Origin of the sequence: Janthinobacterium violaceinigrum (assembly GCF_009208555.1) — a bacterium.
GTDB classification, from domain to species: Bacteria; Pseudomonadota; Gammaproteobacteria; order Burkholderiales; family Burkholderiaceae_D; genus Janthinobacterium; species Janthinobacterium violaceinigrum.
In genome coordinates this window covers 1-56242 of record NZ_WFLI01000027.1, presented here as the reverse complement: position 1 = coordinate 56242, position 56242 = coordinate 1, and the positions used below count along the sequence as shown (strand labels likewise).

Sequence of the window (56242 nt, the reverse complement as noted above, 5' to 3'; positions counted from 1 at the left end):
TCTGCGAAGGAAAAGACGGGAATGTACCAGAAGCCGCGCAGCGCAAAGACGGCGGCGATGGCCGTGGAAAACAGGCATAGCACGCCATACGCGCGCAGCAGCTGGCGCGCCGTCAAGGCACTGTGGCGCGTGAACCGCCATTGCGGCTGTTCGCGCGAACTATCGCGTGGCATGGCGCCTCCCGCAACATCGCATCGGCCCTCACGGGCACACCCCAAGGCCAACCCGTCCTGCCGTCCGGCGCGGCCAGCCATGCCGCCGCGCCCCGCGTACGGCCGTCATGGCCGCCCGAAGGCGCACGGCCCGCTGGCAGCCTCAGCTGCCCAGATGCACGAGCGCGTGACCCAGGTGCTGCCACCAGTGATCGCGCGACTTCACCTGTTTCAGGCACGACATGTCGATTTCCGTGGGAAACACGCGATCCTGGCACGCCTTCGTTTCCAGCGCATGACGCTGGTTTTCCGCGGCCGTCAGGGCCACGACCAGCCAGAACACCAGCGCCAGCAACACCACCAGCGCACTCCAGGCCAGGTGGTTGGTGTTACTTTTTTCGCCAAAAAACTCGCGCGGCCGCGTCTCGCGGTACATCGACATCAAGTCTTTTTCTTTCTCTTCCGACATCTGCATCTGCATCCTGTGACATCCTATCCTGAGCCGGCCGGCTGGCCATGGCGGCGCGCACGCCCCCTTGTCCGCATTTTACGCTGATGGCGCAGGAGAGGCAGCAATTCGTGGCCGGCAGCCGCGATCAGGGGCGCGCCGCCGGCGCCTGCGGCTTGCCATCTCCATCGTCAGCGGGCGATACGGGCGACAGGCGCTCCACATGATCGACATCGATATCGCCGCCATCGGGCGCCGTGTTGTGGGGCTCCACGCCGGCCCGGTCGCCCGTGCCCGCCGCATCGCTGTCGTTGTCGAGCTCTTCCGCATCCTGGCCCGGCACGCCCTGCATGTCGCTGCCGCTGTCGGAACTGTCGCTGGGACCGAGCGCCCCCTTGCCATGGCCGCTGCCGAGCACGCGGTCGGAGGTGACGGGCAAATTATCCGGATCGAGTGAACTGCTGCTCATGGTTGACTCCCGTTAATAAAAAAACCAGTTTACTCCCATGGCCTGGCCGGCGGCGCACGCCTGCGCGGTATTTTCCCCGGGGAAAATGCGGCATCGCACAAATATTTTCAAATATTACTTCACAAATGTAATATTCATTGCTATAGTTAATTCAAGTAAGCATCTTCTCATCCAGAAACTGCTTCATCGACGCCCTGGCGCCCACCAGCGCCAGGCCGTCGAACCGACCGGTACGTGGCGAGCCGGCCCATCCACCCAGCCATCATGCACATATTGGAGTCTTATCATGCAAGCCAAATCACTCATCGCAGCATTGTTTGCCATCACCACCGCCACGTCGGCTTTCGCCCAAAGCGCCGCGCCTGCCGCTGCCAGCCAGCAACTCACGCGCGAGCAAGTCACGGCCGAATACATCCGTGCCCGCAACGCCGGCGAAATCGCCACCAGCGAAGCCGATTACCCGAAAACGCCGGCCACCGCCGCCAGCAACGTGACGCGCGAACAAGTCATGGCCGAGTTCTACGCCGCCCGCAAGGCTGGCCAGATCCCGCAAACGGAAGCGGACTTTGATGTTGCGCAAACGACCAAGCATGTCGTGCAATAAGAAACCAGTCAGCCGGTTTCAGTAAGGCAGTAACACCTCAGTTGCGGCGCAGCACTCGGGCCACTCCCGAAGCTCACCGCGGCGAGCTGTGATGTTCCAGCAGCACCCCCAACACCTCTTTCCCCGGAGTCCCTGCATGTCCCTGCACCGCCGTTTGCTTGCTGCCAGCCTGATCCTTGCCTTGAGCGCTTGCGCCGACATGGGCCATATCGCGCCGCAATCGGCCATGCTCGACGCCAATGCGCTGCAAGCGAGCAAGGCCATGGATGCCGCCGCCAGCGCCGCCATCCAATGGCCGCGCACGCAATGGTGGCAAGACTTGCACGACCCCCAATTGAACCGCTTGATGGAGCAGGCGCTGGCCGACAGCCCCACCCTGCGCGGCGCCCAGGCGCGCGTGCGCCAGGCCGAAGCGCTGGCCGGCGCGGCCGAAGACAAGACCCGCCCGCAAGCCGACGCAGCCGTCTCCATCAACCGCGAACTGTATTCGCAGCACGGCAGCACGCCGGCGCCGCTGGCCGGCAATTACGCGTGGCGCAACCAGGCCACCGTCACGGCCTCGTACGACCTGGACCTGTGGGGCCGCAACCGCGCCGCCCTGTCCGCCGCCCTGGGCGACGTGCAGATGGCGTCGGCCGAATCGCAGATGGCCCGCCTGGCGCTGGAAACGGCGCTGGTGCGCACCTACATCCAGTTGTCGTATGAATTCCAGCTGCAGGACGTGATCGAGGGCAGCCTGGCGCAGCGCGCCCGCATCCTCGACATCACGCGCCAGCGCAAGGCGGCCGGCATCGGCACCGATATCGACGTGGCGCAGATCGAAACCACCCTGCCCGCGGGCCGGCGCCAGCTGGAACAGTCGGCCGAGTCGCTGGCCCTGCTGCGCAACCAGCTGGCGGCCCTGTCGGGCAAGGGTCCGGCAGCGGGCGCGGCGCTCACGCGCCCCGTGCTGCGCCTGGACCAGCCGCTGGCCATTCCCGCCGCCCTGCCGGCCGACCTGATCGGCCGCCGTCCCGACATCGCCGCCCAGCGCTGGCGAGTGGAAGCGGCGGCGCAGCGCATCGATGCGGCCAAGGCCGAGTTCTACCCGAACGTCAACCTGGTGGCCTTTGCGGGCTTCCAGGCCTTCGGCTTCAGCCATTTTCTGGATGCCAACTCGGAGATCCGCGGCGCCTCGCCCGCGCTGAGCCTGCCCATCTTTGCCGGCGCCCGCCTGCGCGCCCAGCTGGGCAGCCAGACGGCCCTCTACGACGGCGCCGTGGAGCAATACAACGCCACCGTCATCAACGCCATGTCCGAGGTGGCCAACGCCGTCACCAAGGCCCAGTCGCTGGAAAAGCAGCACCAGCTGACCGTGCAGGCGCTGGCCACGGCGCAACGCGCGCGCGACCTGGCGGAAAAAGCCTACAAGGCGGGCATGAGCGACGCCATCAACATGCTCAACACGCAAGTGGCGCTGCTGGCGGAACAGCAACAGCAGGCGCAGAATGGGGCACGCGAACTGGATCTGTACGTTTCCTTGATGAATGCATTGGGAGGCGGCATCTAGACTCGCGTTGCCTTAGCTCAACAAGATACAATCGGAACTTTATTGACACATGAAGGAATATGACATGACCGCTTTTGACGCCACCTCCAAGCGGCTGCAAAACATCCGCACGCGCATGCCAGGCTTCCCCATGGAACTGATGCGCCTGTTGCGCATGACGTACCACATTCAAAAAGGCATGAAGGACCTGACCAATGCCGCGCTGAAAAAGCACGACCTGGTCGATGCCAGCTACATGGTGCTGGCCGTGCTGTACGGCACGGACGACGAAACCTCGAACGCCTGCACCCTGGGCATGGCCTGCCACGAAAAGCCCGCCAACCTGACGCGCGTGTGCAACGACCTGGAAACGCGGGGCCTGATCCACCGCGGCACGCGCCCCGGCGACCGCCGCTCCGTGATGATTTCGCTGACCGACAAGGGCCGCGCGCTGATCGAAACGGCACTGCCCGACGTGTACCAGGAAACCTCGGCCCTGTACGAGGGCTTTACGGAAGAAGAGCTGCAAGTGCTGGACAAGCTGTACGTGCGCCAGCTGCGCAACTTGAACAATCTCAACAACCAGAACTGATAGCCTATCGATGACGCCAGCCACAGCACCAAAATCACTACACGGCCCCCTGACCCGGGCGGCCCGCTGGCTGGCGCTGGCGCTGCAGGACTGGCGCACGACGGAAGGCGAACGCTGGATCTACGTCGGCAGGACCCTCATCGCGTCGTTCTGCGCCCTGTGGCTGGCCTACCGCCTGGGACTCGATTCGCCCAGCACGGCGATGACCACCACCATCATCCTGGCCCTGCCCAGCAGCGGCATGGTGCTGGAAAAAAGCTTTTACCGCCTGTGCGGCACCCTGCTGGGATGCACGGCCGCGCTGACCCTGATCGGCCTGTTCCCGCAGCAGCCCGTGCTGCTGTTCGCCGGCCTGGCCCTGTGGGTGGGCCTGTGCACGAGCGGCTCGGCCCTGCACCGCAACGCCCAGTCCTATGTGTACGTGCTGGCCGGCTATACGGCCTGCATGATCGTGCTGCCCGCCATCGAGCAGCCGACGCAGGTGTTTTCGCTGGCCGTCACGCGCGTGGCCGAAGTGGGCCTGGGCATCATCTGCTCGGCCGCCGTCTCCAGCGTGCTGCTGCCGCGCCACCAGGGCACGCAGGTGATGCGCACGGTGCAGGCCCGCTACGGCAAGTTCCTCGCCTTCTGCCAGGACGTGCTGCAGCAAAAGCTCACGCCGGCGCAGGTGGAGCTGACGCATTTGCAGTTCGCCGCCGACGTGGCGGCGCTGGAGCTGGGCCGCTCGGCCGCCCTGTTTGAAGTGACCAGCAAGGTGGGCCACGTGCGCGCGCAGAACCGCAAGCTGCACGCCTTCAATGCCACCTTCATGACGGCGCTGACCACCTTCTATACCTTCCACCGCCTGTTCGACCGCCTCCAGCGCGATGGCGAGACGCAGGTCATGCAGGCGTGCGCGCCCCTGTACGCCATCGTTGCCGAAGCGCTGCAGACGACGCCGTCGCAAGACTCGCTCGACACCATGCAGCAGCATCTGCAAACGGCGCTGGCGCAGGCCCGCGCGGAGATCGACGGCGCCGCCATCGCGCATGCGCAGCGCATCGATTTCGATACCGTGTGCGAGCTGCTGGAACGCTTCGCGCGCGACATGAGCCGCTTTCACGAAGTGTATTTCAGCCTCGCCCACGACACCCCGCTGGACATCAGCACGCCGCAGGCCTACGCGCCGAAGACGCCGCCCGCGCTGGTGCTGGCCAGCGGCGCGCGCGCCGGCATCAGCCTGGCCCTGCTGGCCCTGGGCGCGTACTTCCTGGCCTGGCCCTACGCCGGCACGGCCATGCTGATGGCAGCCGTGTTCTGCGCGCTGGCCTCGTCCTCGCCCCGTCCCATCATGATGGTCCGCCAGGTGCTGACGGGCTTCCTCGTCGCCATGCCCCTGTCGCTCGTGTGCGTGTATTTCGTGCTGGTGCACGGCGACGGCTTTCCCATGCTGGTGCTCAGTTTTGCGCCCTTCCTGGCCGTGGGCCTGTACCTGATGACCAATCCCGCCAAGCTGGGCGTGGGCCTGGGCGTGTCGACCTTCATCACGCAGATGGCGCCAACCAACCTGATGCATGTCGATGGCGCGGCTTTTCTCAACACGGGCATGGCGCTGATCGTCGGCCTGATGCTGGCCGCCCTCGTGTTTGCCGTGCTGCTGCCCGAGCACACCATGGGCCACAGGGACCATGTGGGCCCGGCCCTGTGGCGCGAGGCGCTGCACGCGTGCACGGCGCCCGTGCGCAGGGTCAAGCACCGCTTCGACAACCGCGTGCGCGACCTGCTCAGCCAGCTCAACGCGGCGGCCGGACCGGCGCCGGGCGAAGCCACGCGCGCCGTCGTGCGCCAGGCCCTCACCCTGCTGGAAATCGGCCATTCCGTGATCGGGCTGCGCGAACTGATCGCCAGCGCCCGCCCCAGCGCTGCGCGCGACGCCCTGCGGCACTGCGTGGACGGCGTCGCCGCCTGGCTGCGCACGCGCGCCGACGCGCAGCTGCAGGCCGCCCTGGCCGCCACCCTGCAGGCGGGTGCCGTGGTGCGCGCGGCCCAAGCCGCCAGCGACACGCCGCCCGAGCGGGACGTGCGCCTGCAGACGGCGCTGGCCGACCTGCATTCGATCTACACCTCATTACTCGACCAAATGGCGCCCGGCGCCGGAGACCACCATGCCCCGTGAATTCGCCCTGTTCGGCATACTGATTCCCACCCTGCTGCCCCTGTTCATTCTCAGCATCGGCCTGCAGACCCTGCTCGACCGCGTGCTGGGCTGGCTGGGCGTGTACCGCATGGTGTGGCACCCGTCGCTGGCGCGGCTGTGCATCTTCATCGCCATCTTCGGCGCGCTGGCGCTCTCGCTGTACAAATAAAAAAACTGTTCAATCTGATCAAGGAAGGGCTGCCGACATGGTAACCAAACTGACCCGCTATGCCATCACCTTGCTGCTCCTGGCCGCAGCCCTCTGGATAGGCAAGACCGTCTGGGACCGCTACATGGAATCGCCATGGACGCGCGACGGCCGCATCAAGGCCGATATCGTCAACATCAGCGCCGACGTGGCCGGCACCGTCACGGACGTGCTGGTGCGCGACAACCAGGTGGTGCAGAAGGGCGACGTGCTGTTCGTCGTCGACCGGGAGCGCTATGCGAGCGCGCTGGCGCAGGCCGACGCCGTGCTGGCCACGCAAAGGACGGAGCAGGGACGCCGCGGCAAGGAAGCGCAGCGCCGCGCCAATCTCGACGCCAGCATCATCTCCACGGAAAGCCGCGAAAGCGCCGCGTTTGCCGCCAGCTCGGCCTCGTCGCAAGTGCAGGCGGCGCTGGCCGCCCGCGCGCTGGCGCAGTTAAACCTGGAACGCACCACCGTGCGCGCGCCCGTCAGCGGCTACGTGACGAACCTGAACGTGCACAAGGGCGATTTTGCCGCCGTCGGCGCGGCCAAGCTGGCCGTCATCGACAGCGCCTCGTACTACGTGGTCGGCTACTTCGAAGAGACCAAGCTGGGCATGCTGGCGCAGGACGACAAGGCGGAAATGAATTTGATGAGCGGCGGCACCCTGCACGGCCACATCGAAAGCATCGCGCGCGGCATCACCGACCGCGACGCCGCCACGGGCCGCGAACTGCTGGCCGACGTCAATCCCACCTTCAACTGGGTGCGCCTGGCGCAGCGCGTGCCCGTGCGCATCCACATCGACGAGCAGCCGAAGGGACAGCTGCTGGTGGCCGGCACCACATGCACCGTGGTGATCACGCCCCATTCCGCTGCCCCTGCATCGCCCGCGCCGGCAGCCAAGCCGGCCGCCGCGCATCCCGCATGAGCCGTAGCGGCGGCGCGGGACGCCTGGCGGAAATCTCCGTGTTCCTCGACGCCGCGGCGCTGGGCAGCTTTTCCGCCGCCGGCCGCAAGCACGGCCTGTCGCCGGCCGCCGCCAGCGCCGCCATCGCGCGCCTGGAAGCGTCGCTGGGCGCCACCCTGTTCGAACGCACGACGCGCCAGCTGCGCCTGACGGAAGAAGGCCAGCACTACCGCCATTACAGCGAGCAGGCGCTGGACTTGCTGGCGCAGGCGGAAGACGGCTTGCAGACGGGCGGCGACGCCGTGCGCGGCGTGGTGCGCATCTCGGCGCCGTCCGACATCGGCCGCCAGCTGCTGCTGCCCATGCTCGACCGCTTTGCCGCGCTGCACCCGCAGGTGCGCCATGCGCTGACCCTGAGCGACGCCACGGCCAACCTGGTGCAGGACGACATCGACCTGGCCATCCGCTACGGCGAGCTGCCCGACAGCGACATGGTGGCGCGCCTGCTGCATGCGGGCCGGCGCGTCGTGTGCGTATCTCCCGCGCTGGCCGCCAGGGTGGGATTGCCGGCCGCGCCGGGCGACCTGGCGCGGCTGCCCACCCTGGTGCTGACGGGGAACGACGGCGCGCCGCAGGAGTGGCGCTACCGCGAGGATGGCAAGCGCCGCAGCCTGCGCCTGCAGGGGGCCTGGCACAGCAACGATGGCGAAATCATCCGCCGCTGGGCCGTGGCCGGCCATGGCTATGCCTACAAATCCCTGCTCGACATCGGCGACGACCTGCGCGCGGGACGCCTGCACACGGTGCTCGACGAGTACTTCGGCGACAGCGTTCCCCTGAACCTGCTGTACCGGCGCAGCCGCTTCCAGCCGCCCCGCATCGCCCTGCTGGTCGACTTCCTGCTGCAGCAGTTCGCATCCCTGCCGGCGCAGCGCTAGCCGGCCGCCGTCAAGGCGCCAGCACGCCCAGCTGGCGCAGCAGGGTCAGATTGTCTTCCAGGTGCCAGTTGTCGCTGATGCGTCCCTGCGCATCGACCTGGTACAGGTCGAACGCATGGAAGTCGATGGCCTGTCCCTGGCCGCGCAACTCGCCCTGCGGCGTGGGGAAGACGCCCGTGAAGCGGCCCGTGAAATGCAGGCGCAGGCTGACCCGGTTTCCCGCCACCAGCATCTCCTCGATGGCCACCTGCAAGTCAGGCACGGCCGCGTGAAACACTTGCGACGCCTGCAGCGGGCCAGCCAGTCCCTGCGGACGGCCGGCGGGCAAGGTGCGGTCGATAAAATCATCGGCCAGCGCCAGCCGCGCCAGGGCGGGATCGCCGCTCTGCCAGAAGGCGGCATAGCGGCGCGCCGCCAGCGCCACCCTGTCCGTGGCGGCGGCGCCGGCCAGGTGGGCCGGCATTGGCAGGTGCGTGGCGGATTGGGCGGGCGCGGCGGCCAGCAGGGACAGGGCCAGGATGGCGGGAGCAAGAACAGGTGCGGGCATAATGAATCCAGGTGGGTTGATCGGCGTGCCTGCTGCATGGGGCACCCCGCCATTCTGGACGCGCTTGCCCTGCCTGATAATTGGCCCCGCGCTTGAATCAGCTGCTTGCAGCAGTTGAAAATGCGTTGAAAATGCGTTGAAAATCAGCGGCCGCCCGCCACGTCGAGGAGGCTGCCCGTCACATAGCTCGCCCCCGGCCCCAGCAGGTACAGGATGGCGTCGGCGATTTCCTCGGGCTGGCCGCCCCGCTGCATGGGCACGCCGGACGCCAGGCGCGCCACCCTGCCCGGCTCGCCGCCCGAAGCGTGGATGTCCGTGTAGATGATGCCGGGCCGCACGCCGTTGACGCGGATGCCTTCGGCCGCCACTTCCTTCGCCAGGCCCAGGGTCAAGGTATCGACGGCGCCCTTCGAGGCCGCGTAGTCGATGTATTCGCCCGGGGAGCCCAGGCGCGCGGCCGCCGACGAGACGTTCACGATGCGCCCGCCGTGCCCCCCATTTGCCGTCGACATGCGCCGCACGGCCTGCTGGCAGCACAGGAAATAGCTGATCACGTTGGTGCGCAGCACGCGCTCGAGGCGCTGCACGGAAATATCGGCGAGCCGGCATTTCTGCTCCAGCACGCCCACATTGTTGACCAGCGCCGTGAGCGTTCCCAGGCGCGCATCGACTTCGCCGAACAGGCGCTGCACGTCGGCTTCCACGCCCACGTCGGCCTGCACGGCGATCGCTTCGCCGCCCTCGGAGGCGATGCGCGCGCACAGCGCCTCCGCCGCCTGCACGTCGCGCACATAGTTGACGCAGACGGCATAGCCCTGGCGCGCCGCCAGCAGGGCCGTCGCCGCGCCGATGCCGCGGCTGCCGCCCGTAATCAAGATCACTTCCTTCATCGTCCCTCCTGGATGGTTGTGGCTTCATCATACGCGGACGAAAAAAAACCCGCGCGCGGCGGGTTTTTCCTGCAGGCGCATTCAGTTCCTGAAATGCGTCATGGCATACGTCAGGTGCTGCCACCAGTGTTCGCGCGACTGCACGGACGCCAGGCATTTCGCGTCGACCTCGTTCTTGAACGCGGGGTCCACGCAAGCCTTGCTGACCAGCGCATTGCGCTGGTTTTCCACGTTGACGACGGCAATCGCCAGCCAGGCCACGAGGGCCAGGGCCAGCGCGCACAAAGTCCAGGGCAGCTGTTTCATGGGGTTCTCCGCTTACTTCTTCGCTGGCGCAGGGGCGCGCTCTTTCAGGACGCGCGCCACCAGGTCATCCATCACGCGCAGGGTCGCTGCCTGGGTCTGCGGTTCGGACTGGCCCGGACGGGACAGCTGCGCCGGCGACGTCACGAAGCGGCCATCGATGACGATGGTCGGCGCGCTGTCGATCTTGCTGGCGGCGATCAGCTGCTCATTGCGTTTCAGCTTGGTCTGCACGCCGAACGAATTGAACATGTCCAGGTATTTCGCCTTGTCGATGCCGTTCTTCACGAGCAGGTCGAGGATGGCGTCATCGCGGTTCAGGCGGTTGCGCTCGACGTGGATGGCGCGGAAGATCTTGTCGTGGAACTGGTCCAGCTGGCCCATCGCCTCCAGCGTGGCGTAGGCATGCGCCTGCGGATCCTTCGGGCCGGAGAAGGCCAGGTGGATGCGGCGGAAGGCGATCTTGTCGCCCTGCTTCTTGACCCAGTCGTGCATCAGCGGATCGAGCGCATAGCAATGCGGGCAGGAATACATGAAGTACTCCACCACTTCCACCTTCTTGCCCGTGTCCGTGCGCACTGGCGAGGGAAGCGTGGTAAAGCCGGTATCGGCCGCCATGGCGCCGCCGGTGGCTGCTACCAGGGTGACGGCGGCGAGCAGGGGACGCAAGAAACGCAGAAAACGCATAATAATCCTTCATCATAAAGTGGTCGTGAACGGGGCGAGATTACCACTTTTTCGTGCGTTCCACCGGGTCGCAGGCAGAAAAAAGGCGCGTTTCCCGGCACGGTTTGCGCCCGATTAAGCCGCTCTTAAGCGCCGGCGCCGGCCCGCGCCATGCGCGCCTCAGAAATGGTAGCGCGCCGACACGCGCAGCTGGCGCGCATCCTTGAGGTAGATGCTGGAGCGGCAGCCCGGCGCGTCGCCGTAATGGCGGCGGTTGGCCAGGTTGCTGCCGGCCAGTTCCAGCTCCCAGGCGCCCAGCTTGCGCACGTAGCGCCCGTCCACGGTGGCGAACGCGGGCACTTGCGCCAGGCAGCTGTTGTCGAAATCCTGGCCATAGCGCAGGGCGCGCAGCCATTGCACGCCCACGTCGGCACTGGCGCCGGCCTGCCCCGTCCAGTACAGGCGCAGGCTGGCCAGGGTCTTGGGCACGAGGGCGATGTCCGGGCCGTCGTACGCGTAATCGTCGTAGCGCGCATGCACTTGCCTCAGCTGCCCGTCGAGGCGCCAGTCGCGCGCCAGCGCCATGCTCGCTTCGATGGCGATGCCGTCGCGGCGCGAAGGGTCGAGATTGCCCGCAAAACCCAGCTGGCCCAGGCTCTGATCGAAGACGATCTGGTTGCTCAGGCGCTCGCTGAAGATGCGCACGGAGGCGCTGCGCACCGCGTCGCCGAAGGTGGCGCCCACCTCCGTTTCGCGCCGCAGCTGCCCCGCCAGGGGACGGTAGCCGGCGCGGGTATAGCCGTCGTCGTCGATGCGGTAGCTGCGCCCCGTCTTGGCGTACACGCTCAGTTGGGGCCGCAGCTGCAAGCTGCCCTGCACGTCCCAGGCGTTCTGGTTTTCCCAGTCGCTGCCGCCGGCGGGCAGGTCGGCCGGATCGAGCTGGAACTGTTCATGCCGCAGGCCCAGCAGCAGGCGCGGCGCATACGCGCCGCTGAAGGCCAGCTCTTCGCGCAGCAGCAGCGCGCGCGAATACTGGCGACGCTGGCCATCGCCATCGCGGCCCGGCGCCGCGCGGCCCGAGCGCCGCTCCCACTGCATCAGGTCCAGGCCCACTTCCGTGTCCGTGCCCACGCTGCCCACCTTGCCGTAATGGCGCACGCGGGACGCCAGTTGCCGGCGGCGGCTGCTGTATGTCGATTCGCTGCTACCGTCCTCGCCCGCATAGCGGGCCGTGGCGTGCTTTTCCCGCTGCGACAGTTCCACGCCCAGCTCGAAATTGCCCACATAGCGCTGCACAAAGGCGCTGGCGCGCCGCACTTCGTAGCGGTACAGGTCTTCCGGGCGGGCCGCCAGCAGGGCCAGGAACGGCGCCTCGGGCGCCGGATAGCGGGTGTCCTGGTTCAGCTGGTCGGCACTGAAGCCGAAGCGCCCCTGCCGCCCCTTCCATTCCGCGCCGCCGCTGAAGCCGTGTTGGTGAAACACGCTGCCATCGCGGTAATTGCCGTTGCGCTGCCCGTCGATGGCCACGTCGAGCGACATGCCGCCCTGATCGTGCGTCAGGGCGCCGCGCACGCTGTGCTGGCCGCCCTGCCCCAGTTCCGTGGAAAAGTCGCCATGCGTGACGCCCGCCACGGGGCCGCCCTGCTGCGCCCCTGCCTGCACGGACGGCGGCACCGGCGGTGCGGCTTCCTGCGCGTGCGCCGGCATGGCCAGGGCGCACAGCAGCAAGGTGCGCGTGGCGATGGTCAGGACGGGAGAGGCAGGCATCATGGCGGAAAGCTGGCTGCGCCACCGCGGCGCGGACGCACGGTAGCGGGACGGAGGGATGGCAAAAGCGAATCATTATACGCACGGCGCGCGGCGCCGCAAGCAACAGCCCGATGGCACTTTCCTTATGCCAATTTTTTATTGGTGATTTGGCATTTTTGTAGGTATATTAAGATGCGCCCGGCGATCCCGGGCGCAGCCGACTGCATTTAAAAATCAACAATAAGAAGTCACTGTGGGAGTCACGCATGGAAAGTCGCAGCACAACGCGCCGGGGGCCGCCAAGTCCCCGCGGCACGCGCCGCAGCATTGGTTTTTTCCCCATCTCGGGCAAGCTCAAAGCCCTCTCCATCGCCGCCATGCTGCTGGCCGGACTGGCCCTGCAGGCGGACCTGTTCGCCCAGCCGGGCCAGGGCAGGCAGGCCAGCGCGGCCATCCCGCTGGCACCGGCCGCCGACAGCATCGCGCTGGCCTCGCCGCACGCGGCGGCTGTCAGCACGCCCAGCGCCAGCAATGCCTGGGGCGGTGCGCGCACGGGTGCGCAAGCGACCCTGTCGGACCGCGTGGTCGATTACCGGATCGAAGCGACGCTCGATCCCGTCAAGCACACGATCGACGGCCAGCAGAAACTGCGCTGGCGCAACCGCAGCGCGCAAGCCGTCAGCAGCGTGTACCTGCACCTGTACCTGAATGCGTTCGAAGGCGAGCATTCGACCTTCTTTACCGAGAAGCGCAAGCTCGATACGGGCTTCCGTTCGGGCGTCGCCACGCGCGACGGCGAGTGGGGCTACATCGAACTGCGCAGCATGACGCAGAACGGCGCCAAGGCGCCCTGGCATTTCGTCCAGCCGGACAACGGCCCGGCCACCGACCGCACGGTCGTGCGCGTCGACTTGCCGCAGGCCGTCGCGCCAGGTGCCGAGACGACGCTCGACATCCGCTTCTTCGACCAGCTGCCGCGCGTCATCGCGCGCACCGGCCATTTCGGCAGCTTCCACCTGGTGGGCCAGTGGTTCCCCAAGATCGCCGTGCTGGAACTGCCCGGCGAACGGGGCGCCACCGCGCCGCGCTGGAACGCGCATGAATTCCACCTGAACTCGGAGTTCTACGCCGATTTCGGCAACTACGACGTGAAGCTGACCGTGCCCAAGGAGTACACGGTGGGCGCCACGGGCGAGCTGCAGGGCGCGCCGCAGGAAAAGAACGGCATGCTCACGCATCACTATGTACAGGGCGACGTGCACGATTTCGCCTGGACGGCCGACAAGCGCAGCGCCCAGCCCCTGCTGGGCAGCTGGAACGGTCCTGGCAGCCCGCCCGTGGCCATCAAGGTGCTGTACCCGCCCGAGTACGCGTCCAACGCGGCGCCCGCGCTGCAGGCGGCCAAGGACTCGCTCACGTATTTCTCGCGCACCCTGGGCCCGTATCCGTACAAGACCCTGACGGTGGTGATTCCGCCGTTTAATGCGGCCGAAGCGGGCGGCATGGAATACCCGACCTTCATCACGGCCTCGAGCTACGCCAACCTGCAGCCGAAGACCATTCCCGAATTCGGCCTCGATTTCGTCACCATCCACGAATTCGGCCATGGCTATTTCTACGGCATCCTGGCCTCGAACGAGTTCGAGGAACCCCTCCTCGACGAAGGCTTGAACGAGTACTGGGACCAGCGCATGCTGCGCGCGCGCGGCCAGGATATCCACGCTACCACGCCCCTGCTCAAGCGCCTGGGCTTCGATCCCGCGTTCAAGGTCTTCGAATTCGAACGCCTGGCCGCACCGCGCCAGGATGCGGCCGACCCGCTGGGCCAGAATGCGTGGGACCGCCTGCAGGGCGTGGGTCCCGTCTACAGCCGCACGGCCGTCACCATGCGCGACCTGGAAGCGCGCATCGGCAGCGAAGCCATGGAACGGGGCTTCAAGGCGTATTACGAACAGTGGAAATTCCGCCACCCCAGCGTGGCCGACCTGCGCGAAGCGCTGGCCGAGGCGACGGGCCAGCGCCGCATCGTGGAACAGGTCTTCGCGCAGCAGGTCTATGCCAGCGCGAACATCGACGACCGCATCGGCACCTTCACCAGCGAAGAGCAGACGCCGCTGGCCGGCACGACGCTGGTCGACGGCAAGCGCGTGGAACGCACGGCCGATGCGCTGGAAAAAGAGGAGAAAAAAGTGCGCGAGGCATGGGACAAGGCGCACCCGGACGCCAAGCCCGGCATGGGCCCCTATCCCTACCTGACCAGCGTGGTCCTGCGCCGCCGCGGCGCGCCCGTGCCGCAGGTGCTGCTGGTGAAATTTGCCGACGGCAGTTCCGAACGCGTGGTGTGGGATAACGAGCAGCTGTGGCAGCGCTACATCTGGAGCAAGCCCGTGAAGGCCGTTTCGGCCGAACTCGATCCCGACCGCGTGCACTACCTCGACGTCAACAAGCTCGATGACAGCCGCACCCTGAAGGCCGATACCTCGGCCGCGCGGCGCTGGAGCCTCGACCTCGCCGCCGTCTTCCAATACCTCCTTTCCCTGATTGCCACCGTATGAGCGCCACTTCCACGACACGGGCCAGCGGCCTGACCCTGACCACGCGCGCCAGCCGCGCCGCCCTGCAATGGCGCTTGCTGCTGCTGTGGGCGGGCCTGCTGCTGATCCCCGCCATCGTTGCCGTCATTCCCCTCTGGCGCACCCTGAGCGCCAGCCTCGATAACGCCGTGCATGCGGCCGCCCTGGCGCACCGGCTCGACCTGATGACCCTGGCCGACCTGGTGGCCAACACGGGACGCAACGGCGCCGCCATCAGCCAGGCCGCCATCGCCGGCATCGTCCTCACCTTGCTGCTGTCGCCGCTGCTGAGCGGCCTGGTGGTCACGGCCGCGCGCGCGCCCGCGCCACCGGGTTTCGGTCCCCTGCTGACGGGCGCCTTCAGCGAATACGGCCGCATGCTGCGCATGCTGCTGTGGAGCATCGTACCGCTGGGCGTGGCGCTGGCGATCGGCGCCGGCGCGCTGAAACTGGCCGACAAGCACGCGGCAAAGGCCATCCTGGAAGCGGACGCCGACCTGGCCCGCCACCTGGCCTTGCTGCTCACGGGCCTGCTGTTCCTGCTGGCCTGCGCCACCCTCGACGCCGGCCGCGCGGCGCTGGCCGTCGACCGGCGCCGCACGTCGGCCGTCAAGGCCTGGTGGCGGGGACTGGGCATGCTGCGCCGGCGTCCGCTGGCCAGCCTGGCCATCTACCTCGTCATCACCTTGCTGGGACTGGCGCTGTACGCGCTGCTGGGCGTGGCGCGCCTGAATCTGGCCGCGCCCGGCCCGCTGGCCATCGTGGCCGGCCTGCTGGCGACGCAGCTGGCCGCGCTGGTGCTGGCGTGGATGCGCAGCGCGCGCCTGTTCGCGCTGATCGACGTCAGGCGCTCGCTAATCTAGTCAAGCCCCCAGGCGCCCTTCATCGGCGAGGAAGTCGATGAAGGTGCGCACTTTCGACGACAGGTAGCGGCGGCTCGTGTACACGGCGTACACCTTGCCGCCCGCCAGCCGGTAGCCGTCGAACAGGCGCACCAGCCGCCCCGCCGCCAGGTCCGCATCCGTCTGCCATGACGGCAGCAGCGCGATGCCCATGCCGTCGAGCGCGGCCGCGTGCAGCAGGCTTTCGTTATTGCATTGCAGGACGGGCGAGAACTTCACCGTCTCGCGTCCCTGCGGCCCGTCGAAGTCCAGCTCATTTCCATTCGACAGCAAGGAATAGCTGATCATGGCGTGCTGCGCCAGGTCTTGCGGCAGGTGCGGATGGCCCGCGCGCGCCAGGTAGGCGGGCGCGGCCACCAGGTGAAAGGCGATGCTGCCGACGGGCCGCGCGATCAGCGCCGGCGACGGCGACTGGCTCACGCGCAGGGCCAGGTCGAAGCCCTCTTCCACCAGATTGACCACCCTGCCGCTCAAGTCGATGTCGAACGTCACTTCCGGAAAGCGTTCGCGGTAGGCGGCCAGGGTGCGCGTGAAGATGGCGTTGGCGAACCAGACGGGTGCGCTCAGGCGCAGCATGCCGCGCGGCACCACCGTCGTGCGGCCCACGGTCGCTTCCACCTCGTCGAGATTGTCGAGCATGTCGCGGCACTGTTCAAAATACACCTTGCCGATTTCCGTCAGGCTCAGGTGGCGGCTGCTGCGGTTCAACAGGCGTGCGCCCAGATGGCGCTCCAGGTGCATCACATGCTTGCTGACCATGGCCGGCGACAGATCGAGGCGCTCGCTGGCGCGCACGAAACTGTCCAGCTCCACCACTGCGCGAAACACGCGCATGCTGCGCAAGGTATCCATGGACGCTCCGATCATCAACAAAATGGAAATGATATATCAATAATTGCGATCTTGATCAACTCACTGCACATGACTATCATGGTTCCATCGTTAGCCATTCCTCCAGGAGCCGCCATGCAAGAGCACACCTTCCCCACGTATTTCCTGTCGCACGGCGGCGGCCCGTGGCCGTTCATGAAAGACCAGTTCGGCGGCCGCTACGACGTGCTCGAAGCGTCGCTGCAGGATATTCCGCGCCAGATCGGTGCGCGCCCGAAAGCCGTGCTGGTCGTCACGGCGCACTGGGAAGGGCCGCAATTTCTCGTCTCGGCCAGCCCCCGGCCGGGCATGATCTACGATTATTCGGGCTTTCCGCCGCACACCTATCAAATCCAGTACCCGGCGCCGGGCGCGCCGGATCTGGCGGCGCAGGTCAAACAGTTGCTCGACGCGGCAGGCCATCCGGCCCGCCTCGACCACGAGCGGGGCTTCGACCACGGCACCTTCAGCGCCCTGTTCCCCATCTACCCGCAGGCGGACGTGCCGCTGGTGCAACTGTCGCTCAAGCACGGCTACGATCCGCTCACGCACGTCGAGGTGGGCCGCGCGCTGGCCGGCTTGCGCCGGCAGGGCGTGCTGATCGTCGGCAGCGGCCTGTCCTATCACAACCTGCGCCAGTTCGGCCAGGCGGGCGCCGTCGCCTCGCACCAGTTCGACGCCTGGCTGCGCCAGGCCATGGCTCTGCCGCCGCAGCAGCGGCTGGAACAGTTGCTGGCCTGGGACCGGGCACCGGGCGCGCGCCAGGCCCATCCGCAGGAAGACCACCTGCTGCCGCTGATGGTGGCGCTGGGCGCGGCGGAGCAGGAAGCGGCGCACGTGGTGTACCACGAGGAAGATTTCTTTGGTGCGCTGGCGGTGACCAGTTTCAGGTTTGGGGGTATGGGGTCAGACCCTCAACACCGCTAACGGCTGGCTCAGCGCCAACGCCATCGGGGGTCTGACCCCAGAATTAAAAAAAGCCGCTAACTAGCGGCTTTTTTTACTTACGTGCCGCGCTTGCCGCGCGCCGCATTCCTGGCCTTTTCAGCCGCGATCTCCGCTGCCTTGGCCGCCTTTTCCGCCATCTCGGCCGCGTGCTGGGCCAGCAGGGCCGCGCGCGTGTCCGGCGTTTCCAGCGAGATGCGTCCCAGGATGCCGCTGCGGTAGTCGAGCAGCAAGGTATGCGAGGCTTTCTCGAAATCGTAGTCGCCGCCCTTGATGCGGAAACCGCGCTTGGCGGCAATGCCTTCGACCACGCCGATGGCGTCGACTTCACCGACCTTGGTGCCGTAGCGGGCCGCCAGCAAGTCCGGGTAGCGCTTGAGCAATTCCTCGGCCAGGAACACGGCCACTTCTTCCTCGATCAGCGCGTTCGAACCGATGGCGTGGCTGGCTGCCAGCATCAGGCCGTCGCTGGGGATGGCGATCTTCGGCCACAGCATGCCGGGCGTGTCGACGAGGATGGTGTTCTTGTCCAGATACAGCTTTTGCTGCATCTTGGTGACGGCCGGCTCGTCGCCCACCTTGGCCACGCGCTTTTTCAGCAGCGCGTTCATCAGGGTCGACTTGCCCACGTTGGGAATGCCCATGATCATGATGCGCAGCGGCTTCGTCGGCACGCCGCGGTGCGGCGCCAGCGATTTCGCCAGTTCCGGGATGCGCGCCACGTCGCCCGGCTTCTTGGTCGTCATCGCATACGCGGTCACGCCTTCCTGGGCGTTGAAATAGGCGACCCAGGCGGCGGTGGCGGCAGGATCGGCCAGGTCGGTCTTGTTGAGGATCTTCAGGCAAGGGCGCTGGCGGAACAGGCGCAACTCGTCCACCATGGGATTGCAGCTGGCTGCCGGCAGGCGCGCGTCCACCACTTCAATCACCAGGTCGGTGTTTTCCATGGTCTCGGCCGCTTTCTTGCGGGCCGCGTTCATGTGTCCTGGGTACCATTGTATCGCCATGCTCTTGCTTTCAGTTCGTTCAGTCAATCCGCTATTTTACGTGGTTGCCGCCACGACGTCGCATTTTCCGCCGCCGGCGCCAGCCGTGCGACGCGGACGAGACAATTGGTGATAATTTAGCAGTTACATGAATGATAAGATCCGCAGTCCGTCCAGCCTGGCCGGTTCCCCCATTGCAAGCTTAACCTGGCACGCATTCCATGCATTTTCCCCGTCTTTCCCTTTTCGCCGCCCTTTGCACCTGCCTGCTGCCCGCCATGGCCCAGGAACAAGCGGCGGCACCAGGCGATCCGGCCAGCCAGGAAATGCAGCAAATCGTCGACGTGCAAAGCACGCGCGACCCCGACCTGCGCCCCTACCGCACCATGCTCAAGGGACTCGACGCGTATGCCGACCACCAGCGCCTGGCGCCGGGCGCGCCGCTGCGCTTCATGCTGATCCCCGCCACGCCCAAGGCCAGGCTCGATGGCGTGACCCTGCACCTGTCGGCCGACAATCTGTCCATCCCCGTGCCGCTGGCGGCCGATGGCGGCTTTACCTTGACGCGCGACAAGACCGCCTACGATGCAAATGCCGACCTGGTCAGCAACAAGAGGCGCGCCACCTTGCGCTGGCGCGCCGACATCCACACGCCGGGCCTGCCCCAGAACGTGCGCCGACTGGGCGACTTGCGCCTGGAATGCGAAATCCGCTGGGCCGTCGAGCAGGATGAGCTGTCCTTTGTCCGGCGCAACCTGTTCCGCCTGGCAGGCGGGCCATGCCACTCGTCGCTGATCCACGTGCCCTACCCCGTGTTCCGCAAGCTGCTGGCCGTGCAGGCGCGTTCGGGCGAGCGCACGATGGACATCCGCGTGACGGAAGACCGCCAGCGCTACGTGCCGCCCCTGCATGACGGGAACTGGGACGACAACACCCTGCTGACCCTCACTTACGCCGAGGATGGCAACATGGCCGGCGCGGCCCCCGCCGCTCCCATGAAGGGGGCGCTAGTGCAGTGATGCGGGCGGGGAAAGCAGGTCAAATATTTCCAAATGGATTCTTATATTTACTGCAAGCAACAAAAAAGTATGCTTTAATATCGCCTCTTAAATGAAAAGCAATTATTTTCCAGACTGGCCAGCGCCAGGTGCAGGGAAATACGCGATGGGGATTGGCCGATATGACGATGGAACACAGTGGCGCAACGCCGGCGCTGCACACGGAAACCGAGCGTGCCGGCTGGCGCCCGCGCCAGATCAAGGCGGCGCCCAAGCGCGCGCCGCGCCATGGCAGCGTGCCGCACCTGAAGAAGGAATGCCGGCAGCTGCAGCTGCAAGTGGCGCAACTGCAAGAGCGCCTGAAACGCCAGAGCGCCGACAGCTATGGCTTGCAAGTGCTGTATGACCAGCTGGTCAATGAAATCAAGCACCACCGCGACATGCTGCAACTCGACAGCTTCGATGCGGAGAAATCCTCGCTCGTCTACACGCAGGCATGGCGCCGCTTCATGGCCGGCGACGCGCTCGACTACCAGACCCACCGCCACACCAATTCCCGCAGCCGCCCCAGCTTGCTGTAATTACAGTTCCGCCAGCGCCTTGACGTGCGCCGCCACGCTGCGGCCCAGCGACGACAGGTTGTAGCCCCCTTCCAGGCAGCTGACGATGCGGCCCTTGCCGTACTGGCTGGCCACGGCCATCATCTGCTGCGTCATCCACGTGTAGTCGGCCTCCACCAGGCCCATGCCGCCCACGTCGTCTTCGCGGTGGGCATCGAAACCGGCCGAAATGAAAATCATCTGCGGCTGCTGCCGGTGCAGCGCGGGCAGCCAGTGGTCGAGCACCAGCTGGCGCACCACGTCGCCCTTCGAGCGGGCCGGCACGGGCACGTTCACGCGCGTATCCGTGTAGGACTCGACATCGCTGTACGGATAGAACGGGTGCTGGAAAAAGCTGACCATCAGGATGCGGGGATCGTGCGCCACGGATTCAGCCGTGCCATTGCCATGATGCACGTCGAAATCGACGATGGCGACGCGCTCGAGCCCCCGCACGTCGAGCGCATGCTTGGCGGCGATGGCCACGTTGTTGAACAGGCAGAAACCCATGGGCTCGCTGGGCCGCGCATGGTGGCCGGGCGGGCGGATCGAGCAGAAGGCGTTGCTGATCTCGCCATCGATGACGGCGTCCGTGGCGGCCACGGCCGAGCCGGCCGCGGCCAGCGCCGCATTGTAGCTGTGCGCATTGAGCAGGGTGTCGCCGTCGAGCGGGTAGTAGTCGCCGGCGGGCGGCACGTTGTCGCGCACGAGGCCGATGGCCGTGGCGCTGTGGTTGCGCTCGATATCGGACAATTGCGCGCGCACGCCGTCGCGGTGCTCGACCAGGTCGCTGATGTGCGCGAGGATCAGTTGATCATTGATGGCCTGCAAGCGGGCCGGCGATTCGGGATGCCAGTCGCCCATTTCGTGGCGCTGGCAATCGGGATGGGTATAAATGGCTGTGCTCATGCGCTGTACTGGTTACCTCTGTCTCTGTCCATTCTCTGTCCACACGGGAACACTCACGGGGAATACTGCACGGCATTCCTGCCTGCCCGGCGCGTTCTCGCATAAAATCATTGGCTGGTCTGTGCCGCCCTTGCCTCGGCACTAATCTACCACGTGCGCGGCGCAGGCGGGCGGCGTGGTTTGACCTGGCCAAAGCGATTGTAAATTAAATAATCCCGTGTACTGTGATAGAAATAGCATGTTTTCGAAAATACACCAGGCCGCACAGCAGATCGGCGAAGTTCTCGTCGGCAAACAGTTACAGATCCGCCAGACCCTTGCCTGCGTGCTGGCGGGCGGCCACCTGCTGATCGAAGACGTGCCCGGCGTGGGCAAGACCACCTTGGCCCATGCGCTGGCCGTCTCGCTGGGCCTGCAATGGAAGCGCCAGCAATTTACCAGCGACCTGCTGCCGGCCGACGTGGCCGGCATGAGCGTGTATGACCGGGGCAGCGCCAGTTTCCAGTTTCACCCCGGCCCCCTGTTTACCCAGGTGCTGCTGGCCGACGAAATCAACCGCGCCACGCCGAAGACGCAGTCGGGCTTGCTGGAAGCGATGGAGGAGCGGCAAGTGACGCTCGATGGCGTCACGCGGGCGCTGCCGCAGCCGTTCTTCGTCATCGCCACGCAAAACTGCGCGCACCAGCTGGGCACCTTCCCCCTGCCCGAATCGCAGCTCGACCGCTTTCTCATGTGCGTCACCCTGGGCTATCCCGATGCGGCCGCGGAACGGGCGCTGCTGCTGGGCGCCGACCGCCGCGCCATGCTGCAGACCCTGCCGGCCGTGATGAATGCAGAGGAATTGCTGCAGGCGCAAGCGGGCCTGCGCGCCATCCACGCCTCGCCCGCCGTCGTCGACTACGTGCTGGCCCTCGTGCACGCCACCCGCGTGCCCGGCGTGTTTGCCGACGGCCTCAGCCCGCGCGCCGCGCTGGCCCTGCTGCAGGCGGCGCGCGCCTGGGCCGCCCTGGCCGGACGCGACCACGTCACGCCCGACGATGTGCAAGCCGTGCTGCTGCCCGTCTGCGCCCACCGCCTGCATGCGGCGCAAGGCGCCACGGATAGCCGCACCTTGCTGCAGCAATTGCTGCTGGCTACCCCCGTCTGACAAGCGTGCGCTGGCGCGATCACCCGTGGCTGCCGGTGCGCCCCTGGCTGGGCGCGCAGCGCGTGCACATCCGTCCCTCGCGCGCGGGCCTGGCGTTTGCGGCCCTGCTGCTGGCGCTGTGGATCGCCGCCGTCAATTACCGCCTGGGCCTGGGCTATGCGCTCACGTATTTTGCCGCCGCCTGCGCCATCGCCGACATGCTGTTTGCCAGCCGCAACCTGGCGGGACTGGCGCTGGCCGCCACGTCGGGCCAGCCCGTGTTCGCGGGCAGCCACGCTTTTTTTACCTTGCGCCTGATCAACCGCAGCGCCCGCCCCCGCCATGCGATCCGCCTGGCCGCCCACGGTTCTGCTGCAGCGCCCAGCCTGGCCGACATCGCCGCCCACGGTGACACGGCCGTCAGCATCGGTGTCGCCGCACAGCAGCGGGGCTGGCGCGATGCGCCGGCCGTGCGCCTGTCCGGCAGTTTTCCGCTGGGCCTGTTTGTTGCCTGGTGCCATTGGCAACCCGAGGCGCGCGTGCTCGTGTATCCGCGTCCCGAGCCCAATGCGCCGCCGCTGCCCTTGCTGGCGGGCCCGGCGCGGCGGACAGCACCAGCGACGCACGCATCCGGCGGCGCCCTGGAACTGGCGGGCGTGCGCGCCTACCAGCCAGGCGACTCCTTGCGGCGCCTGGCCTGGCGCCAGATCGCCCGCCAGGATGGCGCGCATTTATTCAGCAAACAATTCCAGCCTGCCGCCGACGCACCGGCGGGCGCAGCCCGTGGCAGCATCGTGCTGGACGACGCCACGCTGCACGCGCTGGCGCCGGAAGCGCGCCTGTCGCGCCTGGCCGCCTGGGTGCTGCAGGCGGAACGGACGGGCCAGCCATACGGCTTGCGCCTGGGCGCGCTGACGCTGGCGCCGGCCCTGGGCGCCAGCCAGCGCGACGCCTGCCTGCGCGCGCTGGCCCTGCATGGTTTGCCACAGCATGAGGCCATGACATGAGGCTATGGATGACCAACTTGCCGCGCGACAAGGCCGACATCCTGCTGCTGTTGCTGGCCGCCGCCATGGTGCTGGCGCCGCACGCGCTGCACCTGCCGCCGTGGATGTCGGCCGCCGCCGGCGCGCTGCTGCTGTGGCGCGCCAGCATGACCGTGCGGGGCCGGCGCCAGCCGCAGCTGGCCGTGCTCGTGCCGCTGGCCCTGCTGGGCATCGCCGCTGTCTACGCCAGCTACGGCACGGTGCTGGGACGCGATCCCGGCGTCGCCCTGCTGGCCCTGCTGCTGGCCTTGAAATCGCTGGAAATGCATGGCCGGCGCGATGTCTTCGTCTTCGTCTTCCTCAGTTTCTTTTTGCTCTTGGCGAACTTTTTCCATACGCAAGGCATCCTCAGCGCCATCTGGATGCTGGCGACCGTCATCGTCCTGCTGGCCGGCCTGCTGTCGGCCCAGTACGGCACGCTGCAGCCCCGCCTGGCGCAACGCCTGGGTTTGCTGGCACGCATGCTGGCGCTGGCCATCCCCCTGTCGGCCGTGATGTTTCTGATCCTGCCCCGCCTCGACGGCCCCCTGTGGGGCGCACCGCACGAGGGCACGCAGGCGCGCACGGGCTTGTCCGACAGCATGCAGCCGGGTGCCATCGCCTCGTTGGCCCTGTCGGGCGAGCCCGTCTTGACGGCCCGCTTTTCCACGCCGATACCGCCGCAAGACCAGCTGTACTGGCGCGGCGTGGTGCTGGGCGACTACGACGGCGCCACCTGGACGCGCCGCGGTGCGGGCCAGCGCGCGCCAGCCGCCGACAGCCGCGTCGACATCGCGCTGGAAGGCTCGCCCAGCCAATACGAAGTGACCTTGCAGGCGAGCGGCCAGCGGCGCATCTTCGCGCTCGACCTGCCGCGCAGCATCGAACGCTTGCCCGGCAACCCGTATGTCGTGTCGTCCGCGCTGGAAGTGCTGACGGCGCAAGCCATTACTTCGACCGTGCGTTACCGCGCCAGTTCCCAGCCCGGCTATCGGCTGCAGGCAGGCCTGTCCGTGGCCCGGCAGCAGCCATGGCTGGCCTTGCCCGCTGGCAGCAATCCACGCAGCGTGGCCTGGGCCCGCGCACTGCGCGGCAACGGCGCGCACGCGCTGGCACCCGCCGACGCCATCGCCGCCGTGCTCGACCACTTCCACCGCGCACCCTTCCGCTACACGCTGCAGCCACCGCTGCTGGGCAAGCATGGCGTCGACGACTTCCTGTTCACCACGCAGGCGGGCTTTTGCGAGCATTACGCAGGCAGCTTCGTCGTGCTGATGCGCGCCATGGGCATCCCCGCGCGCGTCGTCACGGGCTACCAGGGCGGCGCACGCAGCAGTGACGGCGCCAGCCTGACGGTGCGCCAGTCCGATGCCCATGCCTGGAGCGAAGTATGGCTGGCAGGCCGGGGCTGGGTGCGCGTCGATCCCACCAGCGCCGTCGCGCCCCTGCGCACGGAGCGCAATCTCGACGCGGCCCTGCCGGCGGCCCCGTCGCCGCTGTCGGCCTGGCGCGCGCTGGCCGGTCTCGATGGGGGCGCCAGCGGGGCGATTGCCGCCTGGCGCCAGCAATGGCAGCAGGCCGAGCACGCCTGGAGCAACTGGGTGCTCGACACCACGCCGCAGCGCCAGCGCGCCATGCTCGACGGCTTGAAAAACCTGCCGGCAACGACCCTGGCACGCGCTTGCGCCGTGCTGGCCCTGCTGTCCGCCATGGCCGGCGTCCTCGTCTGGTGGCGGCAGGCGCGGCAAGACGATCCGCTCGACGTGCTGTACGCGCAGTTTTGCCGCCAGCAGGCGCTGCGCGGCTACAGCCGTGCGCCGCATGAAGGCCCGCACGGTTATGCTGCGCGCCTGGCTGCCGGCAAGGCCACACCCGAGGCGCACGCATCCATCGCACAGTTTCTGGCAATCTATGCCGCGATGAAGTATGGTAATGCCAACCCAGACGAACAACTCCGCGCGCGGCGCAGCTTGCGCCGCCTGTTAACCCAATGCCGATGAGACGCTCCTTGTTACCGATCAAATACCCCGCCCTGTCCCTGCTCCTCTCCCTTCCCCTGTGCCTGGCGACCGCGCATGCAGGCGAGAACAGCAATATTTCCGCCGCCGACCGCGCCCGTGCCGTGCGCGCGGCCAAGGCGCCGGCCGCCAAGGCCACCGTAAAGAAAGCACCGGCCAAGTTCGACTTCGAAGGCGAATTTGTCGACTATGCCAACTGGAAAGAAGTCCGCGCCTTCCTCGACGACATGTCGGCCAAGCATGGTTTTGACCGCGCCGCACTCGATACCCTGTTCGGCAAGGTGCGCTATGTCGAGTCGACCGTGCAGCTGATGAAGCCGGCGCCGCCGGGCAAGCCGAAGAACTGGCAAGCGTACAGCGCCCGCTTCATCGAGCCCGTGCGCATCAATGCGGGCGTGAAATTCTGGGAAGAGAATGCCGAGGCGCTGGCCCGTGCCGAACGCGAGTATGGCGTGCCGGCCGAAATCATCGTCGGCATCATCGGCGTGGAAACCGTGTACGGACGCAACACGGGCCGTTTCCGCGTGCTCGACGCGCTGACCACCCTGGCGTTTTCCTATCCGGAAAGCCCGACGCGGGCCGCGCGCATGGAATTTTTCAAGGGGGAACTGGAAAACGCGCTGCTGTTCGCGCGCAAGGATGGCATCGATCCGCTGACCCTGCTCGGCTCCTACGCGGGCGCCATCGGCCTGCCCCAGTTTATGCCTAGCAGCATCATGAAATATGCGGTGGACTTCGATGGCGATAGTCACATCGACCTGCGCAATTCCACGGCCGACGCCATCGGCAGCGTCGCGCATTTCCTCGTCGAGCACGGCTGGCGGCGCGACGACCCGGCCATCAGCACCTATCCCGTCAACGTCTCGGCCAGCCGCGCCTGGGAAAAATTCATCGGCCAGGGCTTGCAAGCGAAGTACCGGCTGGGGGAATTGCAGGAAGCCGGCGTCACTGCCGCCCCGAGCACGCCCCAGAACATGTTGTTCGGCTTGATCGATTTACAAAATGGTTCAGAAGCAACTGAGTATCACTTGGCAACCAATAACTTCTTTGCTATAACTCAGTACAACAGAAGTTATTTTTATGCCATGTCAGTGATCGACTTGGGCAAGGCCATCAGCCAAGTGCGCGCACGCTAACTGAAAGTCAGTGTAAAGTTATAATATTACTTGTAAGAAAGCGTAAGCGATGTTGAAGCGACCGGCAAACAGGTCTATGGTGGGGTCGATAACATGTGCCAGCCTTGCTCGCCAGCCTTTGTGCGGCACGGAATACGGAAATGGTTTTATACTTAACTTTTGTCAAAGTACAATTTTTGTTCTATCATAGAGCATAATAAAGAATAAATAGCTGTTGCAACAAGACAACACCTATTTTGTACAAAGCAAGATTACGAGGCTTTCCGGCCTGAAATTGAATCCTGTTGTACAATTGTGTATATATCATGAAAAACTGTATCCCGGATCGTACCGTGTGTGAATTCGTTCCTTTTAGTAAAGAATGAACATGAACGCAGCAAGAGCGAGCTCCGAGTGTTTTTTACTTTGCAGTGCAACTACAGAAGGAACAATAACATCATGACAAACCAAGTCGGCATTGATATGAACAGCGATTCGGACTCCGACGATCTGCTCCAGTACAACCCAAACAGATTGCTCGATACCCTGATCGAAAACCTGCGCCTGAAAAACGACGCAGCATTGTCCCGCGCGCTGGAAGTAGCGCCGCCAGTCATCAGCAAAATCCGTCACCACCGCCTGCCTGTCGGCGCATCGCTGCTGATCCGCATGCACGAAGTCAGCGACCTGAGCATCCGCGACCTGCGTTACCTGATGGGTGACCGCCGCAACAAATTCCGCATCAGCGACAAGCAATTCAAGCCAAAAGAAGGCGAAACGCCACAAGGCTGATCCTGCCAGTTGCGCAGGTTTTCCCTCCCCGCCATGGGGAGGGGGTATTTCCAGCAGTCCTCAGGCCGTCCTGGCCGATATTATTTTCCCGTATCAACTATCAAGCAGGAAAGACGCCGGTCGACAGATAGCGGTCGCCGCGGTCGCAGACGACAAACACGATGGTCGCATTTTCCACCGTCTGCGAAATGCGCAGCGCGATTTCGCAGGCACCGGCCGCCGAAATGCCGCAGAACAAGCCTTCTTCCGCCGCCAGGCTGCGCGCCATGCGCTCGGCCACGCCCTGGCTCACGTATTCCACCTGGTCCACGCGCGACTTGTCGTAGATTTTCGGCAAATACGCTTCCGGCCACTTGCGGATGCCGGGAATCTGCGACCCTTCCTCGGGCTGCGCGCCGATGATCTGGATGGCGGGATTCTGTTCCTTCAGATAGCGCGACACGCCCATGATGGTGCCCGTCGTGCCCATGGCGCTGACGAAGTGCGTCACGCGCCCTTCCGTATCGCGCCAGATTTCCGGTCCCGTGCTTTCATAGTGGGCGCGCGAATTGTCTTCGTTGGCAAACTGGTCGAGGATCACGCCGCGGCCATCCTTCTGCATCTGTTCGGCCAGGTCGCGCGCGTATTCCATGCCGCCCGTCTTCGGCGTCAACAGGATGTCGGCGCCGTAGGCAGCCATGCTCTGGCGGCGCTCCACGCTGAGATTGTCCGGCATCAGCAACAGCATCTTGTAGCCGCGCAAGGCAGCGGCCATGGCCAGCGCGATGCCCGTGTTGCCGCTGGTCGCCTCGATCAGGGTATCGCCTGGCTTGATGACGCCGCGCTCTTCAGCGCGCTTGAGCATGGACATGGCGGCGCGGTCCTTCACGGAGCCGGCCGGGTTGTTACCCTCCAGCTTGCCCAGGATGACGTTGTTGCGCGCAATCGCATCGGCACCCGGCAAACGCGTCAGTTGCACCAGCGGGGTATTGCCTATCGTATCTTCAAGTGTCTTGTAAGCCATCGTGTCTGTTTGAGTAATTTCAACAAAGACCCATTCTAATATGAGATGCTGGACGGCGTATGGCTAAAAACCGGCGTCCGCCAGGCAGGCCACGCTGCTGCGCCCCGCGCGCCAGGCCGCATGGCGCCTGGCTTTGCGCCATGCCAGGGCCGGCGCGCATGGTTTGCCAGCGGGCCGCGCGCGCATGCGCTAGACTCGTGACGGTTAGTTATTTTAGTAATTTGCTTATTCAATCCATGGATCAGTCATGAGCGGCACCACCCCCGAATTCATCCCCGAAACCACGCAGGACGATCCCGTCCAGGCCAGCAGCCTCGATATCCAGGGCCGCATGCACCAGATTTCCCCCGTCTTCACCGAAGCGGAGCTGCGCCGCCTGCAACGCTATGGCAAGGTCTGCCACTATGCGGGCGGCGCCACCCTGTTCGAGGCGGGCAGCAGCAGCTTCGGCATGCTGGTCATCCTGGCGGGCCACGTGGCCGTCACGCGCCATGAGGGGCTGGGCCGCACCTCGCTGATGCGCGAAATCGGCCCCGGCCACTTCATCGCCGAAGTGGCGCAGCTGTCGGGCCGCCCCGCCCTCGTCAACGGCCATGCCGTGGGCGACGTGGACGTGCTCGTGATCAGTTCGGAATCGCTGCGCGCGCTGATCGTGGCGGAAGCGGAAATGGGTGAGCGCATCGTGCGCGCCCTGATTTTGCGCCGCGTGGCCCTGATCGAAGTCAATTCGGGCGGGCCCGTGCTGGTGGGCCCGCGCGGCAATGGCAATCTGTTCCATCTGCAAAGTTTTCTGTCTAGCAATGGCCACCCGCACACGGTGCTGGACCCGGCCACGGATGCGGCCGCCGCCGCGCTGGCCGGGCGCTACCAGCCCACGCCGCAGGAGTGGCCGCTGGTGGTCTGTCCCGACGGCAAGGTCATGAAGAATCCCGGCAATGCGGAACTGGGGCGCTGCCTGGGCATGCTGCCCGATTTGTCCGGCGACAAGATCTTCGACGTGCTGGTGGTGGGCGCGGGCCCTGCCGGCCTGGCCACGGCCGTGTATGCGGCGTCCGAAGGCTTGACCGTGCTGGCGCTGGAACAGCGCGCGTACGGCGGCCAGGCGGGCGCCAGCGCGCGCATCGAAAATTACCTGGGCTTTCCAACCGGTATCTCCGGCCGCGCGCTGGCGGGGCGCGCCTATGTGCAGGCGCAAAAATTCGGCGTCGAGATCGCCACCCCGGCCAGCGCCGCCAACCTGCTGTGCGACAGCTGGCCCCTGCGCGTCAATCTGTGCGACGGCACGCAGGTGCGCGCCCGCACGGTGGTGCTGTCCTGCGGCGCGCGCTACCGCCGCCCCTCGCTGGCCAACCTGAAGACGTATGAAGGACGGGGCGTGTACTACTGGGCCTCGCCCATCGAGGCCAAGCTGTGCAGGCAGGAAGAGATCATCCTCGTGGGCGGCGGCAACTCGGCCGGCCAGGCGGCAGTGTTTCTCTCCGGCCACGCGGCCAAGGTCCACATGGTGATCCGCGGCGAAGGCCTGGCGGCCAGCATGTCGAGCTACCTGATCGAGCGCATCGCCGCCACGCCCAACATCACCTTGCACACGCACACGGAAATCATCGCCCTCGAAGGCGACGACGATGGCTTGACGGGCGCCCGCTGGCGCAACAACCAGACAGGTGAAGAAGCCGATTGCGCCGTGCGCCGCGTGTTCCTGTTCGTCGGCGCCGATCCGAACACGGACTGGCTGCACGACTGCGCCGTGGCCGTCGATGAACAGGGTTTTATCCGCACGGGCTTTGACGTCACGCGCGCCGAATGCCGCGCGCACGGCCACGCAGTCTACCCTCCCGACTTGCCGGACCGTGCCGCGCTGGAAACGAGCGTGCCCGGCGTGTTTGCCATCGGCGACGTGCGGGCCGGCTCCACCAAGCGCGTGGCCGCCGCCGTCGGCGAAGGGGCGGCCGTGGTGTCGCAGATTCACGGCTTTCTGGCAAGACTGCCCGCCGGCAGCGCCTAACGCAGCGGCGTGGGGTACGTGGCCACGCTGACGTTGCCATCCTTGTCGATGGCCTGGACGCCGAAGAAATAATTGTCCTTCGACAGTTTCAGCCTCGCTTCGGTGACATTGCCCACGTCCTGTGCGCCCTGCCATTGATCGGCCGTGGTGGCGCGCCAGACGATGCGGTAGCCGGCCAGGTCCGGTTCCGTATTCGGCTGCCACTGCAAGGTGGTGGCGTTTTCCAGCTGCGCCGTGCGCACCTGCACCTGCGACGGCGCGGCCGGCGCCAGGGCCAGCGAGGCGAGCGCCGCCGCATTGACGCGCGCCACTTTTGCCACATAGTCGTAGTCGACGAATTGCGGCAAGTCGCCGTATTGCACGCCGTTTTCCACGCGTACGTCCTGGTGCTGGTGGGTAAAATCCTCATTCGGTTCCGTGAAGCGCAGCGCTGCGTAGCCTTGCGCCAGGAACGGCATATGGTCGCCGCCGCGCAGGTAGCGGTCGGCGCGCTGGATCACGTTGACCTTGAAACCGGGCACGTAGCGCTCGCCCACCTGTTTCACATGGCGCGCCAGCTGGCGCGAGATCGAATCGTTTTCGCCGCCCGTCGCCACCAGCGCGCGCACGCCGTCGCTCATTTCCTTGACGGCGGGAATGCCCTCGGCAAACAGACGCACCTGGCCGCCATCGACCGTGCCATCGTCCCCGCGCGAGCTGCCGATGATGTCGTTATTGAGCATGCCCGCGATATTGAGGTTGTTCAGTTTCGCCTGCTGCGCCCAGTGGCCGGAACCCAATAAACCCTGCTCCTCGGCCGCCACCGCCATGAAGACGAGGGTGGCGTCGAACCGGTGGCGCGCCATCACGCAGGCCATTTCGATCACGGCCGCCGTGCCCGACGCATCGTCGTTGGCGCCGGGCGCGTCGCCCCTGGCATCCATCACGTCGGTCGCGCGCGAGTCGTAATGGCCGCTGACGACATAAATGCGCCCGGCCGATTGCGGCTGGCTGCCCGGCAAGGTCGCCACCACGTTGACGATTTCCGTCGGCCGCGAAATGCGTTTCGACACGGGCGCGACGTGGCTGTCGAACGCCACCTGCAAGCGCCCGCCCGCCTGCGCGCCGCAGCGCTCGAGCTCGGCCTTGATCCAGCGCCTGGCCGCGCCTATGCCCTGCGTGTCGGAGACGGTATCGGACATCGTGTGCCGCGTCTGGAAGCCGACCAGCTTGCGCACGTGCGCCTCGATGCGCTGCGGCGAAATGTCCGCCACGATCTGCCGGATCGGCACGATCTGCGGCTGCGCCCCAGTCGATGGCGCCGCCCCCACGCCCGCCGACAGCAAGGCTGCCGTTACTCCCGTCACTATCCGTAGCATGCCGCCGTCTCCTGTAAATAAGTAGAGGGCCATTCTCGCATTTTTGACGGCAGGCAAGGATGCTCGAGGATCAAAATCGTGCATTGTAGAAACTGCTACAATCGGCCACTCCCCGCCCTGATCATGAAAGACCGCCGCATGCGCCAGACTCCCCTTCTTCCCGCCCGCTGCCGCCCGCGTACGGTCCGCTGACGGTGCGCCGCATGCTCGTCAAACTGCTGCTGTTTGCCATACTGTTCGGCCTGCTCAGCATCGCTGCCCTGTACAGCTACGGGCGCTTCGCCGAGCGTTCGCTGGGGGCGCCCGGCACGGCCTTGCCCGTGGCGATGGATGCCACCCTGCTCGACCGCGTGCTGGCGCCGCAGCTGGCGCAACACCCTGACCAGAGCGGCACGGCGCTGATCGACGACAACCTGGAAGCGTTCGCCCTGCGCGCCCTGAGCGCCCGCGAAGCGGGCCACAGCATCGACCTGCAGTACTACATCTGGCATAACGACGTCACGGGACGCCTGCTGGTGCGCGAACTGCTGCGCGCGGCCGACCGCGGCGTGCGCGTGCGCGTGCTGCTCGACGACATCAACGCGCGGGGCCAGGACGCCGCCATCCTCGCGCTCGACAGCCATCCGCTGATCGACGTGCGCATCTTCAATCCCGGCCGCAACCGCGACGGCGTCTGGTGGCGCGCCGTGGAAATGGCCTTGCGCGCCGTCAGCCTGAACCGGCGCATGCACAACAAGGCCTGGATTGTCGATGGCAGGGTCGCCCTCGTCGGCGGGCGCAATATCGGCGACGAATATTTCGATGCCGCCGAACAAGTCAATTTCCAGGATGCGGACCTGCTGCTGGTGGGCCCCGCCGTGCAGCAGACGAGCGACATCTTCGACCGCTTCTGGAACAGCCGCGCCGTCATCCCCATCGGCGCCCTGCACGCTGGCAAGAACGCGGGCACGCCGGCACTGCCGCAGCTGCCCGCCGTGCGCGCCCGCCTCGACGCGCTCACGGGCGAACTGGGCGCCTCGCCCTATTTGCGCCAGCTGACCGATGCGGGCCAGCTGCAGGCCCATCTGGATGGCCGCCTGCGCCTGCACTGGAGCGCGCACGTGCAAGTGCTGTCGGACCCGCCGGAAAAAGCCGCCCCCGTGGCCAGCCTGCAGCGCAGCGAGCACTGGCTCATGCACAGCCTGCTGCCCTTGCTGACGCAGGCGCGCGAAGAAACGCTGCTGACTTCGCCATACTTCGTGCCCGGCGCGGCGCTGACGCAGAGCCTGGCCGACAAGGTTGGCGCCGGCGTCAAGGTCAAAGTACTGACCAACTCGCTTGCCGCCACGGACGTGGCCCTCGTGCACGCGGGCTATGCGCGCTACCGCCAGGCGCTGCTGGACGGCGGCATCGAGCTGTATGAATTGAAGACCCTGCACCGCAAGCGCATCAGCCTGATGGGATCGAGCCGCGCCAGCCTGCATACCAAGGCCGTGGTGGTGGACGGCCAGCGGGGCTTCGTCGGCTCCTTCAACCTCGATCCCCGCTCGGCCCAGCTGAATACGGAGATGGGTGTGCTGTTCGACGATGCCGCGCTGGCGGCCGACATGCGCGCGCTGTTCCTGCATTCGACGGCGAGCGACACCAGCTATCGCGTCTTCCTCGACAACGGCGCCCTGCGCTGGTCCGACGCCACCGAGGAACCGGCCAAGGTGTGGACGCACGATCCGGAAGCGGGCTTCTGGCGCCGCATGCTGGTATCCGTGATGCGCTGGCTGCCGATCGAGTCGCAGCTGTAACCGCGCATGGCATGCCTGCCCATGCCATGCAAAAAATCCAACGCTGACAAGATTGCCACTCGAAAATATCTGTTGTTTTCAAAGCATGTTACATGCCATTTTGCCAAACGCTGCTATAATCGCCTCAACGGGACACCACCGCTGTCTCGGGAATACCTTTCTCGCCTCTTCCGCGATTGAATCCCACGTTGGCCAAAAGTTCGCCGACAGACTGCCACACTACCCTGTCACTTTTGGAGCTTGCATCATGCGTAAAATCTCTGCTTTGCTGGCGCTGGCCGCCGCTTCCCTGTGCGCCACCGCCGCCCACGCCGCCACGACCAACCTGGTCAAGAATGGCGATTTTGAACTGACCAGCAATGGCACCTCGAAACAGCTGAACGAAGGCACGTACGCGCGCGCCGACCGCACCTACCTGACCGACTGGTCCAGCAAGGGCTACAACTTCGTACTCAACGGCAATAACATCGACGATACCAACGCCGCGACGGCGCTGGCCTTGTGGGGCCCGAACTCGTACAGCGGCGCGGGACCGAAAAACGGCCTGGGCGCCAGCCCCACGGGCGGCAATGTGCTGGCGGCGGACTGGGATTATTTTCCTGGCCCCGTGACCCAGCAAGTGAGCGGCCTGGTGCCCGGCCAGGCCTACACCCTGAGCTTTTCGTACGGCGCCGCCCAGCAAGTGGGCTTCAAGGGCGATAACCCCGTCAATTACTGGGACGTTTCGCTGGGCAACAGCAAGCAGCAGACGGCATCGCTGGCCAACGTCAGCCAGGGCTTCACGGGCTGGCACCAGGCCAGCATGACCTTCACGGCCACGGACAGCAGCGAATTGCTGTCGTTCATGGCCAAGGGCAGCCCGACGGGCGCGCCACCGTTCATGCTGCTCGACGGCGTGTCGCTCGTGTCGGCCGTGCCGGAACCGTCGACCTGGGGCATGCTGATCGGCGGCCTGGGACTGCTCGGCTTTATGGCCCGCCGCCGCAAAGCTGCTGTTGCCGTCTGAGCCGCCAGCACGCATGACAGAATCCGGACCAGCCCAGCCTTGTCCGGATTTTTTTGGTTCTTGCCTGATGGAATGAAATGAGCCTGCTGCACACCCTGCAAATGCACCTTCCCGGCATCGTCGTCGACGTGCTGCGCCTGGGCCTGTGGCTGGTGCTGCTGGCCGTGGTCTTCGTGCCGCTCGAGCGTTTCTTTGGCGCGCGCCACGGCGGGCGCTCGCGCACGGAACTGTTCAGCGACCTGGGCTTCTATTTCATCAGCAGCCTGCTGCCGGCCGTGCTGCTGGCCGCACCGCTGGCCCTGATCGCCGTCGCGGGACAACGCTTGCTGCCCGACGCCATTCCCGCCACGCTTGCGGCCCTGCCCCTGTGGGCCAAGCTCCTGCTGGGCTTGCTGATCGGCGAAGTCGGTACTTACTGGGGGCATAGGCTCAGCCATGAAATCCCGTGGCTGTGGCGCTACCACGCCGTGCACCACAGCACGGAACAGCTGTATTTCCTGGCCAATACGCGCACCCATCCCGTCGACATGGTCGTCACGCGCCTGTTCGGCCTGACGCCCTTGTATCTGCTGGGCCTGGCAGGCCCCGGCGCGGCCGGCAGTGCCGCGCCCGTGCTCCTGCTGCTGGTCGGCACCGTCTGGGGTTTCTTTATCCACGCTAACCTGCGCTGGCGCTTCGGCCCGCTGGAATGGCTGGTCGCAACACCCGCCTTCCACCATTGGCATCACAGCAAATTCGAACACATCAACCGCAACTACGCCTCCACCTTGCCCGTGCTGGACCGCCTGTTCGGCACCCATCACCTGCCGCGCACTTGGCCCGATGCCTGCGGTATCGAGGCGCCCATGCCGAAGACGCTGGCGGGACAGCTGGCGGCGCCATTCCGGCACGGCACCCGCGAATAAAAAAACCCCGCGCGGCCGGTACCGCGCGGGGTTTTCCTGTCGTGCTGCGCGGCACCACCACGCAACACGCTTTACAGCAACACGCTTACTTTTTCTCGGCTTCAGCCTTCTTTGCATCCGCTGCGGCCAGTTTCGCTTCTTTCTTCGCAGCCGCTTCCGCAGCCTTGGCTTCTTTCTTGGCCGCCGTTGCCGCTTTCTTCGCAGCCGCGGCTTCCTTCTTCGTTTCGGCAGCCGTTTTCACGGGCGCAGCATCGGCGGCAGCGGCGGGCGCGGCAGCCGGGACGGCCTTGGCGGCGGCAGCTTCTTTCTTGGCAGCAGCAGCGGCAGCCTTCGCTTCTTTCTTCGCGGCAGCAGCTTCTTTCTTCGTTTCAGCGGCTGTCTTGGCTGGCGCCGCAGCGGTGTCGGTCGCAGCAGCTGGCTTCGGTGCGGCTTCTTTCGCTGCAACTTCCTTCACAGCAGCTTCCTTTTTTGCCGGAGCAGCTTTCGCCGCCGGCGCCGCCGGCGCGCCGGACTTGGCCTGGCCATTCACCTGCAAGCCCGCTTCCGACAGTTTCACGGAACTTTTCGGACCGATGCCCTTCACGCGGCTTTCGAAATCGGCCCAATCCTTGAAGGCGCCGCCCTTGGCGCGTTCATCGACGATGGCCTTCGACGTGACGGGGCCGATGCCCTTGACGCTGTCGAGTGCCGCCTGGTCCGCCTTGTTGACATCGACCTGGGCAAAGGCAAAGCCCATCGTCGCGATCAGGGTGGCAATGGCCAGCAGTATTTTTTTGAACATGGGTATCTCTCCGTGATGTGGTTTCAAGATGACTCGAACGCAAAGGAGGAACAGCGCCTTAACGGCTTTAACGGCTGTGGCGTGATACGGTTGACAAGACGGGATGGCGGAACGGAGGGAAGACCTGCGCCAGATCAAACGGCCGGCGCAGGCGATACAACAATATTACTGGGGGAACAGCTCGTCACGGGTGACGGTGGCCGTACCCAGCTTGCCGACGACGATGCCGCCGGCCCGGTTGGCCGTGCGCACGGCGTCACCCAGGTCCATGCCGGCGCCCAGCATGGCCGCCATGGTGGCGATCACCGTGTCGCCGGCACCCGAAACGTCGAACACTTCGCGCGCATCGGTGGGCATGTGCAGCACGGCGTCGGCCGTGTACAGGCTCATGCCCTCTTCCGAACGGGTCAGCAGCAAGGCGTCCAGGCCCAGTTGCGCGCGCATCTGCTGCGCGCGTTCGGTCAATTGCTCTTCCGTGCTCCAGTTGCCCACCACGCGGCGCAGTTCCGATTTGTTCGGAGTGAGCACTGACGCACCCGCATAGCGGCTGAAATCATCGCCTTTCGGGTCGACCATGACGATCTTGCCGGCGGCCCTGGCGGCCTTGATCATCTCGGCCACATTCACCAGGCTGCCCTTGGCGTAGTCCGACAGGATCACCACGTCGTAATGCGGCAAGAGGGCATTAAACTGCGCCAGTTTGTCGCGCAGCACTTCATCGCTGGGCGCATCCTCGAAGTCGATGCGCAGCATTTGCTGCTGGCGGCCGATCACGCGCAGCTTGATGATGGTGGAAATGGCCGCATCGCGCTGCAGATAGCTGTGGATGCCGCCGCCTTCGAGCAGGCGCTCGACCTGGCTGCCCGCCTCGTCGTCGCCGACCACGCCCAGCAAGCTCGTCTTCGCGCCCAGCGCGGCCGCGTTGCGCGCCACGTTGGCCGCGCCGCCCAGGCGCTCTTCGCGCTTCTCGATGCGCACGATGGGCACGGGCGCTTCCGGCGAAATACGGCTGACGTCGCCAAACCAGTAACGGTCCAGCATGACATCGCCCACCACCAGCAAGCGCACCTGGGCCAGTGCGGCCGGCGCCGTCAAGGCGACCACCTCGTGGGCGCTCATGCGCGCGTCAGGATCGAGCGACCGATCCCGTGGTATTCGATGCCCGTCTCGGCCATGACGGCCGGCTCGAACAGGTTGCGGCCGTCAAAGATCACGGCCTGCTTCAGGCGCGCCTTGATCTGCGCGAAGTCGGGACTGCGGAACGCTTTCCATTCGGTCACGATGGCCAGCGCATCGGCGTCCGTCAACGCGTCGAGCGGGCTGTCGGCAAAACGCACCTTCGCCAATTGTTCCGGCGTCAGATCCAGTTGCAGCACACGGCGCGCCTCGGCCATGGCGACGGGATCGTAGACGGCCACCGTGGCGCCCCGTTTCAGCAAGTCCGCCAGCAGCACGCGGGCCGACGCTTCGCGCATATCGTCCGTATTCGGCTTGAAAGCCAGGCCCCACACGGCAAAATGCCGGCCCGTCAGATCCTCGCCGAAGCGGGTGACCACTTTGCCGCCCAGCACCTGCTTCTGCCGGTCGTTGACGGCTTCGACGGCGCGCAAGATCAGCAATTCCTGACCATGGCCGCGCGCCGTGCGCTCGAGCGCCTGCACATCTTTCGGGAAGCAGGAACCGCCGTAGCCGCAGCCCGCGTACAGGAAACTGTGGCCGATGCGGGGGTCGGAACCGATGCCGTGACGCACGGCCTCGATGTCGACGCCCACCTTGTCGGCCAGGTTCGCCAGTTCATTCATGAACGAGATACGCGTGGCCAGCATGGCATTGGCCGCATACTTCGTGAATTCGGCCGAACGCACGTCCATCCAGTAGGTACGCTCGTGGTTGCGGTTGAACGGCGCGTACAGGCTTTTCAGCAATTCGCGCGCGCGCTCGCCATCGGGCGTGGCATCGACGCCGATGACGATGCGGTCGGGACGCATGAAGTCTTCGACGGCCGCGCCTTCCTTGAGGAATTCCGGGTTCGACGCCACCGAGAACGTGGCAGCCACGCCGCGCGCGTCCAGTTCGCCCTGGATGGCGGCGCGCACTTTTTCCGCCGTACCGACAGGCACGGTCGACTTGTCGACGATGACCTTGAAGTCCGTCATGTATTTGCCGATGCCGCGGGCAGCGGCCAGCACGTATTGCAAGTCGGCCGAACCGTCTTCATCGGGCGGCGTGCCGACGGCGATGAATTGCATCGCGCCATGGTTGGCTGCCGCTTCCACGTCCGTGGAAAAGGTCATGCGGCCGGCGGCGCGGTTGCGCGCCACGACTTCTTCCAGGCCCGGTTCGTGGATGGGGATGCCGCCGCTGTTGAGCAGCGCCACCTTTTGTGCGTCCAGGTCGAGGCAAAAGACGTCATTGCCCAGCTCCGCCAGGCAGGCGCCGGTCACGAGGCCAACATAGCCGGTGCCGATAATGGTGATTTTCATGGTTGTGCCGTATTTGTAATATATCTATCTGACTTGCAAGTGCACAGCACGGGGTTCAGGGCAAGGAGCGGCGCCGAAGACAGTACGAATAGTACGGCGAGGCGCTGCAACGCAGCCATGGGCCCCGTGGCGGGCACGACTAATTCATGACGTTGAGCTCTTCCGTGCGGCGCGGCGGATACGTTTCCCACTTGTTGCAGCCCGGGCAGTGCCAGTAGAACTGGCGCGCCTTGAAGCCGCAGTGGCTGCACTGGTAGCGGGCCAGCTTCTGCGTGTAGCCGTGCACGAGGTTTTTCACCATCGACAGCTCGGACCAGATGGCGGCCGGCGCATCCATCATGCGCGCCTCGAGCAGTTTATCGAGGCCCAGCAGGGTGGGCGTGCGGCGCAGCTCGGCGCTGACCAGCTGCTTCGCCGCTTCCACGCCGTCGAGTTCGATGACGGCCTTGAAGACGACTTCGATCAGGTCGATCGACGACGCTTCTTCCAGGTAGGAGCGCAGCAGGTTGACGCCTTCCTGCGCACGGCCCACCTTGGTGTAGCCATCCATCAGGCGCTGCGCCACCAGGGCCACGTGCGGCACGCTCTGCTGCTCCACGCGGCGCCAAGTGGTCAGCGCGCCTTCCACGTCGCCGCGCGCCAGCAGCACGTCGCCCGTCAGGATGGTGGCGCGCACGCTCTTGCGGTCCGTCTGCAGGGCTTTTTCCAGCAGCGGCATGGCTTCGTCCGGCTTCATGTGCACGAGCGCGTCATGCGCCAGTTCGCAATAGAACTGGGCGATTTCCTTCTGGCGCGCACCGGCGCCCGATTCCTGCAAGCCCACGGCCGCTTCGATGGCGCGTGGCCATTCCTTTTCGCGCTGGTAGATTTCCAGCAGCGCGCGGCGCGCCTGGGCCGCATATTGCGTGTCGACCAGGCTGTTGAAGGTTTCTTCGGCGCGGTCCAGCAAGCCCGCCTTCAGGTAATCCATGCCCAGCTCGTAGGCGGCATGGCCCTGCTGCTCCAGCGGCAGGTCCGGACGCGCCAGCAAATTCTGGTGCACGCGGATGGCGCGTTCCGTTTCGCCGCGGCGGCGGAACAGGTTGCCCAGCGCAAAGTGCATATCGGCCGATTCCGGGTCCAGCTTGACGACTTCGATGAAGGCATCGATGGCCTTGTCATGCTGTTCATTGAGCAGGAAATTCAAGCCCTTGAAGTAATTGCGCGGCAGGCTGCGCGATTCGGACACCAGTTGATGAATGTCCACGCGCGCGGCAATCCAGCCCAGCGCGAAAAACACCGGGATACCCAAGAGCCACCAGAGTTCAAAATCCATGCGATTGTTTTTATTCGAGTAAGAGAGATAGGAGCGACGGCGCAGCTTACTGCGCGCTCACGCTGTCCGGTTGCGGCTGGACATTGCTGGCCACGCCAACGGTCTGCAGCGCTGCAATGGTGGTTTTTTGCTTGGTCGCTTCGCGGCGGTGACGGAACACGGTTGGCGTCAGGGCCAGGACACCCAGACTGGCGCCAGCGACAAAAAAGCCCAGCAGCATCAGGACCAGGGGGCCGCGAATTTCATAATTGAGAAATACATGCAGGTCGACAACCTGCGCATTCTTCAGCGCAAAACTGAAGAACAGGACGAAGAGAACACAGCCAACGATGGTGGAGATGATTTTCATCGATACGCCCAGAAAGTACAAAAAATGCCCGTATGGCACAACCTTGGAATGCCTGACAGAAGCGTAGCGAGCGTCAGTGATTTGCGGCCGAGAAGCGCAACCGTACTGAAGTACGGTGAGCATCGCAGGCCGCAAAGCGCGACGCGCAGTAGCTTATGTCAGGTATTCTCAGCATATTAACAAAAAAAAGCGGCATCCAAGGACGCCGCTTTCTATGTCGCCTTCCAGCAGACGATTAATCCTCGATGATCGGTTGTCCGACCATCGCGTCCACCCGCTCGCGCAACTGTTTGCCCGGTTTGAAGTGGGGCACCCGCTTTTCGGGCACCATCACCTTGTCGCCGGATTTCGGGTTGCGGCCGATGCGCGGGGGCCTGCTGTTCAGGGCAAAACTGCCAAAACCGCGGATCTCGATACGCTGGCCCGTCGCCAGGGCGTTGGTCATCGCATCGAGAATGGTCTTGACGGCATACTCCGCATCTTTCGCCACCAGCTGAGAATAACGCTCAGCGAGGCGGTTGATCAGCTCGGACTTTGTCATCTGCCGTATCCGCAGTCTTAGTTCTTGTTATCGAACTTAGCTTTCAACAAGGCGCCCAGGCTGGTGGTGCCCGAAGCTGCGTTGTTGTCGGTAGCTGCCATCTTCTGCATGGCTTCCTGGGTTTCAACGTTGTCTTTCGCTTTGATCGACAGTTGGATACCACGGGCTTTGCGGTCAATGTTCAACACCATTGCTTCGACGGTGTCGCCGACTTTCAGGTGCGTACCAGCATCTTCAACGCGGTCGCGCGAGATTTCGGAAGCGCGCAGGTAGCCTTCAACTTCTTCGGACAGTTGGATCACGGCGCCTTTAGGCTCAACCGATTTAACGGTACCGGTTACCAGCGAGCCTTTGTCGTTCATGGCTGCGAAGTTGTTGAATGGGTCACCTTCCAGTTGCTTGACGCCCAGGGAAACGCGCTCGCGCTCAACGTCGATGGCCAGAACGATGGCTTCCAGTTCGTCACCTTTCTTGAAGCGACGCACGGCTTCTTCGCCGGTTTCGGTCCAGGACAGGTCGGACAGGTGCACCAGACCGTCGATGTTGCCGGCCAGGCCGATGAACACGCCGAAGTCGGTGATCGATTTGATCGCGCCGCGGACTTTGTCACCTTTCTTATGGGTAACACCGAAGTCGTCCCATGGATTGGCTTTGCACTGTTTCATGCCCAACGAAATACGACGACGCTCTTCGTCGATTTCCAGAACCATCACTTCTACTTCGTCGCCCAGTTGGACAACTTTGTTAGGAGCAACGTTTTTGTTCGTCCAGTCCATTTCGGAAACGTGTACCAGACCTTCGATACCCTGTTCCACTTCAACGAACGCGCCGTAGTCGGTCAGGTTCGTTACTTTACCGAACAGACGGGTGCTTTGTGGGTAACGACGGGACAGACCGGTCCAAGGATCGTCGCCCAGTTGTTTCACGCCCAGCGAAACACGGTTTTTCTCTTGATCGTATTTCAGGACTTTGGCGGTGATTTCCTGGCCAACCGTCAGAACTTCCGACGGGTGACGTACACGGCGCCATGCCAGGTCGGTGATATGCAGCAGGCCATCGATACCGCCCAGATCCACGAACGCGCCGTAGTCGGTGATATTTTTGACGACGCCGGTCACGACCGTGCCTTCTTTCAGCGTTTCCATCAGTTTCTGACGCTCTTCGCCCATCGAAGCTTCGATGACGGCGCGGCGGGACAGAACCACGTTGTTACGCTTGCGATCCAGCTTGATCACTTTGAATTCGAGGGTTTTGCCTTCGAATGGGGTGGTGTCTTTGACAGGACGGGTATCAACCAGCGAGCCCGGCAGGAATGCGCGGATGCCGTTGGTCAACACGGTCAGACCGCCTTTGACTTTACCATTGACGGTACCGACGACGATTTCGCCCGATTCCATCGCTTTTTCCAGAGCCAGCCACGAAGCCAGACGCTTGGCTTTATCGCGCGACAGGATGGTATCGCCGAAACCGTTTTCCAGCGATTCGATCGCCACGGAAACGAAGTCACCAACTTTGACTTCCAGTTCACCGTGGTCGTTCTTGAATTCTTCGACAGGGATGAATGCTTCGGATTTGAGGCCAGCGTTCACGATCACGAAATTGTGGTCGAGGCGCACGACTTCAGCGGAAATAACTTCGCCGGAGCGCATATCTTGACGCGACAACGATTCCTCGAAGAGCGCAGCAAAACTTTCCATACCGGTAGATTCGTTAGTTGTAACAGTAGACATAGGGTTCACACAGGTTATCCAGCAGAGATCGCACGATGCGACTTAAACTGGGTTAGGTTTTTGACACACCCGGACAGGCCAGGAGCCGTCAACGGGCACCACATAGCTCGCGCTATTTTGTTGCAGCGGCATACCATTTCAACACGGTTTCAACGGCTTCATCAGCCGTCATTGCCGAGGTATCGAGGACATGCGCCCCTTCCGCGGGGACCAGCGGCGCAATCGCACGGTGAGTATCACGTTCGTCCCGCGCCTGCAAATCCATCAGAAGGTCTTCCATATTAGCAGAAAAACCCTTGTCTATCAATTGCTTGTAGCGCCGTTGCGCGCGCGCCTCGACGCTGGCCGTGAGGAACACCTTCAGCGGGGCGTGCGGGAAGATCACCGTGCCCATGTCGCGTCCGTCCGCCACCAGGCCCGGCGTCTTGCGGAAACCCAGCTGCAAGCCCACCAGCGCATGGCGCAAGGTTGGCAAGACGGCAATTTTCGACGCCGTATTGCCCACTTCTTCGGCACGGATCAGCTCGGTGACGTTTTCCTGCGCCAGCAGGATCTCGCCGCCCGCGAAATGGCAGGGCAGGTGCTCGGCCAGCTTGGCCAGCGCATGCTCGTCGCGCAAGTCCGTGCCGCGGCGCAGCGCCGTCAGGGCCGTCAGGCGGTACAGCGCACCCGAGTCCAGGTAATGAAAGCCCAGCTTGTCGGCCACGCGGTGCGCCACCGTGCCCTTGCCGGAAGCGGTGGGGCCGTCGATGGCGATGACTGGGATATTGGAGGTCGGCATAGTGTTGGCAATCAATTAAATCAGGGTGTCTTTGGCAATCCCCGCAAACGCGGCGAAATACTCGGGGAAGGTCTTGGCCACGCATTTCGGGTCGTTGATGCGCATTTCATTGCCGCGCCGCGCCGCGCCATCCAGCGAGGCCAGCGAAAAGCACATGGCCATGCGGTGGTCGTCATACGTGTCGATGGTGGCAGCCAGAATCTGCTCCGGCGGCGTCACGCGCAGGTAGTCCGCACCCTCTTCCACTTGCGCGCCCAGCTTGCGCAACTCCGTGGCCATGGCGGCCAGGCGGTCCGTCTCTTTTACGCGCCAGCTGGCGATATTGCGCAGGGTCGAAGTGCCGTCCGCATACAGGGCGGCCACGGCGATCGTCATGGCCGCGTCGGGGATGTGGTTGAAATCCATGTCGACGGCTTTCAGCACGCCGTTCGAGCGGGCTTCGATCCAGTTCTCGCCCATGGTGATGGTCGCGCCCATCTGCTGCAAGGCTTCGACGAAGCGCACGTCGCCCTGAATGCTGTCGCGCCCCACGCCTTCCACGCGCACGGGACCGCCGCCGATGGCGCCGGCCGCCAGGAAGTAGGACGCCGACGAGGCGTCGCCCTCGACGTGGATGGTGCCCGGGCTCTGGTACTGCTGGCCCGGCTGCACGGTGAACGACTGCCAGCCGTCATGTTCGACCGTCACGCCGAAACGGCGCATCAGGTTCAGGGTGATCTCGATGTACGGCTTCGAGATCAGCTCGCCCGTGACGTCGATGGTCACGGCATGGTCGCGCGCCATCAGCGGCGCCACCATCAGGAGGGCCGTCAGGAACTGGCTCGACACGTTGCCGCGCACGGCGATGCGCTGCGCGTGGATGTGGCCGCGGCGGATGCGCAGCGGCGGGAAACCCTGCTCGCCCGTGTACTCGATCTGCGTGCCGACGGCGTTCAGCGCGTCGACCAGGTCGCCGATGGGACGCTCGTGCATGCGCGACACCCCGTGCAGGGTGTAGTCGCCGCCGATGACGGCCAGCGCCGCCGTCAGCGGGCGGATGGCCGTGCCGGCATTGCCCATGAACAGGTCCGCCTCGTGGTGCGGGAAGACGCCGCCGCAGCCTTCCACGTGGTGCACCTGGTGCGCCGTGGCCGGATCGCCCGTCAATTCATCCTGCGTCCATTTGACGCCCAGCGAAGTCAGTGCCGTGAGCATGACGAAGGTGTCGTCGGAGGCCAGCAGGTCGATGATCTTCGTCGTGCCCTTGGCCAGCGCGGCCAGCAGCAGCACGCGGTTGGAAATGCTTTTCGAGCCGGGCAGGCGCACCGTGCCTTCGGCATGCATCACGGGCGTCAAGTCGATATGGTGGGGGTATTGCTTGGTCTGGGTCATGCTGGAATCCTTCAATTATTGTGTGAGCGCGGGCGCTTCCGCCGTTTCGATCGCCTCGATCCATTGCTGGCGCGCGTGCTGGGCGTTCGCATACACGCCCTCGATGGCGGCGCCGTCGTTCGCAGCCAGGTGGGCGCGCAAGGTCGTCAGCTGCGCCAGGTAGGCATCGAGTTCGTGCAGCAGCGCCGGCTGGTTGGCCAGGCTGATGTCGCGCCACATTTCCGGCGATGAGCCGGCGATGCGCGTAAAGTCGCGAAAGCCGCTGGCCGCGTACTGGAACAGCAGGCCCGCGTGCGGCTTCCTGGCGATGTCGTCGACCAGCGCAAAGGCCAGCAGGTGCGGCAGATGGCTGACGGCGGCAAACACCTTGTCATGTTCTTCAGGGCTCAAGGTGTGCAGGATGGCGCCGCAGGCGCGCCACGCGGCCGCCACCCGTTCCACATCGGCCGCGCTATTTTCCGCCAGCGGCGTGAGCACCACTTTCTTGCCCTGATACAGGTCGATGATGGCCGCATCGGGGCCATTCGTCTCGCGTCCCGCGATCGGGTGGCCGGGCACGAACTGGCCCGCCTTGCCGCCGAGCGCCGCGCGCGCGGCCGCCACCACGTCGCTTTTCGTGCTGCCCGCATCGCTGACGATGGTACCGGGCTGCAGGTGCGGCGCGATGGACGCCAGGATGGCGCCCGTCTGCGCCACGGGCGCGGCCAGCAGCACCAGGTCGGCGCCCGCAAGCGCCGCGGCCATGTCGCCGCCGATTTCGTCGATGATGCCCAGCTCCAGCGCGCGCGCCATCGACGCGGGCGAGCGGCCCATGCCGACCACGGTTTGCACCGCGCCCGCATGCTTCAAGGCGCGCGCGAACGAGCCGCCGATCAGGCCTACGCCGAAGATGACGATTTTTTTCAGTGCAGGCGTCGTCATATCGTCAAGCCAGCGCTTTCGTCAGCGCGGCGATGAAGATGGCGTTTTCCTGCGGCAGGCCGATGGAGATGCGCAGCCACTGCGGCAAGCCATAGCTGCCCACGGGACGCACGATGACGCCCTGTTTCAGCAACGCCAGGTTGACGCGCGCGCCGGCGCCGTCGTCGTCGCCCACTTTCACCAGCACGAAATTGCCGTGCGACGGCACGTATTCCAGGCCCAGTTGCGCGAACGCTTGCGTGAACTGCTGGTAGCCGGCCGCGTTGTTGCGCGCGCTCTGCTCGAGGAAGTCCTTGTCGTTCAGGGCCGCGATGGCGGCTGCCTGCGCCAGCGAATTGACGTTGAACGGCTGGCGGATGCGGTTCATCAGGTCCGTCAGCGCCGGCTGGGCGATGGCGAAGCCGATGCGCAGGCCGGCCAGGCCGTAGGCCTTCGACAGGGTGCGCGAGACCACCAGGTTCGGATACTGGCGCACCCAGGCCGTCGATTCGTACTGATCGTCGGCCGACAGGAACTCGTTGTAGGCTTCGTCCAGCACCACCACCACGTGCTGCGGCACTTTCTGCAGGAACGCTTCGAGCTGTGCGGCCGTCAGGAAGGTGCCGGTCGGGTTGTTCGGATTGGCGATGAAGACCAGGCGCGTGTCGTCGGCAATCGCCGCCGCCATCGCGTCCAGGTCATGGCCATAGGCTTGCGCCGGCACGACGATGTGGCGCGCGCCCAGGCCTTGCGTGGCCAGCGCGTACACGGCGAACGAGTACTGCGAGTACACGACGGACTGGCCGTGCTCGACAAACGCGTGCGCGGCGATTTCCAGGATGTCGTTGCTGCCGTTGCCCAGGGTGATCCAGTCGGCCGGCACGTCATAGCGCTTCGACAGCACGGCTTTCAGCTCGAAGCCGTTGGCGTCCGGGTAGCGGCCCAGGTCATCGATGGCGGCGATCATCGCCTGCTTGGCCGATTCCGGCATGCCGTACGGGTTTTCATTCGACGCCAGCTTGACGATGGCTGCCTCGTCGAGGCCGAATTCGCGCGCGACTTCCGCGATCGGTTTGCCGCTCTGGTAAGGGGCGATGGCGCGGACGTATTCTGGACCGATATTTTTAGACATGGTGTTCTTTAAAAGTTGGTGAATGATTAGGCTGGAGGCTGTTGTCGGGTTACGCTGCGCGAACCCAGGCGACGGCTTATTGTAGGCCGGATCAGGCCGCGGGCCGCAATCCGACACCACCGTCGACGTCACAGACTGACAGGATACGACCCCAGCACCTTGAAGAAGGCCGCATTGCCCTGCAATTCAGCCAGCGCCTGGGCGACGGCTGCATCGTGCACGTGGCCTTCCACATCGACATAGAAATAATACTCCCAGCTACCCATGCGCGCCGGGCGCGACTCGAAGCGCGTCATCGACACGCCGTGTTTCGCCAGCGGCGCGAGCAGCTGGTACACGGCGCCCGCCTTGTTCGGCACGGCCAGCACCAGCGAGGTCTGGTCCTTGCCCGACGGCGCCGTCTGCAAGGTCCCCACGACGGCAAAGCGCGTGCGGTTGTGCGGGTCGTCCTGGATATGGCCCTTGACCACGCCCAGCTTGTACTGCGCGCCCGCCAGTTCGCTGGCAATCGCCGCCACCGTGCCGTCTTCGCCGGCCAGGCGGGCCGCTTCGGCATTCGACGCCACGGCGCGGCGCTCGATGTGCGGGTAGTTCTGGTTCAGCCAGACCTGGCACTGGGCCAGCGCCTGCGAATGGGCGCAGATGGACGTGACGCCATCCATGTTGCCGCTCTTCGTCATCAGGCTGTGGTGCACGGCGATGGCCACTTCGCCGCTGATGATGAGACTGGTCTGCAGCATCATGTCGAGCGTGCGGTTGACGGCGCCTTCCGAGGAATTCTCGATCGGCACCACGCCGAAGTCGGCCGTCCCCGCTTCGGCGGAGCGGAACACTTCATCGATGGACGCGCACGGCAAGCCTTCGACGGCGCTGCCGAACTGCTGGTACACGGCCTGTTCGCTGAAGGTGCCGGCCGGGCCCAGATAGGCGACGGTGACGCGCTTTTCCAGCGAGCGGCAGGACGACATGATTTCGCGGAAGATGGTCTGCACTTCGCGGTCGCCCATGGGGCCGGGATTGCGCTCGGCCACGCCGCGCAGCACCTGCGCCTCGCGTTCGGGACGGAACACGGGCGCCTGCGTCTCGGCTTTTACGTGGCCCACTTGCTGGGCGATTTGCGCGCGGCGGTTCAGTAGGTCGAGGATTTGCGCGTCGATCGCATCGATCTGTTCGCGCAGCGGTTTCAATTTATCGGTCATGGTGGTTTGTTTCGTCAGCTGTACTTCAATCATGGCCGCGCGGCCTGCGCCGGCGGCGGGCCGGCGCAGTCGTCTAGGCGACTCAGCGTCCGGCAAACTCGTTCAAATAGTTGACCAGGGCTTGCACGCCCTCGATCGGCATCGCGTTATAGATCGATGCACGCATGCCGCCGACGGACTTGTGGCCCTTCAGTTGCAGCAGGCCGCGCTGCTTGGCGCCGGCCAGGAATGCGTCGTTCAGACTTTCGTCGCGCAGATAGAACGGGATGGTCATGCGCGAGCGGTAGGCCGGTTCGACCCGGTTCTGGTAGAAGTCGTCCGCATCGAGCGCCGCGTACAGCAGCGCCGCTTTCTCAATATTACGCTGTTCCATGGCTGCAACGCCACCTTGCCGTTTCAGCCACTGGAAAACCAGGCCGGCGATATAGATGCCGTAGGTGGGCGGCGTGTTGTACATCGACTCATGTTCGGCCACGATGGTCCAGTCGAAAGCGGACGGGCAGATCGGCAGCGCCTTGCCCAGCAAGTCTTCGCGCACGATGACGACCGTCAGGCCGGCCGGGCCGATGTTTTTCTGCGCGCCGCCGAAGATCACGCCGTATTGCGACACATCAATGACGCGCGACAGAATGTGGGAGGACATGTCGGCCACGATGGTCGTGCCTGCCGGCACGTCTGGCGCCTGCTGGAATTCCACGCCGTCGATGGTTTCATTGGTGCAGATGTGCAGGTAGGCGGCGCCCGGCGTCAGCTGCCATTCGGCGACCGGCGGCACGCCCGTGAAACGGGCCGCCCTGGACGACGCGGCCACGTTGACGTTGGCATACTTGGCCGCTTCCTGGATCGACTTGCCGGACCACGAGCCCGTGTGCACGAAGTCCACGGTGGCCGGCTGCTGCGCGGCCAGGCCCGCCAGATTCATGGGAATGATGGCGTTCTCGCCCAGGCCGCCGCCCTGCAGGAACAGGATCTTGTAGTTGGCGGGCACGGCCAGCAGCTCGCGCAGGTCGGCCACTGCCTGCTGGTAGATGGAGATGAATTCAGGACCGCGGTGGCTCATTTCCATCACCGACATGCCGCTGCCATGCCAGTCCTGCATTTCCGCGGCCGCTTGCGCCAGCACTTCCTTGGGCAGTACGGCCGGTCCGGCGGAGAAGTTATAGATATGGGTCACGAGGCTATCCTTGGCAAAAATGGGAATTATTGGGGCGACTGCGTGGCCGCCCGCATGACCTGGTCAAGCACGGCATTCACGCGCGGGATCAGCACGCGCTGGCTGATGGCCATCGATTCGGCCGACAGCTGCGGCATGGTGGCCAGCATCTTGCGCCCCAGCGGCGTCTTGTAGAAGGTCGTCAGCTGCTCGACTTCGGGCACCGTGTAAAAGCGCGCGTACAGGGGCACCATTTCGGCGGCCAGCTCGTCGATCAGGGTCGGGTCGGCCAGCACCTGCGTCAGGGTGGCGATGGCGACGGGGATTTCCTCCTCGGCGCTGGCAAGCGCGCGCGCCTTGCGCTGCTCGTCCAGGTTCGGGTTGCTGCTGATCTGCTGCAGTGCCGACTGGCGGATCATGGCGGGCACCGATTGCAGCATCTGGTCGAAGATGCTGCGCGTCAGCTGCGGGAACTGCATCGCGTCGAGCATGCGCCGCACGGCCACTTTCATGGCGGGGCTGGGCGCAGCTTGCCGGGCGGGCGTGGCTTGCGCGTTCTGGGCCAGGGCCGGCAGGGTCGCAAGGAAGGCCAGCGAAAACGCGGCGAAGAAGGTGGCGACGATTTTTCTCATGGCATGCGGGACTTTACAAAAGCGGGGAACAGCTGAAAAACGCAGGCTGGCGCCGCAACTGGCGCGCCAATAGCAATTGGGGCTCCCGAAAGAGCCCCAATCATCTTACTCCGGCTGGGCCGGGTCGACAGGATCGGCTGGTTCAGCCGCCGCCGGCGCGGCATCCGTGCCCGCCTCCGTCGTCAGCTCGACTTCGTCGATATCCGTCTCCACCACGCGCTGCAGGCCGGACAGCTTGGTGCCGTCTTCCACGGCGATCAGGGTCACGCCCTGCGTCGCGCGGCCCATCTCGCGGATTTCCGACACGCGGGTGCGGATCAGCACGCCACCGGTGGTGATCAGCATGATTTCATCGCTGGTATCGACCAGGGTCGCAGCAACCACTTTACCGTTACGCTCGCTGGTCTGGATGGCGATCATGCCTTTCGTGCCGCGGCCATGGCGCGTGTACTCGGTGATCGGCGTACGCTTGCCGTAGCCGTTTTCCGTGGCCGTCAGCACCGACTGCTGCTCGTTCTCGGCCACCAGCAGGGCGATCACGTGCTGGCCTTCTTCCAGGTTCATGCCGCGCACGCCGCGCGCCGTGCGGCCCATCGGACGCACGTCGTTTTCGTCGAAGCGCACTGCCTTGCCCGAATCGGAGAACAGCATCACGTCGTGCTGGCCGTCGGTCAGCGCCGCGCCGATCAGGAAGTCGCCGTCGTCCAGGTCGACCGCGATGATGCCGGCCTTGCGTGGATTGCTGAAGTCCTTCAGCGGCGTCTTCTTGACGGTACCGAGGCTGGTCGACATGAACACGTAATGGTCTTCCGGGAACGTGCGGTTCTCGCCCGACAGCGGCAGGATCACGGTGATCTTTTCGTTGTCCTGCAGCGGGAACATGTTGACGATCGGCTTGCCGCGCGAATTGCGCGAGCCTTGCGGCACTTCCCATACCTTCAGCCAGTACATGCGGCCGCGATCCGAGAAGCACAGGATGTAGTCGTGCGTGTTGGCGATGAACAGCTGGTCGATCCAGTCTTCCTCTTTCGTCGCCATCGCCTGCTTGCCCCGTCCGCCGCGCTTCTGCGCGCGGTATTCGGTGATCGGCTGCGCCTTCATGTAACCGGTGTGCGACAGGGTCACGACCATGTCCTGCGGCGTGATCAGGTCTTCCGTTTCCAGGTCGGTGGCATTGAGTTCGATCTGCGAGCGGCGCACGTCCTTGTTGCCGGCGCCGTATTCGTTCTTCGCCGCCGTCATTTCATCGGTGATGATGACGGTGACGCGTTCCGGCTTGGCCAGGATGTCGAGCAGGTCGGCGATATGTGCCATCACGTCCTTGTACTCGTTGACGATCTTGTCCTGCTCCAGGCCGGTCAGGCGCTGCAGGCGCATCTGCAGAATTTCCTGCGCCTGGTCGTCCGACAGCTTGTACAGGCCATCCGTCTGCATGCCGTAGTGCTTCGGCAGGTTTTCCGGACGGTAGGCGTCCACGCCGCCCGGCGTCGTGCCGTCGCCCGTGCGGGCCAGCATTTCGCGCACGACGGACGAATCCCAGGCCTTGGCCATCAGCTCGACCTTGGCGATCGGCGGCGTCGGCGCGGCCTTGATGATGGCGATGAAGTCATCGATGTTGGCCAGCGCGACTGCCAGGCCTTCCAGTACGTGGCCGCGTTCGCGCGCCTTGCGCAGTTCGAACACGGTGCGGCGTGTGACCACTTCGCGGCGGTGCGACAGGAAGCATTGCAGCATCTGCTTGAGGTTCAGCAGTTTCGGCTGGCCGTCGACCAGGGCCACCATGTTCATGCCGAAGGTGTCCTGCAACTGGGTCTGCTTGTACAGGTTGTTGAGCACCACTTCCGGCACTTCGCCCCGTTTCAGCTCGATCACCACGCGCATGCCCGACTTGTCGGATTCGTCGCGGATGTCGGAAATGCCGTCGAGCTTCTTGTCGCGCACGTTTTCGGCGATGCGTTCCAGCAAGGATTTCTTGTTGACCTGGAATGGCAGCTCGTCGACGATGATGGCGATGCGGCCGCCATCCTTGCCGTATTCTTCGAAGTGGGTCTTGGCGCGCATCACCACGCGGCCGCGGCCCGTGCGGTAGCCGTCGCGCACGCCGGACACGCCATAGATGATGCCGGCCGTCGGGAAATCGGGCGCCGGGATCAGCTCGATCAATTCATCGATCGTGCAATCGGGGTTGCGCAGCACGTGCAGCGCGCCGTCGATGACTTCCGTGATGTTGTGTGGCGGAATGTTCGTCGCCATGCCAACGGCGATACCGGACGAGCCGTTGATCAGCAGGTTCGGGATACGCGTCGGCAAGACCGTCGGTTCCTTTTCCTTGCCATCGTAGTTGGGCTGGAAGTCGACGGTATCCTTGTCGATATCGGCCAGCAGCTCGCTGGCGATCTTGTCCAGGCGGCACTCGGTGTAACGCATCGCCGCGGCGCCGTCGCCGTCGACGGAACCGAAGTTGCCCTGGCCATCGACGAGCATGTAGCGCAGCGAAAAATCTTGCGCCATGCGCACCAAGGTGTCGTAGATCGAGGCATCGCCGTGGGGATGGTATTTACCCATGGTTTCGCCGACCACGCGGGCGCACTTGACGTAAGGGCGGTTCCACACGTTATTCATTTCATGCATCGCGAACAAGACGCGGCGGTGCACTGGCTTCAAGCCATCACGCGCATCGGGCAAGGCGCGACCGACGATCACGCTCATGGCGTAATCGAGGTAGCTCTTGCGCATCTCTTCTTCGAGGGAAATAGGAATTGTTTCTTTTGCGAATTGATCCATTGGCGGTTCGACTGATCTCAGGCTGTGGTTAACTTATCTGTTACGCAATGTATGACGCAATACTGCATATCCTAGGCGGCTGTCGTCGTGGACGCCGCGCCGCGCGCTGCTGGCGCGGCCCGGTCTCCATGTCGCAGAGTGCCTGCACAAATCGGCGGGCTGGCGGTACGGCCAGTACGCGTACCGCAGGGGTACGTGCTGGCCATGCCGTGCCGCCGTGGGCATTTGCTCGACACTCTTAACAGTCAAGCGCACGATTTTAGCATGCGCGCCCAGCTCCCTGTACAAATTGGCCATGCCGACAATATTGTCAGTTTGCACCGGCGGCGTGCATGCCGGCCTGCCGATAATGCACAATGGCAATACCAGTTCAAGATACCTGCCCTGAAAAGAGGCAAAAAAAGCGATCAATTGTTACAGCCGCGTTACAAATGGGCATTTTCGTTGCGCAAAAACAACGCACGGTCTAAAATCGGGCAAGCTTTGATTTAACCACGGTCGTGCGCCCCTGATGCGTGTGGCAAAATGACTGGGAAGTTAATTGCTAGTTTCGCAATCTGAAACGAGCGCATATGGTCTACATGATAAAATCTTGGCACGTAGCACCAGTAGCGCAGTGTTGTTCTGCGGATATCACCCCCCGAAAGGAAAAAAGAATGAATAAATTTGTAACGCTGTTTTTCGCTGCATCCGCAGTGATTGCTGGCTCGGCTTCGGCCCAAACCCCAACCTCCCCACCGTTCGCGCCAGTTACCACTGACATCAAAGCACCAAGCCCAAAAAGCGCTTACGTGCAAGATGCTCGCGGCGTCATCGTGCGTGACCCATTCGGTCTGTGCTGGCGTACCGGCTACTGGACACCTGCTGACGCGGTGCCAGGTTGCGACGTGCCACTGTGCGTAGAGCCAGAAACCCTGCAAGACGGCAAATGCGTAGCACCACCAGCACCAGTCGTACCAGCACCGGCACCAGTCGTTGTCGTACCAGTGCCAGTCGTTGTTGCTCCTACCTCGGAAAAAGTCAGCTTCGCTGCTGATGCATTCTTCGATTTCGACAAAGCAACGCTGAAGCCAGAAGGCAAAGCCAAGCTGGACGAGCTGTCCGCACAACTGGGCGGCATCAACCTGGAAGTCATCATCGCTGTGGGTCACACCGACTCCGTCGGCACCGATGCTTACAACCAAAAACTGTCGGTACGTCGTGCTGATGCTGTCAAAGCCTACCTGGTTTCCAAAGGCGTTGAAAGCAACCGCGTGTACACCGAAGGCAAAGGCGAGAAACAACCTGTTGCTGACAACAAAACTGCCGAAGGCCGTGCGAAAAACCGTCGCGTGGAAATCGAAGTTGTTGGTACCCGCAACAAGTAATCGCTGAACCGCTAACCTGGGACTTGCCGCAAGTCATCGCGCAAGTCAAGGACATCATGAAAAAACCCCGCCACGGCGGGGTTTTTTTTCGTCCGTGGCTGCCCAATTGTAAAATTGCCGCTATTATTCGACCTATGAACGCCGACCCTCTTGAAATCCAAAAATTCAGTGAGCTGGCCCACCGCTGGTGGGACCCCACTTCCGAGTTTCGTCCCCTGCACGAAATTAACCCCCTGCGCCTGGAATGGATCAACGCGAAAGTGCCGCTGGCCGGCAAGCGCGTGATCGACATCGGCTGCGGCGGCGGCATCCTGGCCGAATCGATGGCCCGCAAGGGTGCCGACGTGACGGGCATCGACCTGTCCGACAAGGCCCTGAAAGTGGCCGACTTGCACAGCCTGGAATCGGGCGCCAAGGTGCGCTACAAGCTGATCGCCGCCGAAGCCATGGCCGAGGAAGAGCCGGGCCAGTACGACGTCGTGACCTGCATGGAAATGCTCGAGCACGTGCCGGACCCCGCCGCCATCGTGAAAGCCTGCGCCGCGCTGGTAAAACCGGGCGGCCACGTCTTCCTGTCGACCCTGAACCGCAACCCGAAAGCGTATCTGTTCGCCATCCTGGGCGCCGAATACCTGCTGCGCCTGCTGCCGAAAGGCACGCACGACTATGACAAGTTCATCACCCCGGCCGAACTGTCGCAATACGTGCGCAGCGCCGGCCTGGACGTCAACAGCATGCGCGGCATGGGCTACAATCCGCTGACCAAGATTTACTCACTTAATAGCGATACCAGCGTCAATTATCTGGTGGCCTGCACCCGGCCGCTGTAACCATCACGCACAATACAAGGCGGCTGCGGCCGCCATTTTTCATTCCTACTTGACACACTTTGCCCGCCATGATTACAGCCCCCCTGCCAGCCCCGCGCGCCATCCTGTTCGACCTCGACGGCACCCTGGCCGACACCGCGCCCGACCTGGCGGCGGCCATCAATCTGCTGCGCGCGCGCGCCGGCCTGGCGCCCACCCCGTATGAGATCCTGCGCCCCACCGCCTCGGCCGGCGCGCGCGGCATGATCGGCGCGTCCTATGGCGTCCAACCGGGCGAAAGCGGCTACGAAGCCCTGAAGGACGGCTTCCTGAACAATTACGAAGCGGCGCTGGCCGTGGAAAGCCGCTTGTTCGACGGCATCCCCGCCATGCTCGACGGCCTGCAGGCGCTGGGCCTGGCCTGGGGCGTGGTCACCAACAAGGCCGCCCGCTTCACCGACCCGCTGGTGGGCCAGATCGGCCTGGGCGCAGCCGGCTGCGTGATCTCGGGCGACACCATGCCCCACCCGAAACCGCACCCCGCCCCCCTGCTGGAAGCAGCGCGCCGCCTGGACCTGGCGCCGCAAGACTGCTGGTACGTGGGCGACGACCTGCGCGACATCCAGGCCGGCCGCGCCGCCGGCATGCGCACGGTGGCCTGCGCCTGGGGCTACTGCGGCGCCGTCGAACCGCAGCACTGGAACGCCGACCACCTGCTGGACACGCCGCAAGCCTTGCTCGACCTAGTGACGGGCGTAGTGAAGGCGGCGCAGGACGGGCATCTGGCGGCATAGATCCGCATAGACCGTACTTGTCGCGCCGCTCTACGAATGCATCATGCAAGAGTGTGAAGATTGCGCTACAATGAAGGTTCTGTGGGGACGACCTGGTTTCGACGTGGGTTGCAAAGCAGCGCAGGGCATACCGAGGGCGGGCTACCTCGTAAATACAACCTGAAAAAACTTAACTGCAAACGATAACTCGTACGCACTGGCAGCTTAATCGCTGTTAGCTCTAGAACACCTCGTCCCTGGGGTGGGCCGTCAAAAGCTCTAGAGTCATTTACAGGGACTCGTCGTATGCTGGGTTACTTAGCGTCCGACTAAATAATAGGTAACTCGCTTGCCCATAACGTGCACATCCGTGCTGGCTGAGTTAAATTAAATGATAGTGCTAAGTATGTAGAACTGTCTGTGGAGTGCTTGCGGACGCGGGTTCGATTCCCGCCGTCTCCACCACTGAATTATTTAGAATCAAGTAGTTAGCAAGAAGAAGGCTGTCATTATTTGGGTTGTTTTTGGGCTGTTTTAGCCTGGGAATGACAACACAATGACAGCTTTTTTTTCGCCTACTCGTAGGGTCATTTGCGCTGGATCGATCATGCCAGTGCATCATCGGTCTGTAATGACTAACAGACTCTAGTTTTCAAGTCTCCTAAATTTCCCATTTATATCAATAGGTTAGGATAAATTTCATTCCGCACGCAACGCTTTTCTATTGTGTCACCCGAAACGGGCGATGCGGAAACGTTTTTCTCAGAGCAGCGACCAGTTGATTTGCAGTGAAATCTGACCCATTTCACCGCGTAATTTGCAAACTGAAGCAGCGCGGACGCGCAAGCAACGGCGCACGCTAAAACGGATTCATTAGGACTTAAAGGAACAGGGGTTCGAGGGGTCTTACGATAGGGTCGCAGCGTTCGCGAGGTTATGGAGTGTAGTGGTCAACCCATCCCGGACACTACGTTAAGTTTTTCTTCGGTGACGGCCGGAGCCAATCCCTCATTGAACTGATGTGGCCGTATCCAGTTATACCGGTGCATCAGGTAGTGGCTGATGTC

Annotated in this window: 53 protein-coding genes and 1 other RNA gene (1 of these 54 cut by a window edge); 26 read left to right on the top strand and 28 right to left on the bottom strand. The window is 64.6% G+C overall.

The annotated features are described in order from the left end of the window. The 3 genes from GCN75_RS20515 to GCN75_RS20505 form a co-directional block, all read right to left on the bottom strand. Nucleotides 1–173: the 5' end (the start) of a DUF2244 domain-containing protein gene (locus GCN75_RS20515; protein WP_193317582.1), read on the bottom strand. Its footprint begins 301 nt before the window's first position; only the first 173 of its 474 coding nucleotides appear in the window; it begins with the start codon at nt 171–173; its stop codon lies beyond the left edge, outside the window. A gap of 142 nt (nt 174–315) precedes the next feature. Continuing rightward, on the bottom strand, nt 316–633 hold the full coding sequence (locus GCN75_RS20510) for a hypothetical protein (RefSeq protein WP_152284052.1): 318 nt from the start codon (nt 631–633) through the stop codon (nt 316–318). Between the two features lie 115 nt (nt 634–748). Beyond that, nucleotides 749–1069, bottom strand: coding sequence for a hypothetical protein (locus GCN75_RS20505; protein ID WP_152284051.1), 321 nt, complete (start codon nt 1067–1069; stop codon nt 749–751). Between the two features lie 286 nt (nt 1070–1355). Here GCN75_RS20505 and GCN75_RS29260 point away from each other — a divergent pair, with 286 nt between their 5' ends. The 7 genes from GCN75_RS29260 (at nt 1356) to GCN75_RS20470 (ending at nt 8007) form a co-directional block, all read left to right on the top strand. Then, nucleotides 1356–1673 carry a DUF4148 domain-containing protein gene (locus tag GCN75_RS29260; RefSeq protein WP_193317581.1) on the top strand — a complete coding sequence of 106 codons (318 nt, stop codon included), beginning with the start codon at nt 1356–1358 and terminating at the stop codon, nt 1671–1673. 136 nt (nt 1674–1809) lie between these two features. After that, entirely contained in the window at nt 1810–3222 is a 1413-nt protein-coding gene (locus GCN75_RS20495) for an efflux transporter outer membrane subunit (RefSeq protein ID WP_152259112.1), read from the top strand. Between the two features lie 64 nt (nt 3223–3286). Next, nucleotides 3287–3793 carry a MarR family winged helix-turn-helix transcriptional regulator gene (locus GCN75_RS20490; RefSeq protein ID WP_152259113.1) on the top strand — a complete coding sequence of 169 codons (507 nt, stop codon included), beginning with the start codon at nt 3287–3289 and terminating at the stop codon, nt 3791–3793. 10 nt (nt 3794–3803) lie between these two features. After that, the gene (locus tag GCN75_RS20485) at nt 3804–5948 is read left to right on the top strand and encodes an FUSC family protein (RefSeq protein ID WP_226941492.1); all 2145 of its coding nucleotides are present in this window, start codon (nt 3804–3806) and stop codon (nt 5946–5948) included. Then, nucleotides 5938–6138, top strand: a complete 201-nt coding sequence (locus tag GCN75_RS20480; RefSeq protein WP_070224633.1) for a DUF1656 domain-containing protein — start codon at nt 5938–5940, stop codon at nt 6136–6138. Before GCN75_RS20485 ends, GCN75_RS20480 begins: the two co-directional genes overlap by 11 nt. A gap of 37 nt (nt 6139–6175) precedes the next feature. Next, nucleotides 6176–7090 carry an efflux RND transporter periplasmic adaptor subunit gene (locus GCN75_RS20475; protein ID WP_152284049.1) on the top strand — a complete coding sequence of 305 codons (915 nt, stop codon included), beginning with the start codon at nt 6176–6178 and terminating at the stop codon, nt 7088–7090. Continuing rightward, complete coding sequence (locus GCN75_RS20470) at nt 7087–8007, top strand: LysR substrate-binding domain-containing protein (protein ID WP_152284048.1); 921 nt, start codon at nt 7087–7089, stop codon at nt 8005–8007. Before GCN75_RS20475 ends, GCN75_RS20470 begins: the two co-directional genes overlap by 4 nt. A gap of 10 nt (nt 8008–8017) precedes the next feature. Here GCN75_RS20470 and GCN75_RS20465 read toward each other — a convergent pair whose 3' ends face one another. The 5 genes from GCN75_RS20465 to GCN75_RS20445 form a co-directional block, all read right to left on the bottom strand. Continuing rightward, nucleotides 8018–8554, bottom strand: coding sequence for an ester cyclase (locus GCN75_RS20465; RefSeq protein WP_152284047.1), 537 nt, complete (start codon nt 8552–8554; stop codon nt 8018–8020). Nucleotides 8555–8697: 143 nt separating this feature from the next. Next, nucleotides 8698–9444: an SDR family oxidoreductase gene (locus GCN75_RS20460; RefSeq protein WP_152284046.1), complete on the bottom strand. Its 747-nt coding sequence runs from the start codon at nt 9442–9444 to the stop codon at nt 8698–8700. Between the two features lie 81 nt (nt 9445–9525). Continuing rightward, a complete protein-coding gene (locus tag GCN75_RS20455) occupies nt 9526–9750 on the bottom strand; it encodes a hypothetical protein (RefSeq protein WP_152284045.1) in 225 nt (74 codons plus the stop codon). 12 nt (nt 9751–9762) lie between these two features. Next, nucleotides 9763–10434, bottom strand: a complete 672-nt coding sequence (locus tag GCN75_RS20450) for a thiol:disulfide interchange protein DsbA/DsbL (RefSeq protein WP_152258134.1) — start codon at nt 10432–10434, stop codon at nt 9763–9765. A gap of 159 nt (nt 10435–10593) precedes the next feature. Continuing rightward, complete coding sequence (locus tag GCN75_RS20445) at nt 10594–12183, bottom strand: TonB-dependent receptor (RefSeq protein WP_152284044.1); 1590 nt, start codon at nt 12181–12183, stop codon at nt 10594–10596. 245 nt (nt 12184–12428) lie between these two features. Between GCN75_RS20445 and GCN75_RS20440 the strand changes: the two genes are divergently transcribed. Further along, nucleotides 12429–14717: a M1 family metallopeptidase gene (locus GCN75_RS20440; RefSeq protein ID WP_226941491.1), complete on the top strand. Its 2289-nt coding sequence runs from the start codon at nt 12429–12431 to the stop codon at nt 14715–14717. Further along, complete coding sequence (locus tag GCN75_RS20435) at nt 14714–15598, top strand: hypothetical protein (RefSeq protein WP_152284043.1); 885 nt, start codon at nt 14714–14716, stop codon at nt 15596–15598. The genes GCN75_RS20440 and GCN75_RS20435 overlap by 4 nt, the downstream gene beginning before the upstream one ends. On the opposite strand, the gene GCN75_RS20430 is transcribed toward GCN75_RS20435, so the two are convergent. Beyond that, nucleotides 15599–16489, bottom strand: coding sequence for a LysR family transcriptional regulator (locus tag GCN75_RS20430; protein WP_152284042.1), 891 nt, complete (start codon nt 16487–16489; stop codon nt 15599–15601). A gap of 114 nt (nt 16490–16603) precedes the next feature. Between GCN75_RS20430 and GCN75_RS20425 the strand changes: the two genes are divergently transcribed. Further along, the gene (locus tag GCN75_RS20425) at nt 16604–17434 is read left to right on the top strand and encodes a DODA-type extradiol aromatic ring-opening family dioxygenase (RefSeq protein ID WP_152284041.1); all 831 of its coding nucleotides are present in this window, start codon (nt 16604–16606) and stop codon (nt 17432–17434) included. A 77-nt stretch (nt 17435–17511) separates the two neighbouring features. Here GCN75_RS20425 and ylqF read toward each other — a convergent pair whose 3' ends face one another. Then, nucleotides 17512–18432: a ribosome biogenesis GTPase YlqF gene (gene ylqF / locus GCN75_RS20420; RefSeq protein ID WP_405002830.1), complete on the bottom strand. Its 921-nt coding sequence runs from the start codon at nt 18430–18432 to the stop codon at nt 17512–17514. Between the two features lie 284 nt (nt 18433–18716). On the opposite strand from ylqF, the gene GCN75_RS20415 reads away from it, so the two are divergent. Then, nucleotides 18717–19457 carry a hypothetical protein gene (locus GCN75_RS20415; protein WP_152284039.1) on the top strand — a complete coding sequence of 247 codons (741 nt, stop codon included), beginning with the start codon at nt 18717–18719 and terminating at the stop codon, nt 19455–19457. Nucleotides 19458–19618: 161 nt separating this feature from the next. Next, nucleotides 19619–20017: a hypothetical protein gene (locus GCN75_RS20410; protein ID WP_152284038.1), complete on the top strand. Its 399-nt coding sequence runs from the start codon at nt 19619–19621 to the stop codon at nt 20015–20017. On the opposite strand, the gene GCN75_RS20405 is transcribed toward GCN75_RS20410, so the two are convergent. Continuing rightward, nucleotides 20018–20944: a histone deacetylase family protein gene (locus tag GCN75_RS20405; RefSeq protein WP_152258126.1), complete on the bottom strand. Its 927-nt coding sequence runs from the start codon at nt 20942–20944 to the stop codon at nt 20018–20020. A gap of 238 nt (nt 20945–21182) precedes the next feature. Here GCN75_RS20405 and GCN75_RS20400 point away from each other — a divergent pair, with 238 nt between their 5' ends. From GCN75_RS20400 to GCN75_RS20380, 5 genes are all read left to right on the top strand, one after another. Next, nucleotides 21183–22091 (top strand): AAA family ATPase, encoded by a 909-nt coding sequence (locus GCN75_RS20400; RefSeq protein ID WP_152284037.1) that lies wholly within the window; start codon nt 21183–21185, stop codon nt 22089–22091. A 5-nt stretch (nt 22092–22096) separates the two neighbouring features. Next, nucleotides 22097–23077 (top strand): DUF58 domain-containing protein, encoded by a 981-nt coding sequence (locus GCN75_RS20395; protein WP_152284036.1) that lies wholly within the window; start codon nt 22097–22099, stop codon nt 23075–23077. A gap of 8 nt (nt 23078–23085) precedes the next feature. After that, nucleotides 23086–25095, top strand: a complete 2010-nt coding sequence (locus GCN75_RS20390) for a transglutaminase TgpA family protein (protein ID WP_226941490.1) — start codon at nt 23086–23088, stop codon at nt 25093–25095. A gap of 8 nt (nt 25096–25103) precedes the next feature. Further along, nucleotides 25104–26249: a lytic murein transglycosylase B gene (mltB, locus tag GCN75_RS20385; RefSeq protein WP_152284034.1), complete on the top strand. Its 1146-nt coding sequence runs from the start codon at nt 25104–25106 to the stop codon at nt 26247–26249. Nucleotides 26250–26687: 438 nt separating this feature from the next. After that, the gene (locus GCN75_RS20380) at nt 26688–27020 is read left to right on the top strand and encodes a hypothetical protein (RefSeq protein ID WP_034751784.1); all 333 of its coding nucleotides are present in this window, start codon (nt 26688–26690) and stop codon (nt 27018–27020) included. A gap of 100 nt (nt 27021–27120) precedes the next feature. On the opposite strand, the gene cysM is transcribed toward GCN75_RS20380, so the two are convergent. Further along, on the bottom strand, nt 27121–28023 hold the full coding sequence (cysM, locus tag GCN75_RS20375) for a cysteine synthase CysM (RefSeq protein WP_152258122.1): 903 nt from the start codon (nt 28021–28023) through the stop codon (nt 27121–27123). A gap of 247 nt (nt 28024–28270) precedes the next feature. Between cysM and GCN75_RS20370 the strand changes: the two genes are divergently transcribed. Continuing rightward, nucleotides 28271–30028: an FAD-dependent oxidoreductase gene (locus GCN75_RS20370; RefSeq protein WP_152284033.1), complete on the top strand. Its 1758-nt coding sequence runs from the start codon at nt 28271–28273 to the stop codon at nt 30026–30028. On the opposite strand, the gene GCN75_RS20365 is transcribed toward GCN75_RS20370, so the two are convergent. Beyond that, a complete protein-coding gene (locus GCN75_RS20365) occupies nt 30025–31386 on the bottom strand; it encodes a M20/M25/M40 family metallo-hydrolase (protein WP_152284032.1) in 1362 nt (453 codons plus the stop codon). The genes GCN75_RS20370 and GCN75_RS20365 overlap by 4 nt on opposite strands. Nucleotides 31387–31589: 203 nt before the next feature. Between GCN75_RS20365 and GCN75_RS20360 the strand changes: the two genes are divergently transcribed. The 3 genes from GCN75_RS20360 (at nt 31590) to GCN75_RS20350 (ending at nt 35075) form a co-directional block, all read left to right on the top strand. After that, entirely contained in the window at nt 31590–33164 is a 1575-nt protein-coding gene (locus tag GCN75_RS20360; RefSeq protein WP_152284031.1) for a phospholipase D family protein, read from the top strand. A gap of 247 nt (nt 33165–33411) precedes the next feature. Next, complete coding sequence (locus tag GCN75_RS20355; RefSeq protein WP_152284030.1) at nt 33412–34170, top strand: FxDxF family PEP-CTERM protein; 759 nt, start codon at nt 33412–33414, stop codon at nt 34168–34170. Nucleotides 34171–34247: 77 nt separating this feature from the next. Beyond that, entirely contained in the window at nt 34248–35075 is an 828-nt protein-coding gene (locus tag GCN75_RS20350; RefSeq protein WP_226941489.1) for a sterol desaturase family protein, read from the top strand. Nucleotides 35076–35160: 85 nt separating this feature from the next. On the opposite strand, the gene GCN75_RS20345 is transcribed toward GCN75_RS20350, so the two are convergent. From GCN75_RS20345 to gyrA, 15 genes are all read right to left on the bottom strand, one after another. Continuing rightward, a complete protein-coding gene (locus GCN75_RS20345; protein WP_226941488.1) occupies nt 35161–35994 on the bottom strand; it encodes a ComEA family DNA-binding protein in 834 nt (277 codons plus the stop codon). A 27-nt stretch (nt 35995–36021) separates the two neighbouring features. Further along, nucleotides 36022–36975, bottom strand: coding sequence for a D-glycero-beta-D-manno-heptose-7-phosphate kinase (gene rfaE1, locus GCN75_RS20340; RefSeq protein ID WP_152258117.1), 954 nt, complete (start codon nt 36973–36975; stop codon nt 36022–36024). Continuing rightward, nucleotides 36972–38339 carry a UDP-glucose dehydrogenase family protein gene (locus tag GCN75_RS20335; protein WP_152284029.1) on the bottom strand — a complete coding sequence of 456 codons (1368 nt, stop codon included), beginning with the start codon at nt 38337–38339 and terminating at the stop codon, nt 36972–36974. Before GCN75_RS20335 ends, rfaE1 begins: the two co-directional genes overlap by 4 nt. Before the next feature lie 139 nt (nt 38340–38478). Beyond that, on the bottom strand, nt 38479–39654 hold the full coding sequence (gene lapB / locus GCN75_RS20330; protein ID WP_152284028.1) for a lipopolysaccharide assembly protein LapB: 1176 nt from the start codon (nt 39652–39654) through the stop codon (nt 38479–38481). A 46-nt stretch (nt 39655–39700) separates the two neighbouring features. Then, entirely contained in the window at nt 39701–40003 is a 303-nt protein-coding gene (locus tag GCN75_RS20325) for a LapA family protein (RefSeq protein ID WP_034751796.1), read from the bottom strand. 235 nt (nt 40004–40238) lie between these two features. Next, entirely contained in the window at nt 40239–40544 is a 306-nt protein-coding gene (locus tag GCN75_RS20320) for an integration host factor subunit beta (RefSeq protein WP_008446215.1), read from the bottom strand. 17 nt (nt 40545–40561) lie between these two features. Then, entirely contained in the window at nt 40562–42274 is a 1713-nt protein-coding gene (gene rpsA / locus GCN75_RS20315; protein ID WP_071650172.1) for a 30S ribosomal protein S1, read from the bottom strand. A 112-nt stretch (nt 42275–42386) separates the two neighbouring features. Continuing rightward, nucleotides 42387–43055: a (d)CMP kinase gene (gene cmk, locus GCN75_RS20310; RefSeq protein WP_152258114.1), complete on the bottom strand. Its 669-nt coding sequence runs from the start codon at nt 43053–43055 to the stop codon at nt 42387–42389. Nucleotides 43056–43070: 15 nt separating this feature from the next. Beyond that, on the bottom strand, nt 43071–44426 hold the full coding sequence (gene aroA / locus GCN75_RS20305) for a 3-phosphoshikimate 1-carboxyvinyltransferase (protein WP_152284027.1): 1356 nt from the start codon (nt 44424–44426) through the stop codon (nt 43071–43073). 15 nt (nt 44427–44441) lie between these two features. After that, nucleotides 44442–45347, bottom strand: a complete 906-nt coding sequence (locus tag GCN75_RS20300; RefSeq protein ID WP_152284026.1) for a prephenate dehydrogenase — start codon at nt 45345–45347, stop codon at nt 44442–44444. Nucleotides 45348–45351: 4 nt separating this feature from the next. Further along, the gene (hisC, locus tag GCN75_RS20295; protein ID WP_152284025.1) at nt 45352–46458 is read right to left on the bottom strand and encodes a histidinol-phosphate transaminase; all 1107 of its coding nucleotides are present in this window, start codon (nt 46456–46458) and stop codon (nt 45352–45354) included. Nucleotides 46459–46586: 128 nt separating this feature from the next. Next, nucleotides 46587–47657, bottom strand: coding sequence for a prephenate dehydratase (gene pheA, locus GCN75_RS20290; protein ID WP_152258110.1), 1071 nt, complete (start codon nt 47655–47657; stop codon nt 46587–46589). Nucleotides 47658–47739: 82 nt separating this feature from the next. Beyond that, on the bottom strand, nt 47740–48831 hold the full coding sequence (gene serC, locus GCN75_RS20285; protein ID WP_152284024.1) for a 3-phosphoserine/phosphohydroxythreonine transaminase: 1092 nt from the start codon (nt 48829–48831) through the stop codon (nt 47740–47742). Nucleotides 48832–48857: 26 nt separating this feature from the next. Beyond that, nucleotides 48858–49442 (bottom strand): DUF2059 domain-containing protein, encoded by a 585-nt coding sequence (locus tag GCN75_RS20280; RefSeq protein ID WP_152284023.1) that lies wholly within the window; start codon nt 49440–49442, stop codon nt 48858–48860. Nucleotides 49443–49547: 105 nt separating this feature from the next. After that, complete coding sequence (gene gyrA, locus GCN75_RS20275) at nt 49548–52226, bottom strand: DNA gyrase subunit A (RefSeq protein WP_152284022.1); 2679 nt, start codon at nt 52224–52226, stop codon at nt 49548–49550. Between the two features lie 264 nt (nt 52227–52490). Between gyrA and GCN75_RS20270 the strand changes: the two genes are divergently transcribed. The 5 genes from GCN75_RS20270 to ssrA all read left to right on the top strand — a co-directional run bounded on the left by GCN75_RS20270 (nt 52491) and on the right by ssrA (nt 55640). Continuing rightward, entirely contained in the window at nt 52491–52718 is a 228-nt protein-coding gene (locus GCN75_RS20270; protein ID WP_152284021.1) for a hypothetical protein, read from the top strand. Nucleotides 52719–52882: 164 nt separating this feature from the next. After that, nucleotides 52883–53593, top strand: a complete 711-nt coding sequence (gene ompA / locus GCN75_RS20265) for an outer membrane protein OmpA (RefSeq protein ID WP_071078971.1) — start codon at nt 52883–52885, stop codon at nt 53591–53593. Nucleotides 53594–53727: 134 nt separating this feature from the next. Further along, complete coding sequence (ubiG, locus tag GCN75_RS20260) at nt 53728–54423, top strand: bifunctional 2-polyprenyl-6-hydroxyphenol methylase/3-demethylubiquinol 3-O-methyltransferase UbiG (protein ID WP_151093171.1); 696 nt, start codon at nt 53728–53730, stop codon at nt 54421–54423. A 68-nt stretch (nt 54424–54491) separates the two neighbouring features. Beyond that, on the top strand, nt 54492–55196 hold the full coding sequence (locus GCN75_RS20255) for an HAD family hydrolase (RefSeq protein WP_152284020.1): 705 nt from the start codon (nt 54492–54494) through the stop codon (nt 55194–55196). A gap of 83 nt (nt 55197–55279) precedes the next feature. Next, nucleotides 55280–55640: a transfer-messenger RNA gene (gene ssrA / locus GCN75_RS20250) on the top strand. Nucleotides 55641–56242: the final 602 nt, after the last annotated feature.

Coding starts and splice junctions, on each gene's coding strand:
- GCN75_RS20510 (WP_152284052.1), bottom strand. CDS start 633: ATGCAGATGCAGATGTCGGAAGAGAAAGAAAAAGACTTGATGTCGATG.
- GCN75_RS20505 (WP_152284051.1), bottom strand. CDS start 1,069: ATGAGCAGCAGTTCACTCGATCCGGATAATTTGCCCGTCACCTCCGAC.
- GCN75_RS29260 (WP_193317581.1), top strand. CDS start 1,356: ATGCAAGCCAAATCACTCATCGCAGCATTGTTTGCCATCACCACCGCC.
- GCN75_RS20495 (WP_152259112.1), top strand. CDS start 1,810: ATGTCCCTGCACCGCCGTTTGCTTGCTGCCAGCCTGATCCTTGCCTTG.
- GCN75_RS20490 (WP_152259113.1), top strand. CDS start 3,287: ATGACCGCTTTTGACGCCACCTCCAAGCGGCTGCAAAACATCCGCACG.
- GCN75_RS20485 (WP_226941492.1), top strand. CDS start 3,804: ATGACGCCAGCCACAGCACCAAAATCACTACACGGCCCCCTGACCCGG.
- GCN75_RS20480 (WP_070224633.1), top strand. CDS start 5,938: ATGCCCCGTGAATTCGCCCTGTTCGGCATACTGATTCCCACCCTGCTG.
- GCN75_RS20475 (WP_152284049.1), top strand. CDS start 6,176: ATGGTAACCAAACTGACCCGCTATGCCATCACCTTGCTGCTCCTGGCC.
- GCN75_RS20470 (WP_152284048.1), top strand. CDS start 7,087: ATGAGCCGTAGCGGCGGCGCGGGACGCCTGGCGGAAATCTCCGTGTTC.
- GCN75_RS20465 (WP_152284047.1), bottom strand. CDS start 8,554: ATGCCCGCACCTGTTCTTGCTCCCGCCATCCTGGCCCTGTCCCTGCTG.
- GCN75_RS20460 (WP_152284046.1), bottom strand. CDS start 9,444: ATGAAGGAAGTGATCTTGATTACGGGCGGCAGCCGCGGCATCGGCGCG.
- GCN75_RS20455 (WP_152284045.1), bottom strand. CDS start 9,750: ATGAAACAGCTGCCCTGGACTTTGTGCGCGCTGGCCCTGGCCCTCGTG.
- GCN75_RS20450 (WP_152258134.1), bottom strand. CDS start 10,434: ATGCGTTTTCTGCGTTTCTTGCGTCCCCTGCTCGCCGCCGTCACCCTG.
- GCN75_RS20445 (WP_152284044.1), bottom strand. CDS start 12,183: ATGATGCCTGCCTCTCCCGTCCTGACCATCGCCACGCGCACCTTGCTG.
- GCN75_RS20440 (WP_226941491.1), top strand. CDS start 12,429: ATGGAAAGTCGCAGCACAACGCGCCGGGGGCCGCCAAGTCCCCGCGGC.
- GCN75_RS20435 (WP_152284043.1), top strand. CDS start 14,714: ATGAGCGCCACTTCCACGACACGGGCCAGCGGCCTGACCCTGACCACG.
- GCN75_RS20430 (WP_152284042.1), bottom strand. CDS start 16,489: ATGGATACCTTGCGCAGCATGCGCGTGTTTCGCGCAGTGGTGGAGCTG.
- GCN75_RS20425 (WP_152284041.1), top strand. CDS start 16,604: ATGCAAGAGCACACCTTCCCCACGTATTTCCTGTCGCACGGCGGCGGC.
- ylqF (WP_405002830.1), bottom strand. CDS start 18,432: ATGAACGCGGCCCGCAAGAAAGCGGCCGAGACCATGGAAAACACCGAC.
- GCN75_RS20415 (WP_152284039.1), top strand. CDS start 18,717: ATGGCCCAGGAACAAGCGGCGGCACCAGGCGATCCGGCCAGCCAGGAA.
- GCN75_RS20410 (WP_152284038.1), top strand. CDS start 19,619: ATGACGATGGAACACAGTGGCGCAACGCCGGCGCTGCACACGGAAACC.
- GCN75_RS20405 (WP_152258126.1), bottom strand. CDS start 20,944: ATGAGCACAGCCATTTATACCCATCCCGATTGCCAGCGCCACGAAATG.
- GCN75_RS20400 (WP_152284037.1), top strand. CDS start 21,183: ATGTTTTCGAAAATACACCAGGCCGCACAGCAGATCGGCGAAGTTCTC.
- GCN75_RS20390 (WP_226941490.1), top strand. CDS start 23,086: ATGACCAACTTGCCGCGCGACAAGGCCGACATCCTGCTGCTGTTGCTG.
- GCN75_RS20380 (WP_034751784.1), top strand. CDS start 26,688: ATGACAAACCAAGTCGGCATTGATATGAACAGCGATTCGGACTCCGAC.
- cysM (WP_152258122.1), bottom strand. CDS start 28,023: ATGGCTTACAAGACACTTGAAGATACGATAGGCAATACCCCGCTGGTG.
- GCN75_RS20370 (WP_152284033.1), top strand. CDS start 28,271: ATGAGCGGCACCACCCCCGAATTCATCCCCGAAACCACGCAGGACGAT.
- GCN75_RS20365 (WP_152284032.1), bottom strand. CDS start 31,386: ATGCTACGGATAGTGACGGGAGTAACGGCAGCCTTGCTGTCGGCGGGC.
- GCN75_RS20360 (WP_152284031.1), top strand. CDS start 31,590: ATGCTCGTCAAACTGCTGCTGTTTGCCATACTGTTCGGCCTGCTCAGC.
- GCN75_RS20355 (WP_152284030.1), top strand. CDS start 33,412: ATGCGTAAAATCTCTGCTTTGCTGGCGCTGGCCGCCGCTTCCCTGTGC.
- GCN75_RS20350 (WP_226941489.1), top strand. CDS start 34,248: ATGAGCCTGCTGCACACCCTGCAAATGCACCTTCCCGGCATCGTCGTC.
- rfaE1 (WP_152258117.1), bottom strand. CDS start 36,975: ATGAGCGCCCACGAGGTGGTCGCCTTGACGGCGCCGGCCGCACTGGCC.
- GCN75_RS20335 (WP_152284029.1), bottom strand. CDS start 38,339: ATGAAAATCACCATTATCGGCACCGGCTATGTTGGCCTCGTGACCGGC.
- lapB (WP_152284028.1), bottom strand. CDS start 39,654: ATGGATTTTGAACTCTGGTGGCTCTTGGGTATCCCGGTGTTTTTCGCG.
- GCN75_RS20325 (WP_034751796.1), bottom strand. CDS start 40,003: ATGAAAATCATCTCCACCATCGTTGGCTGTGTTCTCTTCGTCCTGTTC.
- GCN75_RS20320 (WP_008446215.1), bottom strand. CDS start 40,544: ATGACAAAGTCCGAGCTGATCAACCGCCTCGCTGAGCGTTATTCTCAG.
- rpsA (WP_071650172.1), bottom strand. CDS start 42,274: ATGTCTACTGTTACAACTAACGAATCTACCGGTATGGAAAGTTTTGCT.
- cmk (WP_152258114.1), bottom strand. CDS start 43,055: ATGCCGACCTCCAATATCCCAGTCATCGCCATCGACGGCCCCACCGCT.
- aroA (WP_152284027.1), bottom strand. CDS start 44,426: ATGACCCAGACCAAGCAATACCCCCACCATATCGACTTGACGCCCGTG.
- GCN75_RS20300 (WP_152284026.1), bottom strand. CDS start 45,347: ATGACGACGCCTGCACTGAAAAAAATCGTCATCTTCGGCGTAGGCCTG.
- hisC (WP_152284025.1), bottom strand. CDS start 46,458: ATGTCTAAAAATATCGGTCCAGAATACGTCCGCGCCATCGCCCCTTAC.
- pheA (WP_152258110.1), bottom strand. CDS start 47,657: ATGACCGATAAATTGAAACCGCTGCGCGAACAGATCGATGCGATCGAC.
- GCN75_RS20280 (WP_152284023.1), bottom strand. CDS start 49,442: ATGAGAAAAATCGTCGCCACCTTCTTCGCCGCGTTTTCGCTGGCCTTC.
- gyrA (WP_152284022.1), bottom strand. CDS start 52,226: ATGGATCAATTCGCAAAAGAAACAATTCCTATTTCCCTCGAAGAAGAG.
- GCN75_RS20270 (WP_152284021.1), top strand. CDS start 52,491: ATGCGCGCCCAGCTCCCTGTACAAATTGGCCATGCCGACAATATTGTC.
- ompA (WP_071078971.1), top strand. CDS start 52,883: ATGAATAAATTTGTAACGCTGTTTTTCGCTGCATCCGCAGTGATTGCT.
- ubiG (WP_151093171.1), top strand. CDS start 53,728: ATGAACGCCGACCCTCTTGAAATCCAAAAATTCAGTGAGCTGGCCCAC.
- GCN75_RS20255 (WP_152284020.1), top strand. CDS start 54,492: ATGATTACAGCCCCCCTGCCAGCCCCGCGCGCCATCCTGTTCGACCTC.